At 66.8% G+C, this 45,028-nt stretch carries 41 protein-coding genes and 1 pseudogene (1 of these 42 running past the window's edge); 14 read left to right on the top strand and 28 right to left on the bottom strand.

Features of this window, described 5'->3' with window-relative positions; translation table 11 throughout:
- Both IEY58_RS30200 and IEY58_RS30195 read right to left on the bottom strand, forming a co-directional pair.
- Positions 1–217 (bottom strand): annotated as a pseudogene (locus IEY58_RS30200) (ammonia channel protein); the annotation flags it as partial.
- 426 nt (positions 218–643) lie between these two features.
- A complete protein-coding gene (locus tag IEY58_RS30195; RefSeq protein ID WP_189051891.1) occupies positions 644–1,858 on the bottom strand; it encodes an acyl-CoA dehydrogenase in 1,215 nt (404 codons plus the stop codon).
- 281 nt (positions 1,859–2,139) lie between these two features.
- Here IEY58_RS30195 and IEY58_RS30190 point away from each other — a divergent pair, with 281 nt between their 5' ends.
- Positions 2,140–2,556 carry a hypothetical protein gene (locus tag IEY58_RS30190; RefSeq protein WP_189051890.1) on the top strand — a complete coding sequence of 139 codons (417 nt, stop codon included), beginning with the start codon at positions 2,140–2,142 and terminating at the stop codon, positions 2,554–2,556.
- A 107-nt stretch (positions 2,557–2,663) separates the two neighbouring features.
- Here IEY58_RS30190 and IEY58_RS30185 read toward each other — a convergent pair whose 3' ends face one another.
- The 11 genes from IEY58_RS30185 to IEY58_RS30135 form a co-directional block, all read right to left on the bottom strand.
- Positions 2,664–4,202 (bottom strand): SulP family inorganic anion transporter, encoded by a 1,539-nt coding sequence (locus IEY58_RS30185; RefSeq protein WP_189051889.1) that lies wholly within the window; start codon positions 4,200–4,202, stop codon positions 2,664–2,666.
- Between the two features lie 4 nt (positions 4,203–4,206).
- Positions 4,207–4,881: a carbonic anhydrase gene (locus IEY58_RS30180; protein WP_189051888.1), complete on the bottom strand. Its 675-nt coding sequence runs from the start codon at positions 4,879–4,881 to the stop codon at positions 4,207–4,209.
- Between the two features lie 217 nt (positions 4,882–5,098).
- Positions 5,099–5,572 (bottom strand): hypothetical protein, encoded by a 474-nt coding sequence (locus tag IEY58_RS30175; protein WP_189051887.1) that lies wholly within the window; start codon positions 5,570–5,572, stop codon positions 5,099–5,101.
- The gene (locus IEY58_RS30170; RefSeq protein ID WP_189051886.1) at positions 5,572–5,877 is read right to left on the bottom strand and encodes a helix-turn-helix domain-containing protein; all 306 of its coding nucleotides are present in this window, start codon (positions 5,875–5,877) and stop codon (positions 5,572–5,574) included. Before IEY58_RS30170 ends, IEY58_RS30175 begins: the two co-directional genes overlap by 1 nt.
- Before the next feature lie 162 nt (positions 5,878–6,039).
- Entirely contained in the window at positions 6,040–7,050 is a 1,011-nt protein-coding gene (locus IEY58_RS30165; protein ID WP_189051885.1) for an ABC transporter ATP-binding protein, read from the bottom strand.
- Positions 7,051–7,058: 8 nt separating this feature from the next.
- Positions 7,059–8,072, bottom strand: a complete 1,014-nt coding sequence (locus IEY58_RS30160) for an ABC transporter ATP-binding protein (RefSeq protein ID WP_189051884.1) — start codon at positions 8,070–8,072, stop codon at positions 7,059–7,061.
- Positions 8,072–8,968 (bottom strand): ABC transporter permease subunit, encoded by an 897-nt coding sequence (locus tag IEY58_RS30155; protein ID WP_189051883.1) that lies wholly within the window; start codon positions 8,966–8,968, stop codon positions 8,072–8,074. The genes IEY58_RS30160 and IEY58_RS30155 overlap by 1 nt, the downstream gene beginning before the upstream one ends.
- A gap of 13 nt (positions 8,969–8,981) precedes the next feature.
- Positions 8,982–9,908 (bottom strand): oligopeptide ABC transporter permease OppB, encoded by a 927-nt coding sequence (gene oppB, locus IEY58_RS30150; protein ID WP_189051882.1) that lies wholly within the window; start codon positions 9,906–9,908, stop codon positions 8,982–8,984.
- A gap of 67 nt (positions 9,909–9,975) precedes the next feature.
- On the bottom strand, positions 9,976–11,589 hold the full coding sequence (locus IEY58_RS30145; RefSeq protein WP_229744068.1) for a peptide ABC transporter substrate-binding protein: 1,614 nt from the start codon (positions 11,587–11,589) through the stop codon (positions 9,976–9,978).
- A gap of 203 nt (positions 11,590–11,792) precedes the next feature.
- Positions 11,793–15,305: an indolepyruvate ferredoxin oxidoreductase family protein gene (locus IEY58_RS30140; RefSeq protein WP_229744067.1), complete on the bottom strand. Its 3,513-nt coding sequence runs from the start codon at positions 15,303–15,305 to the stop codon at positions 11,793–11,795.
- Between the two features lie 174 nt (positions 15,306–15,479).
- Complete coding sequence (locus tag IEY58_RS30135) at positions 15,480–16,769, bottom strand: MFS transporter (protein ID WP_189051881.1); 1,290 nt, start codon at positions 16,767–16,769, stop codon at positions 15,480–15,482.
- Positions 16,770–16,869: 100 nt separating this feature from the next.
- On the opposite strand from IEY58_RS30135, the gene IEY58_RS30130 reads away from it, so the two are divergent.
- Complete coding sequence (locus IEY58_RS30130) at positions 16,870–17,775, top strand: LysR substrate-binding domain-containing protein (RefSeq protein WP_189051880.1); 906 nt, start codon at positions 16,870–16,872, stop codon at positions 17,773–17,775.
- 159 nt (positions 17,776–17,934) lie between these two features.
- Here the strand turns inward: IEY58_RS30130 and IEY58_RS30125 are convergent, their stop codons facing one another.
- A complete protein-coding gene (locus tag IEY58_RS30125; protein WP_189051879.1) occupies positions 17,935–19,710 on the bottom strand; it encodes an AMP-dependent synthetase/ligase in 1,776 nt (591 codons plus the stop codon).
- A 209-nt stretch (positions 19,711–19,919) separates the two neighbouring features.
- Here IEY58_RS30125 and IEY58_RS30120 point away from each other — a divergent pair, with 209 nt between their 5' ends.
- Both IEY58_RS30120 and IEY58_RS30115 read left to right on the top strand, forming a co-directional pair.
- The gene (locus tag IEY58_RS30120) at positions 19,920–21,731 is read left to right on the top strand and encodes a M3 family oligoendopeptidase (protein ID WP_189051878.1); all 1,812 of its coding nucleotides are present in this window, start codon (positions 19,920–19,922) and stop codon (positions 21,729–21,731) included.
- A gap of 4 nt (positions 21,732–21,735) precedes the next feature.
- Positions 21,736–23,076 (top strand): ABC1 kinase family protein, encoded by a 1,341-nt coding sequence (locus IEY58_RS30115; RefSeq protein ID WP_189051877.1) that lies wholly within the window; start codon positions 21,736–21,738, stop codon positions 23,074–23,076.
- A gap of 130 nt (positions 23,077–23,206) precedes the next feature.
- On the opposite strand, the gene IEY58_RS30110 is transcribed toward IEY58_RS30115, so the two are convergent.
- A complete protein-coding gene (locus IEY58_RS30110; RefSeq protein WP_189051876.1) occupies positions 23,207–23,815 on the bottom strand; it encodes a DUF4865 family protein in 609 nt (202 codons plus the stop codon).
- Between the two features lie 104 nt (positions 23,816–23,919).
- Here IEY58_RS30110 and IEY58_RS30105 point away from each other — a divergent pair, with 104 nt between their 5' ends.
- Positions 23,920–24,846, top strand: coding sequence for a LysR family transcriptional regulator (locus IEY58_RS30105; protein ID WP_189051875.1), 927 nt, complete (start codon positions 23,920–23,922; stop codon positions 24,844–24,846).
- 6 nt (positions 24,847–24,852) lie between these two features.
- Here IEY58_RS30105 and IEY58_RS30100 read toward each other — a convergent pair whose 3' ends face one another.
- From IEY58_RS30100 to IEY58_RS30090, 3 genes are all read right to left on the bottom strand, one after another.
- Positions 24,853–25,554 (bottom strand): anti-sigma factor, encoded by a 702-nt coding sequence (locus IEY58_RS30100; RefSeq protein ID WP_189051874.1) that lies wholly within the window; start codon positions 25,552–25,554, stop codon positions 24,853–24,855.
- Positions 25,551–26,087, bottom strand: a complete 537-nt coding sequence (locus IEY58_RS30095; RefSeq protein WP_189051873.1) for a sigma-70 family RNA polymerase sigma factor — start codon at positions 26,085–26,087, stop codon at positions 25,551–25,553. Before IEY58_RS30095 ends, IEY58_RS30100 begins: the two co-directional genes overlap by 4 nt.
- Positions 26,088–26,253: 166 nt before the next feature.
- Entirely contained in the window at positions 26,254–26,820 is a 567-nt protein-coding gene (locus IEY58_RS30090; RefSeq protein WP_189051872.1) for a fasciclin domain-containing protein, read from the bottom strand.
- Between the two features lie 388 nt (positions 26,821–27,208).
- Here IEY58_RS30090 and IEY58_RS30085 point away from each other — a divergent pair, with 388 nt between their 5' ends.
- On the top strand, positions 27,209–27,931 hold the full coding sequence (locus IEY58_RS30085; RefSeq protein WP_189051871.1) for an SPOR domain-containing protein: 723 nt from the start codon (positions 27,209–27,211) through the stop codon (positions 27,929–27,931).
- 65 nt (positions 27,932–27,996) lie between these two features.
- On the opposite strand, the gene IEY58_RS30080 is transcribed toward IEY58_RS30085, so the two are convergent.
- On the bottom strand, positions 27,997–28,215 hold the full coding sequence (locus tag IEY58_RS30080) for a hypothetical protein (RefSeq protein ID WP_189051870.1): 219 nt from the start codon (positions 28,213–28,215) through the stop codon (positions 27,997–27,999).
- 330 nt (positions 28,216–28,545) lie between these two features.
- Here IEY58_RS30080 and IEY58_RS30075 point away from each other — a divergent pair, with 330 nt between their 5' ends.
- The gene (locus IEY58_RS30075) at positions 28,546–28,965 is read left to right on the top strand and encodes a hypothetical protein (RefSeq protein ID WP_189051869.1); all 420 of its coding nucleotides are present in this window, start codon (positions 28,546–28,548) and stop codon (positions 28,963–28,965) included.
- 51 nt (positions 28,966–29,016) lie between these two features.
- Here IEY58_RS30075 and IEY58_RS30070 read toward each other — a convergent pair whose 3' ends face one another.
- From IEY58_RS30070 to uvrB, 8 genes are all read right to left on the bottom strand, one after another.
- Positions 29,017–29,478 (bottom strand): molybdenum cofactor biosynthesis protein MoaE, encoded by a 462-nt coding sequence (locus tag IEY58_RS30070; RefSeq protein WP_189051868.1) that lies wholly within the window; start codon positions 29,476–29,478, stop codon positions 29,017–29,019.
- Between the two features lie 4 nt (positions 29,479–29,482).
- Positions 29,483–29,734, bottom strand: coding sequence for a molybdopterin converting factor subunit 1 (gene moaD / locus IEY58_RS30065; protein WP_189051867.1), 252 nt, complete (start codon positions 29,732–29,734; stop codon positions 29,483–29,485).
- The gene (gene mobB / locus IEY58_RS30060) at positions 29,731–30,264 is read right to left on the bottom strand and encodes a molybdopterin-guanine dinucleotide biosynthesis protein B (RefSeq protein ID WP_189051866.1); all 534 of its coding nucleotides are present in this window, start codon (positions 30,262–30,264) and stop codon (positions 29,731–29,733) included. The genes moaD and mobB overlap by 4 nt, the downstream gene beginning before the upstream one ends.
- Before the next feature lie 6 nt (positions 30,265–30,270).
- Positions 30,271–30,909, bottom strand: a complete 639-nt coding sequence (gene pgsA, locus IEY58_RS30055; RefSeq protein WP_189051865.1) for a CDP-diacylglycerol--glycerol-3-phosphate 3-phosphatidyltransferase — start codon at positions 30,907–30,909, stop codon at positions 30,271–30,273.
- An 84-nt stretch (positions 30,910–30,993) separates the two neighbouring features.
- The gene (gene uvrC / locus IEY58_RS30050) at positions 30,994–32,946 is read right to left on the bottom strand and encodes an excinuclease ABC subunit UvrC (protein WP_189051864.1); all 1,953 of its coding nucleotides are present in this window, start codon (positions 32,944–32,946) and stop codon (positions 30,994–30,996) included.
- A 347-nt stretch (positions 32,947–33,293) separates the two neighbouring features.
- Positions 33,294–33,725: a dihydroneopterin aldolase gene (gene folB / locus IEY58_RS30045; RefSeq protein ID WP_189051863.1), complete on the bottom strand. Its 432-nt coding sequence runs from the start codon at positions 33,723–33,725 to the stop codon at positions 33,294–33,296.
- 9 nt (positions 33,726–33,734) lie between these two features.
- On the bottom strand, positions 33,735–34,511 hold the full coding sequence (locus IEY58_RS30040; protein WP_189051862.1) for an SDR family oxidoreductase: 777 nt from the start codon (positions 34,509–34,511) through the stop codon (positions 33,735–33,737).
- An 8-nt stretch (positions 34,512–34,519) separates the two neighbouring features.
- Positions 34,520–36,697, bottom strand: coding sequence for an excinuclease ABC subunit UvrB (gene uvrB, locus IEY58_RS30035; protein ID WP_308422462.1), 2,178 nt, complete (start codon positions 36,695–36,697; stop codon positions 34,520–34,522).
- A 539-nt stretch (positions 36,698–37,236) separates the two neighbouring features.
- Here uvrB and IEY58_RS30030 point away from each other — a divergent pair.
- The 4 genes from IEY58_RS30030 (at position 37,237) to IEY58_RS30015 (ending at position 42,642) form a co-directional block, all read left to right on the top strand.
- Complete coding sequence (locus tag IEY58_RS30030) at positions 37,237–38,928, top strand: methyl-accepting chemotaxis protein (protein WP_189051861.1); 1,692 nt, start codon at positions 37,237–37,239, stop codon at positions 38,926–38,928.
- A gap of 529 nt (positions 38,929–39,457) precedes the next feature.
- Positions 39,458–40,642 carry a hypothetical protein gene (locus IEY58_RS30025; RefSeq protein ID WP_189051860.1) on the top strand — a complete coding sequence of 395 codons (1,185 nt, stop codon included), beginning with the start codon at positions 39,458–39,460 and terminating at the stop codon, positions 40,640–40,642.
- Positions 40,643–40,700: 58 nt separating this feature from the next.
- Positions 40,701–41,630, top strand: coding sequence for a 2-hydroxyacid dehydrogenase (locus tag IEY58_RS30020; protein WP_189051859.1), 930 nt, complete (start codon positions 40,701–40,703; stop codon positions 41,628–41,630).
- A gap of 82 nt (positions 41,631–41,712) precedes the next feature.
- The gene (locus IEY58_RS30015) at positions 41,713–42,642 is read left to right on the top strand and encodes an AEC family transporter (protein WP_189051858.1); all 930 of its coding nucleotides are present in this window, start codon (positions 41,713–41,715) and stop codon (positions 42,640–42,642) included.
- Positions 42,643–42,649: 7 nt separating this feature from the next.
- Here the strand turns inward: IEY58_RS30015 and IEY58_RS30010 are convergent, their stop codons facing one another.
- Positions 42,650–43,291 (bottom strand): LysE family translocator, encoded by a 642-nt coding sequence (locus tag IEY58_RS30010; RefSeq protein ID WP_189051857.1) that lies wholly within the window; start codon positions 43,289–43,291, stop codon positions 42,650–42,652.
- A 176-nt stretch (positions 43,292–43,467) separates the two neighbouring features.
- Here IEY58_RS30010 and IEY58_RS30005 point away from each other — a divergent pair, with 176 nt between their 5' ends.
- The 3 genes from IEY58_RS30005 to IEY58_RS29995 form a co-directional block, all read left to right on the top strand.
- The gene (locus IEY58_RS30005; protein ID WP_308422461.1) at positions 43,468–44,007 is read left to right on the top strand and encodes a peroxiredoxin; all 540 of its coding nucleotides are present in this window, start codon (positions 43,468–43,470) and stop codon (positions 44,005–44,007) included.
- A 66-nt stretch (positions 44,008–44,073) separates the two neighbouring features.
- Complete coding sequence (locus IEY58_RS30000; RefSeq protein ID WP_189051855.1) at positions 44,074–44,607, top strand: carboxymuconolactone decarboxylase family protein; 534 nt, start codon at positions 44,074–44,076, stop codon at positions 44,605–44,607.
- A gap of 209 nt (positions 44,608–44,816) precedes the next feature.
- A protein-coding gene (locus IEY58_RS29995) for a pyridoxal phosphate-dependent aminotransferase (protein ID WP_189051854.1) crosses the window boundary here: on the top strand, positions 44,817–45,028 show its 5' portion. 991 nt of this gene lie beyond the right edge of the window; only the first 212 of its 1,203 coding nucleotides appear in the window; it begins with the start codon at positions 44,817–44,819; its stop codon lies beyond the right edge, outside the window.

Genomic DNA, 45,028 nt, shown 5'->3' with positions numbered 1-45,028 from the left:
CGATCATCCACAAGACCGTCACCAGGCAGGTGATGGCGAAGCTCTGCATCACGGTCGCCAGCACGTTCATCTTGCGCACCATGCCGCCGTAGAACAGCGCCAGGCCTGGCACCGTCATCATCAGCACGAGCGCCGTCGACGTCAGCATCCACGCCGTGTCGCCCGAATCGAGCTTCGGCGCCGCGTCTTCCGCCAGCGCCTGGCCCGAAAGGGCCATGCTCACCAGGCCGAGCGCGGCCAGCCGACCGCCCCATTTCTGCAAACCCATCGCCATTCTCCCTGCTTCTACTTGATCGATCGATACAGCAGTCCTTCCCGGCTGCTTTTCGATGGCGAGAGTCAGGGGTATGGAGACCCGACATTCCTGCCACGAAACGGTCATGTTGCGTCGCAACAATCAAGTTTCGTGCCAACGCGGCGCGGGCTTATGGAACCTGGGGTCGAGCGGGGCGGCGCCGTAATTTAAATGCGCGCTTTATGGGAGTATGGTGCAATTTCATGCGGCTTTTATAGGCGGCTACCGCTCCAGGGACGGGCAGTTGCTCCAAAATTCCGCAGGTTGGATTTCTCGATACGAAAAACCGGCGTCCCGATGTGGAACGCCGGTCTTCATTCGGCCGAAGCCGACAACCTTTAGGCGATATTACGAGAAGGCGGCAATGCCGGTCTGCGCGCGGCCCAGGATGAGCGCGTGGATGTCGTGCGTGCCTTCATAGGTATTGACCGCCTCGAGGTTCAGCACGTGGCGGATCACGCCATATTCGTCCGAGACACCGTTGCCGCCATGCATGTCACGCGCGACGCGGGCGATGTCGAGCGCTTTGCCGCAATTGTTGCGCTTCAGGAGCGAGATCATCTCGGGGGCGGCGCGGCCCTCGTCCTTGAGGCGGCCCAAGCGCAAGCAGGCGTGCAGGCCGAGCGTGATCTCGGTCTGCATGTCGACGAGCTTCTTCTGGATGAGCTGGTTCGCGGCCAGCGGCCGGCCGAACTGCTTGCGCTCCAGCGTGTAGTTGCGCGCCGCATGCCAGCAGGCTTCGGCGGCGCCCAAGGCGCCCCAGGCAATGCCGTAGCGGGCGCTGTTGAGGCAGGAGAACGGGCCCCGGAGCCCCGTGACGTTCGGCAGCAGGTTCTCCTCCGGCACGAACACTTCATCCATGACGATCTCGCCGGTGATCGAGGCGCGGAGCGAGAACTTGCCCTCGATCTTGGGCGCCGTGAGGCCCTTCATGCCCTTTTCCAGGATGAAGCCGCGGATCTTGCCGTCGTCGGTCTTGGCCCAGACGACGAACACGGTCGCGATCGGCGAGTTGGTGATCCACATCTTGGCGCCGGAGACCAGATAGCCGCCATCGACCGAGCGCGCGCGCGTCACCATGCTGCCGGGATCCGAGCCATGGTCGGGCTCGGTGAGCCCGAAGCAGCCGATCCATTCACCGGTCGCAAGCTTTGGCAGGTACTTCTGCCGCTGCGCCTCGGTGCCGAAGGCATGGATCGGGTGCATGACGAGCGAGGATTGCACGCTCGCCATGGAGCGGAAGCCGCTGTCGACCCGCTCGATCTCGCGCGCGATGATCCCATAGCTCACGTAGTTCGTGCCGGCGCACCCATAGCCGTCGATCGTCGATCCCAGGAAGCCCATCTCGCCCATCTCGGTGAAGATCGACGGGTCGACGCCTTCCTCGCGGAACATCTTCTGCACGCGCGGCTGCAGCCGCTCCTGGCAGAAGCTGCGGGCGCTCTCCTCGATCAGCCGCTCGTCCTCGCTGAGGCTCTCGCCCAGCAGCAGCGGGTCGGCCCAATCGAACGTCGGCTGGCTCGACTTCTTGGCCTCGGTTCCGATGACGGGGGCGGTGGACATGACGGTTACTCCCTAGAGACGCATCTTGTTTGTATGCAAATAATATCCCGCGGGCAAGCGAAGCCAGCGCCACGGGCAAATCCGGTCGGGCAGAATGCCCGAAGCAAGGGGGCGGCGCCAGCCGCTCGGCCGGCCGCCCAGCCGCAGAGCCGAGCCCGGCACTGCCAAGCGGAACTGGCCGTCTCCGCATATTGCGCCAAGTCTCCGATCGCCGCATATTCCGGTGGAGGTCCGCGGTCACCAGTCATTGGCAAGCACGTTCGGCAGAGATGGTCCTGCAGATGCCGGAATTACAGAAGAAGCGCCTGTCGGCGACCTATGAAGTCCAAATTCGCGTCGGGTCGGGATGGCAGGTCACCCATGCCCTGGAGGATCGCGAAGGCGCCATTCTCGAGGCGGTGGCGCTCATCGGCGCGCACAACGATACGGTGCCGATCCGCGTCTTGGGCGAGTTGCACGACGCGCTCACCAATACGACGCATCCGCGCGTGATCTGGAGCCATAAGCCGACGCCCAAGCCGTCGCCCGCCGTGCTGTTCGAGGAGGGACGCGAGGCGCGCGTGAAGAAGGCGCAGGAAAAAGGCCTCATCGGCCGGCGCGAGACGATGTGGGTCGTGCGCCTGGTCGTGCTCGCGGGCTTCCTGCTGATGGCGTTCTATGTCGGCACGCATATCGACATGTACAACGTGCGTCATTAGACGGGCCCGAGATCCGGCCCGGCGCCCCGCCAGAAAACGCCGCGCGCAAGGCTTTGCGCGCGGCGATCTCCATTCCGGTGCCTGGAAGTGCGAGGGGAGGCCCCGCCTCAGGGGACCGCGAGCGCGCCCGCGGCCCGGTAGCGCTCCTTGAGGGCGGCCCAATCGACGATAAGCCGGCAGCCCTTGGCGGCGCTCTGATGCGCCCAGTCCTCCAGGAGCTCGAGGCAGGTATGGTCGATATAGGTGAGACGGTCGATCTTGAGCCGGAGGGCGGCGCCGGCCGGGACCGCATCCAGAGTCCTGGCGAGCTGTGGCAGGCCAATGAAGGTTGCCGCACCGTGCAGTTCGAGTGCCACCTCGTTCGCCTGCGGATCGCCCGCCAGCCGGACCTGCAGCCGGGTCGCCTTCAGAAGCACTTGCAGGATCGTCAGCACGAGGCCGACGAGCACCCCGGTCAGCAGGTCCGTCGTGACAATGACCAGGACCGTAACGAGATATATGGCGACCGGTGCGGCCCCGTATTTGGCGAGGCTGCGCACATGCTGCACGCTGACCAGGCGCCAGCCGGTGATGACCAGTACGCCAGCGAGCGCCGCGGTCGGCACCAGATGCAAGAGCCCGGGCAGCAGGGCGACGAGCACCAGCAGCCAGAGGCCATGCAGGATGGTCGACGCGCGGCTCACGGCACCCGCCTGCACATTGGCCGAGCTTCGGACGATGACGCCGGTCATCGGCAAGGCGCCGATCAGCCCGCACAGCATGTTGCCGATGCCCTGGGCAGCGAGCTCCCGGTTGAACCGGCTGCGCGGGCCTGTGTGCATACGGTCGACCGCCGCGGCCGACAGCAGCGTCTCGGTGCTGGCAATGAGGGCCACGACGCAGCAGCTGACCAGGATATCCGGCTCGCCCAGCCGGGCAAGATCGCGCCAGGCCGGCCAGGTGACCGCATCCATCAGGTTGGCGGCCGTCGCGACACGCTGGATCGGCCAGCCGGACGCGGCGGCGAGGATCGCGCCCGCCATGACGCCGACGAGCGCGCCGGGCACCAGACGCAGCGGAGCCGGTTTCAGCCGATCCCATGCGAGCATGGCGAGGATGGTTGCGAGCCCGACGGTGCCGGCCATCGCCGGCCCGCCGCCAGCCGGGGGCACGGAGGGGAGCACGAAGGCATTGGCGAGCGCGTCCGGGATGGCCTGGAGATTGGCGAGGCCGCTCGGCTGCGGCTTCGCGTCCAGCATGACGTGGAACTGGGCCAGCACGATCAGGATGCCGATGCCGGCGAGCATGCCGTGAACCAGCGCCGGCGAGATCGCCCGGAACCATTGGCCGAGGCGCAGGCCGCCGGCCAGGATCTGCAGGGCACCTGCTACGAGCAGCACGGGACCGAGCATGCCCGGCCCGTGCTGGCGGACCAGTTCGACGACGATGACGGCAAGGCCCGCCGCCGGCCCGCTCACCTGCAGCGGCGACCCGGCCAGCATTCCGACGATCAGCCCGCCGATGATACCGGTCAGCAGTCCTTTCTCGGGCGGCACGCCCGACGCGATGGCGATCCCCATGCAGAGCGGCAGGGCGACCAGAAAGACGACCAGCGACGCCGGCAGATCGCGGGCGAGAAGGCGCGAGAAAGCTTCAGGACGACCCATGTCATCAACCCCGTACATCACCACGTCGGGCCGCAATCGGCCGGCGCCGCGCTGAGACGGCCGGCACGGCGGTGCTGCCCAGCGGCACGAACCGGTGCTGCTCGGCATCGAAGGCGCGGACCTCGCTCGTCGCGAGGCTGTAGACCCAGCCGTGCAGCGTCATGTCGCCGGCGGCGAGATGGGCGGCTACGGACGGGTGGGTGCGCAGATGATCGAGCTGCGCCAGCACATTCTCCTCGACGAGCGCCTGCAGCTTGTCCACCGTCGGGCCGTTCGCTTCGACGACGCGCCGGGCGACCTCGGCGTGGTTGAGCCAAGTGCGCACGGTCGGCATGCCCGCCAGCGCCTCCGGGTGGAGAATGCCCTTCATGGCGCCGCAGTCGGAATGGCCGCAGACCACGATGTCGCGGACGCCGAGCGCCATGACGGCATATTCGATCGCGGCCGAGACGCCGCCGGTCGCCTGACCGTAGGGCGGCACGATGTTGCCGGCGTTGCGGCAGGTGAAGAGCTCGCCCGGATCGGCCTGAGTGATCAGTTCCGGCGCCACGCGGGAATCGGCGCAGGCGATGAACAGGGCCTGCGGCCGCTGGCCGTTCGCCAGCTCGCGGTATAGGCCGAGCCGGCGCGGGACGACCTCCATGCGGAAGCGCATGACGCCGTGCAGAATTCGCTCCATCGGGAACATCTCGTCGTTCGTTGCGGGGGTTCGGGCATCGAAGGTTCGAGGCTGTCTCAGAGCGGCCGCCCGAGCGTGTCGCTCGCCGTTCCGATCAGATTTGTTCAGTCTATCCGAGTTTCAAGATCACTGTATAATCGGTGCGACATTTTGGCTTGCCGCTTTGGCGCCAACCACTTCATGCCCGACGAATTGTTCGAGCGTGCTCGGGCTCTAACTAAGCGGCGGCGAGCAGCACCGGCATCCAGGCGAGGAGGGTCTCGGTCAGCGGGTCATCGCCCGATATCACCGATCCGCCGCTTTCCCCGGACAGCGTGCAGAATGTCCAGACACCGGCGATCGCGTTGACGACGCGCAGCAGCGGCCGCCTGGCGCGAGGCTTGAGAAAGCCACTGACCAGCGCTGCCAGAAGCGGCCCCTCCGCGACAATCCCGCCACGGCCGTTTTCGAGGACATACCGCCCGCCCCGAAGCCGGGAAATGCAGGCGACGCAGCCTTCCTCGCATCCGGGGGCGAGCACGTAGAACTGGGGCTCGCCCAGCTCCGTCAGGCCATAGGCATATTCCTCCGCGCCTGCGCGCTGGCGGAGGGTGGCGAAGACACGCAGCAGTTCACGCGTCTCCGCCGCGCTCCAATGGTCCGGTCCGGCTTTCCTCTCGGAACGAACGGCGCGGATCCTGACGATCTCCATCAAGCATCTTCCTCGAACAACAGACGATGAAGGTGCGGGTCGTAATAGGACAGGAGTCGGCGGGCGAAGTCCGGGGCCGGGACACCCAGGTACTGGGCCCAGTCCCCCATGGTATCGGACGGCACTTTGCCGAACCCGTTCTCGATCTGTGAAATGAAGGTGTAATATTTGAGGCCGAGCCGCTGAGCGAGATCATGCTGGGACAGGCCGGCCGATTGCCGCAGCTGCTTCAGCCAGGCGCCCGCTTCCTTGCGCAGACGTTTGGCTTCGGCACCATCCTTCTCATGTTGGGTCCTGGCCAGCATGGCGCTTCCTCACCCGGGGATAGCGTACCCTCACGTTTCAGACTTACTATATGAACGGGACGGCAGGTCTTCAAGACCACGGCCGACGCGCGGCCCTGCACCCATCTGGGCAGCCACCTGAAAAGAGCCGGGCGCTTCCTCGTCGAAAGCGCCCGGTCCGCGTCAGGTCAAGAGCAACTGGATCGCTTCGCGCCAGCGATGGCACGAGACGGTGTGACTGTCGGTCACCGGCTCGAGCGCCGGCGGCACCGACTGGCACTTCTCGATCGCGATCGGGCAGCGCGTGCGGAACACGCAGCCCGACGGCGGGTTGATCGGCGACGGCAGGTCGCCGGTCAGCGCGATGCGCTTCTTCGTCCGTTCCTTGTCCGGATCGGCGATCGGCACGGCCGACAGGAGCGCCTGGGTATAGGGATGGCGCGGGTTGCGATAGATCTCGTCACGGTCGGCGAGTTCCGCGATCTTGCCGAGATAGAGCACCATGACCCGGTCGCTGATCCGGCGCACGACCGAGAGATTGTGCGAGATGAAGATCAGCGCCAGATGGTCTTCGGCCTGGAGCCGGCGCAGCAGATTGACGATCTGAGCCTGGATCGAGACGTCGAGGGCGGAGACCGGCTCGTCGCACACCAGTAGCTTCGGCTTCAAGATCAGCGCCCGGGCGATGCCGATGCGCTGGCACTGGCCGCCGGAGAACTCGTGCGGGTAGCGGTTGATGAGATGCGCGGGCAACCCCACACGCTCCATCGCCTCGACGACGCGGGCCCGCTTCACTTTATCGTCGAGGCCCGGCTCGAACGTGTCGAGCGGCTCGGCGACGATGGCGCCGACCGTCATGCGCGGATCGAGGGCGGCGAGCGGATCCTGGAAGATGATCTGCATCTCGCGGCGCAGGCCGCGCAGGGCGCGCTTGGAGGCGTCCTCGAGCGGGCGGCCGAGCCAGACGACCTTGCCGGCGGTCGACGGGATGAGCTTCAGCACGGCGCGGCCGAGCGTCGACTTGCCGCAGCCGGACTCGCCGACGATGCCGAGCGTCTCGCCCGGATAAAGGTCGAAGCTGACGCCGTCGACGGCCTTCACGACGCGCTTTTCGGCGAACAGCTCGCCCTTGACCGGGAAATGGACCCGGAGGTCGCGCACGCTCAGGAGCGGGGAGGGGGTGGTAACGGACATGTTCTCTCTCACGCGACGAGCCGATCGAGCGTGCAGGCCTTGGTCCGGCCCGGCGCGATCTCGCGCAGCGGCGGCACGGCGGAAAGGCAGCGCTCGGAGGCAAAGGCACAGCGCGGCGCGAAGGCGCAGCCGGGCGGCATATGGGCGAGGTTGGGCGGCTGGCCGGCGATGGTCGGCAGGTCCCCGGTCAGATCGTCGTCGAGCCGCGGCATCGACATCAAGAGTGCCCGCGTATAGGGGTGCTGCGGGTCGTAGAAGATCTCGCGCACCGGCCCCTGCTCGACGATGCGGCCGCCGTACATGACCATGACCCGGTCGCAGAGCCCCGCGACCACGCCCAGGTCGTGGGTGACGAGGATGATCGACGTGCCGGTGACCGCCTGCTGCTCGGCGAGCAGGTCCAGGATCTCGGCCTGGATGGTCACGTCGAGCGCCGTCGTCGGCTCGTCGGCGATCAAGAGCGCCGGGCGGCACAGCATGCCCATGGCGATCATGACACGCTGGCGCATGCCGCCCGACAGCTCGTGCGGATACTGGTCGAGCCGCTTGCCTGGTTCCGGGATATGCACCTGCTCCAGGATCTCGCGCGCCTGCTCGCGGGCCATGGCCGTGTTCATGGCCTGATGGAACGTCAGCACCTCGGTCAGCTGCCGGCCGATCGTGAGGTACGGGTTCAGCGCCGTCATCGGGTCCTGGAAGATCATGGCCATCTTCGTGCCGCGGATCTTGTTCAGCTCGTCGCGCGACAGGCCCAGGATCTCATGGCCATCGAACTTGACGCTGCCGGTCGAGCGGCCGTTGTGCGGCAGGAGCCCCATGATCGACATCAGGACCTGGCTCTTGCCCGAGCCGCTTTCGCCGACGATGCCGATCGTCTCGCCCCGCTTCACGGCAAAGCTGACGCCGTTCACCGCCGACACGGCGCCGTCGGGTGTCGCGAAGCGGGTCTCGAGATTGTCGACCTGCAGCAGCGGCGCGTCGGTGCCGGTCTTCCACTCGGCCTGGGTTTGGCTAACGATCATCAGCGGTCCTTGGGGTCGAGGGCGTCGCGTAAGCCATCGCCGAGGAAATTGAGGGAGAAGAGGGTGACGGCGAGGAAGGTCGCCGGGAACAGGAGCGACCAGGGCGCCGTCTCCATGTCGCGGGCACCGTCACTGATCAGCACGCCCCAGCTCGTCATCGGCTCCTGCACGCCGAGGCCCAGGAACGAGAGGAAGCTCTCGAGCAGGATGACCTTGGGCACCGTGAGCGTCACGAACACCATCACCGGCCCGAGGATGTTCGGGATGATATGGCGGCGGACGATGGCACTGTTCGAGACGCCGAAGGCGTGCGCCGCCTCGATGAACTCGCGATGCTTCAAGGCCAGCGTCTGCCCGCGCACGATGCGCGCCATGTCGAGCCATTCGACGGCGCCGATCGCGACGAAGATCAGGAAGATGTTCCGCCCGAAGAACACCGTCAGCAGGATGACGAAGAACATGAAGGGCAGCGAATAGAGAATGTCGACGATGCGCATCATCACATTGTCGACGGCGCCGCCCAGGTAACCGGCGACGGCGCCGTATGTCACGCCGATCACGAGGCTCACGATCGAGGCGAGAATGCCGACCATGAGCGAGACGCGGGCCCCGTAGAGCGTGCGGGCGAACAGGTCGCGGCCGTTCGAATCCGTGCCGAAGTAGTAGCCTTGCTCCCAGTTCGGCGGCGCGCCGATCTGGTCCCAGGAAATATCGTCCATGGCATGGGCCGAGATGTAGGGCGCCAGGATCGCAAGCAGCCCGATGATCGCCAGCATGACGAGCCCGCCCATGGCGGCGCGGTTGCGCACCAGGCGGCGGCGCGCGCTCTTCCACAGGCTGGTGCCCTCGATCGGCTGGGCAGCGCCATTGGCGGCGGCGAGGGGGGTGACGGACATGGAACGGCCCTTCCTAGCGATGAGCCAGCTTCGGATCGAGGACGCCGTAGAGCACGTCGACGATCAGGTTGAACAGGATGATCAGCACGCCGTAGAAAATGACGACGCCCATCACCAGCGTATAATCGCGGTTAAGCGCGCCCTGGATGAAGTAGCGGCCGATGCCGGGGATCGAGAAGATCTGCTCGATCACGACCGAGCCGGTGATGATGCCGGCGCAGGCGGGGCCGAGATACGAGACGACCGGCAGGAAGGCCGCGCGCGCGGCGTGCCGGGTGACGGTCAGCCATTCCGACAGGCCCTTGGCGCGGGCGGTGCGGATGAAGTTCGAGCGCAGCACCTCGATCATGCTGCCGCGCGTCAGGCGCGAAACATAGGCGATCTGCGGCAGGGCCAGCGCCACGATCGGCAGGATCTTGTACTGGATCTCGTGCCCGTTGCCCCAGCCGCCTACCGGCAGCAGGCGCAGATAGACGCCCAGCACCAGCGTCAGCAACGGCGCCATGACGAAGTTCGGGATGGTGATGCCGGTCATGGCCGCGGTCATGATCGTGTAGTCGGCCGGCCGGTTCTGCCTCAGCGCCGCGAGCGTGCCCAAGCTGCCGCCGATCAGCACCGCCAGGAACACGGCGGTCAGGCCCAGCTCCATCGAGACCGGGAAGCCGTTCCAGATGAGCTCGGTGACGCTATAGTCCTTGTAGGAGAAGGACGGGCCGAAATTGCCGCCGAGCACGCTCTTCAGATAGAGCCAATATTGCCCGACCAGCGGCTGGTCCAGGTGATAGACCTTGTTGAGGTTCGCCTGAATTTCCGGCGGCACCGCGCGCTCGCTGTCAAACGGCCCGCCCGGCGCCAGGCGGATCATGAAGAACGCGATCGTAATGATCACGAAAAGCGTCGGCACCGCCCCCAAAAGACGCTTGGCGACAAATGAAAACATGGCGGTTTTGAATCCGGTTCAGGAGGGTGTCGGGACGACGCGCAAGGCATCGTCCCGCACTGGAGCCTCAATGCTTCGCGATGGACACGTTCTTCGAGTAGAAGTAACCGAGCGTATTCATGTCGAAGCCCGTCACGTAGGGCTTGATCAGCCGCTTGTTGACGTAATCGTAGATCGGCATCATCGGCAGGTCGTGCACGATCAGCTTCTCGGCCTCTTCCAGCATCTGGACGCGCTTTTCCGGATCGACCGTAATCGCCGCGGTTTTCACGAGCTTGTCATATTCCGGGTTGTTGTAACCCATGTCGTTCAGGCCCGCGTCCGACTGCAGCAGCTCAGCGAAGGTGTTCGGGTCGGAATAGTCCGCGATCCAGCCGGCTCGGAACAGCTGCGTCGCCTTCTTCTCCTTGCGGGTCTCCAGGAACACCTTGAATTCCTGGTTGACGAGCGTGACGTTGACGCCCAGCGCCTGCTTCATCATGGCCGCGATCGCGATCATGATCTTCTTATGGTTCTCGCTGGTGTTGTACATGATCTCGAGATTGAGCGGATGGTCGGGACCGTAGCCCGCCTCCTTGTACAACTCCTTGGCCTTGGCGATGCGCTCCGGCATCGACAGGTCCTTCCACTCGACATATTGCGGCTGATAGCCCGCGATGCCCGGCGGGACCCAGCTATAGGCCGGCTGCTCGCCGGTCTTGGTGATCTTCGAGACGATCGCCTCGCGGTCGACCACCATGCTCAAGGCCTGGCGGAGCTTCAGATTGTTCTTGAACGGCGGCTGCTCAAGGTTGAAGCCCATGTAGTAGGAGCCGAGATAGGGCACGATCTTGAGCTCGCCCGGCAGGTCCTTGCGGATGAAGTCGACCTGGTCGGACGGCACCTCGTTGGTGACGTCGAGCTCGCCCGCGCGATAGCGCTTCAGCTCCTCGTTCTGGTTCTCGATCGGATAGTAATCGACCTCGGAGAGCTTGACGTTGGCCGCGTCCCAATAGTTCGGGTTCTTGACCACGACGATCCGCGACTGCGGCGTCCATTCCTTCAGCATGAAGGCGCCGTTGGTGACGAGGTTGCCCGGCCGCGTGAATTGATTACCATATTTGGTAATCGACGCCTTGTTGACCGGCAGGAAGCGGGCATGGCCGATCAGCTTCAGGAAGTAACCGGTCGGCGCCTTCAGGGTCACCTCGAAGGTCTGCGGGTCGACCGCGCGCACGCCCAAGGACTTGATGTCCTTGTTCCGGGCGTTCGCGATGTCCTCGGCGTTCTTGATCGGATAGAACAGGAAGGAATATTTCGAGCCCGTCGCCGGATCGACCGAGCGCTGCCAGCTATAGACGAAATCCTCCGCCGTGAGCGGCGTGCCGTCCGACCATTTCAGGTTTGGCCTGAGCTTGAACGTGTAGGTGATCCCGTCGGGGCTCACGGTCCAGCTCTCGGCCTGGCCGGGCGCCACCTTGCCGTCCTTGTCGATGACGACGAGGCCCTCGTAGAGGTCGCGCTCGATGTGGCTGTCTTGCACGTTCTCCGAGATCTGCGGATCGAGTGTCTGCGGCTCGGAACCGTTGCCGATGCGGAGCACCTGGCTGTCGGCGAGGGTTTGGGCCAGGGCCACGGTGGCGGTTGACGTCAGCAGGGCCATCGCCATGCCGAAGCCTAAAACGGCGCGGGTACGAAACATGGAACTAAATCCCCTCATGGGCCGCGTTGGCGGTCGTTCTTGGGCCGTGAAGATTCCTCGTCACGGTTTCTAGTGCAACGAATTTCGCGCTGCCGGCGGCTTAGCGCCGGGCAGCACGTCATTCGGGGTTCGGTATTTCGGATGTTCTTAGCGCACTCCGCCCTATCCGCGCACGCGATGAATTACGAAGGGCTGGCCCGACGTCATTCGGCGGCGACCGGAATCGCCGCGGGGCTGCGGAATTGCGCGAGCAGCGCTGCTTCCGCGCGCTTCGCCTCGGCCATATTCGCCTCCTTGACGTGGCCGAAACCGCGGATCCGTTCCGGGATGCGTGCGAGCTCGAGCGCTGTCCCATGGTTGTCCGCGCCGAGGCGGCTCAGGATCTCTTCGACCACCGCGACATATTCGCCGATCAGGCGGCGTTCGGCCCGGCGTTCCTCGCTGCGGCCGAACGGATCCCACAGGGTGCCGCGCAGGCCTTTGAAATGGGCGAGCAGGCCGAAGGCCTTCAGCATCCACGGCCCATAGGTCTTCTTCATGAGGTGGCCCGTCGTCGAGTGCCGCTCGGCCAGGAGCGGCGGCGCCAGATGGAACTGGAGCGTGAAATCGCCCTCGAACCGTTCGTGGAGCTTCTGCAGGAACTCGCCGTCCGTATAGAGCCTGGCGACCTCGTACTCGTCCTTGTAGGCCATGAGCTTGTAGAGGTTGCGGGCGACCGCCTCGCCAAGGCCGGTGCGGCCGGGCACGCGCTCGGCCTCGGCCTGCACGACGCGCCGGACGAGTGCCGCATAGCGCTCGGCATAGGCGGCGTTCTGGTAGCGGGTGAGGTCGGCGATGCGCCGCTCGATCAGCTCGTCCAGGCTCTCGCTCCGGCGCCGGCTGCCGGTCGCGGGGCGGGGCGGGGCGGCCGCTGCCTCGACCGCGGCCAGGTCGACCGCGGCGCGCCGGCCCCAGAGGAAGGATTTCTTGTTGAACTCGACCGCGACGCCGTTGAGCTCGATCGCGCGGTCGATCGCCTCGGCGGAAAGCGGCACCGCGCCCTTCTGCCAGGCATAGCCCAGCATGAACAGGTTGGCCGCGATCGAATCGCCGAGCAGCGCCACCGCGAGCCGCGTGGCTTCGACATAGTCGACCCCGTCAGAGCCCAGTGCGTCCGCGAGTGAGCGGCGGGCGTCGGCGGCCGGGAATTTCAGGTCCGGGTTCTGGGTGAAGTTGCCGGTGATCGTCTCCGCCCGGTTGACGAAGGCGCGGGTCCGGTCCCGGTCGAGCTTGGCGAGACTATCGGTCGCGGCAGCGACCAGGAAGTCGCAGCCCAAGAGCGCGTCGGCGCCGCCGGCCGCGATGCGCACGGCCGCGATATCCTCGGGCCGGGCCGCGATGCGGATGTGGCTGAAGACGGCGCCGCCCTTCTGGGCGAGGCCGGTCATGTCGAGCACCGAGACGCCCTTGCCCTCGAGATGCGCCGCCATGCCGAGGAGCGCCCCGATCGTGACGACGCCGGTGCCGCCGACGCCGGTCACCAGGATGCCGTAGGGCCGGTCGAGCGCCGGGAGCGCCGGCATCGGCAGCGGGCCGAAGCCGTCTTCGTCGCGGGCCGCACCTTTGTTCTTGCGCAGGCTGCCGCCGTGCACCGTGACGAAGCTCGGGCAGAAGCCCTCGACACAGGAATAGTCCTTGTTGCACGACGACTGGTCGATCTCGCGCTTGGTGCCGTACTCGGTCTCGAGCGGCACGACCGAGAGGCAGTTCGATGCCTTGGAGCAGTCGCCGCAGCCCTCGCACACCGTGTCGTTGATGAAGACGCGCTTTTGCGGGTCGACCATCTTGCCGCGCTTGCGGCGCCGACGCTTCTCGGCGGCGCAGGTCTGGTCGTAGATCAGCACGGTGACGCCCTCGACCTCGCGCAACTCGCGCTGCACCTCGTCGAGCTTGTCGCGATGCAGGACCGGCGTCAGCGGCGGTAGCCCGACATCGACCTGGTATTTGTCCGTATCGTCGCTCACCACGACCACGCGCTTCACGCCCTCGGCCGCGACCTGGCGCGCGATCATCGGCACGGTCAGGCCGCCGCCGTCGTGAGTCTGGCCGCCGGTCATGGCGACTGCGTCGTTGAACAGGATCTTGTAGGTGATGTTGACCTTGGCCCCGACCGCGGCGCGGATCGCGAGCAGGCCCGAATGATTGTAGGTGCCGTCGCCGAGGTTGGTGAAGACGTGCTTCGTCTCGGTGAACGGCGCCTGGCCGATCCAGGGCGTGCCTTCGCCGCCCATCTGGGTAAAGGTCGACGTGTGCCGCTCGGGCATCCAGATCGCCATGTAATGGCAGCCGATGCCGGCCATGGCGCGGCTGCCGTCGGGCACGCGGGTGGACGTATTGTGCGGGCAGCCGGAGCAGAACCAGGGCGTGCGCGCCGCGGTCGGCGTCACGCGCGCCAGCTGTTCTTCCTTGGCGGCCAGGTACTTCACCCGGTCCTCGATGCGGGCGCCGGTATGGAAGCGGGCGAGGCGCCCCGCGATCACCCGCGCGATCGTCGCCGGCGACAGTTCATAGTGGGACGGCAGGATCCAGTCTTGAGCCTCGTCGAACTTGCCGACGATGCGCGGGCGCACCGCCTCGGGCAGGCCGTAGAGCTGTTCCTTCAGCTGGCTTTCGATCAGCCCGCGCTTCTCCTCGACGACGAGGATCTCGTCCAGTCCTTCGGCGAAGCGCTTCAGGCCTTCGGGCTCGATCGGCCAGGTCATGCCGATCTTGTAGATGCGGAGGCCGATCTCGGCGGCGTAGGCATCGTCGATGCCGAGGTCGTCCAAGGCCTGGCGTACGTCGAGATAGGACTTGCCGGTGGTCGCGATGCCGAAGCGGGCGTTCGGGCTGTCGAGCGTCACCCGATCGAGCCCATTCGCCCGGGCGAAGGCCTGGGCGGCCTTGAGCTTGTACCGCATCAGGCGGTACTCCTGCTCGAGCGGCGTGTCGGGCCAGCGGATGTTGAGCCCGCCCGGCGGCAACTCGGCATCCTCGGGCAGCACGATCTTGACGCGCTCGGGTGCCACATGGACCGAGGCGGAACTGTCAACCGTCTCGGCGATCGTCTTCATGGCGACCCAGGTGCCGGCGAAGCGCGACATGGCCCAGCCGTAGAGCCCGTAGTCCAGGATCTCCTGCACGCCCGACGGGTTCAGCACCGGGATCTGGGCATCGATGAAGGCGTATTCGGACTGGTGCGGCAAGGTCGAGGACTTGGAGGCGTGATCGTCGCCGGCCAAGACCAGAACGCCGCCGTGCGGCGCGGTGCCGGCGCCGTTCGCATGCTTGAAGACGTCGCCCGAGCGGTCGACGCCCGGGCCCTTGCCGTACCACATGGCGAAGACGCCGTCGTATTTGGCGCCTTCGTACATGTTGACCTGCTGGGTGCCCCAGATCGAGGTCGCGGCCAGGTCCTCGTTCAGGCCCGGCTCGAAGAAGACATGGTTGTCCTTCAAGTGCTTGCGCGCGGACCACAGCGCCTGGTCGAGCCCGCCCAAGGGCGAGCCGCGATAGCCGGAGATGAAGCTGGCGGTGTTGAGACCTTCGACGAGATCGCGCTGGCGCTGCATCATCGGCAGGCGGGCCAGCGCCTGGACGCCGTTCAGATAAATCCGCCCGCGTTCGAGCGTGTATTTGTCGTCGAGTGTGACTGCCGCCAGTCCTGTTGCCGCCAGTCCCATTGCCGCCAGAGCCATCGCCGCATCTCCCGCTCCGGCTCATCTTGCGGGGCCGGTATGCGGAAGTGTTATTCCAACGGGCAGCTTCGCTCAATTGCGCCGGACGACGCGGCCGCAGAAAGCAACGAACAGCAGGGTTGGCGACGGGCAGGTGACGATTCGGCGAAGAATGTGTGTCCGAAAGTAATTTTATTACAAAGATCCAGCGGCTTGCGCCTGCGCGCGGGCCCGGTCGGTTCCCGGAACCAGCAGCCGGCTGACCCGGCCGCCGCGTCCGGCCAGGATGATCGCCGGTACCATTGCCAGCATGATGGCCGCCTGCCCGAGATAGAGCGTGCGATAGAGATGGTGCCCGGCAGAGAGCGCCACGATGCCGTAGATGACGAGGCCGGCAAGGCCGTTCAGCGTGTTGAAGCTGGCGTTGACCCGGCCCTGGTACGCCGGGTCGGTCGCCTGCTGCGCCAGGCTGAGCGCCAGCACGTTGGTCTGGAAGCTGATGCCGAGGCCGGCATAGGCGATGATGGCCGCGACAAAGCCATGGCTGTGCGCGAAGGCGGCGAGGCTCGTCGCCATCAGCAGGAAGCCCGAGATGAGGATCGGCCGGCGGCCGAAGCGGGCGGCAAGCCGTGCCACGACGAGCCCGCCCGTGATCGCGCCAGCCGCATAGCCGGCGTCGATCTGGCCAAACGCCGCCGCCCCCAGGTGCAGTTCCTCCTGCACGAACGGCGCCAGCATGGCGTTGATGCCGAAGATGACGGTGAGGTTCGCCAGCATCAGGCCGTAGAAGAAGCCGATCTCCGGCCGTTCTCGGATATGGCCGAGCCCGGCGGCGAGGTCGCGCAGATGCTGCCGCAGGTCCCGGCGCGCCGCGGTCGCGGGGTCCTGGCCGCTGAGCCGACCGGCCACGAGCCGGCCGAACAGGGCCGACAGGAGATAGGCCGTGGCGGTCAGCACGATCGTCGGCACCGGCCCGATTGCGGCCAGTACCAGGCCGGACGCAGCGGCGCCCAGGATCTGGCCGGCCTGGCCGCCGACCACGGTCAGCGCGTTCAGGCGCAGCATCTGTTCGGCCGGTGCCGCCCGCACCAGGGCCGCGCGCCAGGCCAGCACCTGGATCTCGTTGCCGAGCGCCACGAGGAAGCTCACCGCATAGCCGGTCCAGGCGCCGGCGAGGCCCGCCCCGTAGAGCCCGCCATAGAGGATCAGCACCAGCCAGCGGAGCCACTCGGCCCGATAGGCCAGACGCGCCGGCCGGCCACGATCGACGGCAAGGCCGATCAGCGGCGACAGCAGCAGGCTCGGCAGGATGGTCATGACGAGCGTCAGGGCCGCGCTCGACGGCTGATGGGTGAGCTCGATGATCAGCCAGGTATTGATCAGGAAGAAGAAGCCGGTGCCGATCTTGGCGGAGGCGATGGCCGCGGCGTAGAGCCGGACGGTCGTCGGCGTCACGGGTGAGGGTGGCACGAGTGAGGATGTCATGGGCGAGATCCCGGGATAAGGCAGGCCTCTGCAACATCGGCACTCGCATTGAGTAAGAAAATCCGATAGTTCTTATATTCCAGTTTCGAGATTCCGAACGATGGCGAAGCTCAACCTCGACATGGACGTGTTGCGCACGCTGGTGACGGCGCAGGACCTGGGCGGCTTCAACCGGGCTGCAGGCCAGATCGGCCGTTCGCAGTCGGCGGTGAGCCAGCAGATCCGCAAGCTCGAGGACCAGGTGGGCGAGCCGCTGTTCCGCAAGCAGGGGCGCGGTCTGGTGCCGACCGAGGCCGGCGACCTGGTGCTGGCCTATGCCCGGCGCATTCTCGATCTCAATGACGAGGCGGTCGTGGCGTTGCGCGGCCGGGCGATCGAGGGGGCGGTGCGGTTCGGCCTCGCCGCCGACTTCGCCGAAGCCTGGTTGCCGCTGGCACTCGGGCAATTCCGCCGCGCCCATCCAGCCGTGCGCGTCGAGGCGGTGGTCGACGGCAATCGGCACCTGCTTGCCCGGCTCGATCGCGGCGAGCTCGACCTGGTCCTGGCGCTCGGCAACGGTACCCGCGCGGACGCCTATCGGCTGGCCCGCCTGCCGATGGTCTGGATCGGGCCAGCTGTGGATCGGCCGGGCGCGGCTGGGCAGACCTTGAGGGTGCCGGTCTGGACGGCCGGCGAGCCGATCCCGCTGGCGCTGTTCGAGGCGCCCTGCTTCTTCCGCGAAGCGGCGCTTGCGGTGCTCGACCGGGCCGGCCTCGTCTGGCGCGCCGCCTTCACCAGCAGCAGCCTGCATGGGCTCTGGGCTGCGATCGAAGCGGGCCTCGGCTTGACGCTCCGGACCGCGATCGGCTTGCCCGCCGGCGTCACCCTGCTCGATGCGGCGGCAGGCCTGCCGCCGGGGCCCTCGGTCGACCTGTGCCTGCATGACGCCGGCCGCGCGCTGAGCCCGGCCTTGGGCCGGCTAAGGGCAATCGTCGAGGAGACGGTCGCCGCGCACGTGCCTATGTAAACCGTCGTCCCCGCGAAGGCAGGGATCCCCGCGCAAACCGCAGGTTTGTGGCGCCGTTACGCGCGGCAGCGCGGACAAAGAGTCAGGTCGCCGCAGACGCGGCTCTTGCTGGATTGCCGCCTCTCGCGGGAATGACGGTGTAAGAGGTCGCGAGCCGCCTCAGCTCGCCTTGTCGTAGAGGCTCTCGAGCAGGGGCCCGTGAGCCGAGCGGATGACGTGGCGCTTGATCTTGAGGGTCGGCGTCATCTGGCCGTTGGCAACCGAGAAGGCCTCCTCGACCACGGCGAAGCGGCGAATGCGCTCGGCGGCGGTCAGGGTCTTGTTGACCCGGGCGATGCCGGCCTGGATCTCCTGCTGCAGGCAGGCTTGGCGCGCCGTCTCGTCGGCCTCCGCCTTGGCGCGGCGCAGCAGCTCCTCGTCGGGGACTACGAGCGCCACCAGATAGGGGCGCTTGTCGCCATAGACCATGACCTGGCCGATGCCCTGTTCCAGCGCCAGATAGCCCTCGATGCGCTGGGGCGAGATCATCTCGCCGCCGGAGTTCTTGATGAAGTCGCGCTTGCGGTCGGTGATCTTGAGATAGCCGTCGGCGTCGAACTCGCCGACGTCGCCGGTGTGCAGCCAGCCGTCGCGGATCGCACGCTCGGTCGCCTCCGGATCGTGCCAATAGCCCTTCATCACATTCTCGCCGCGCACCAGGATCTCGCCGTCGGGCGCGATCTTGACCTCGATGCCGGCGAGCGGCGGGCCGACCGTATCGACCTTGATGCGCTTCGGCGGGTTGCAGGAAATGACCGGGCCGGCCTCGGTCTGGCCATAGCCCTGCAGCTGGTTGATGCCGAGCGCCAGGAAGAACAGGCCGACCTCCCGGTTCAGCGGTGCCCCGCCTGAGACGAAGGCCTTCAAGCGGCCGCCGAAGCGCTGGCGCACCTTGCGGCGCACCAGGACCTCGACCAAGAGGTCGAGCGCGCGCTCCCTGGCCGTCAGGCTCCTCCGGTCATTGTAGCGCTTGGTGCCGAGTGTCAGCGCGAGGTTGAACAGCTTCGCCTTGGTCCCACCGCCGCGCAGCGCCGTCTGCTGGATGCGCTTGTGCAGCATCTCGAACAGGCGCGGCACCGCGGTCATGATGGTCGGCCGAACCTCGGGCATCTCGGTCGCGAGCATTTCGGGGCCGGCGGAGTAATAGATCTGCGCGCCGATCATGATCGGAAACCACAGGCCGGCCGAATGCTCGTAGGCATGGGTCAGCGGCAGGAACGACAGGAACACTTCCTCGCCGAGGCCGAACGCCTCGTCCAAGAGCCGGCGGGCGCCCTTGCCGTTCTGCATGACGTTGCGATGGCTCTGCATCACCGCCTTGGGCACTCCGCCGGTGCCGGACGTAAAGATGAGGCACGCCGTATCGTCGGGACCGAGGCCGGCGACCGTGGCGTCGACGCGATCGGGCGTGGTGACACCCATCGCCATCACGTCGTCCCACAGATAGACGTCGGCGTTTGCCTGCGTCTTGAGCGGCTCGAGCGTGATGATCGATTCCAGGCAGGAAACCTGATCGGCCGCAGGCAGCACGCGCTGGGCCAGGAGGTTCGACGACAGGAAGAGCGCCTTCGCGCCGCTGTTCGCCAACACGTGGCGATAATCCTCGGTCGGGAAGGTGGTGTAGGCGGGCACCGTGATGGCGCCCGCGCACATGATCGCGAGGTCCGCGATCGCCCATTCCGGTCGGTTCTCCGACACGACGGCGACCCGGTCGCCCGGGCGGACGCCGAGGGCGGCGAGGCCGCCTGCGAGCCGCCGCACGCGGCGCGCCACCTCGGCCCAGGTCAACGGTGTCCATGTCGCACCGTCGCGGGCCCACAGGAACGGCCGATCGGGCTTCCGCGTTGCCCAGTGGAAGAACATCGCAGGAAGGTTCGGCCAGTCACTATCGATCATCGGAAGCTCGTTTCCCCGACCTCTTTCGCGGACTTCGTCCCGCTTCTTCTACGCGGTCCGGAAACACCGGCCGGTCTCGGTCTTGCGGTCCTTCTATAACCTTGCGGCCCGACGCTTCCAACCCCCTGGCGCGGCATGACAGGCGGGAATCCGTTTGGCTGCGGACCGGCTTGCACCTATATCCGCACAGTCCCGTTTCAGGAGTAGCCATGTTCCGCCCGTCGCCCCGTTCCATAGCCAACTCTGGTGCCGTCGCCGACCTTGGGGTGCTGCCGACCTGGAACCTGGCTGACCTCTACGACGGGATCGATGCGCCGGCGATCGAGACCGACCTTCGGGATGTCGATGCGGAAGCCGCGACATTCGCCCGGAACTACGAAGGCCGCGTCGCCACGCTCGACGGTCCGGCGCTCGCTGCCGCGATCGCCAGCTATGAGCGGCTGCAGGAGACGCTGGGCCGGCTCATGAGCTTCGGCGGCCTCGCCTTCGCGGGCGCCATGGACGACCCGAAGGTGGCGCAGTTCTATCAGACGCTCCAGGAACGGGTGAACGCGGCCTCGGTCCGGCTGCTGTTCTTCACGCTCGAGCTCAACCGCATCGAGGATGCCGATCTCGCGGCAAAGCTCGAGGCGCCGGCGCTCGAGCGCTACGCGCCCTGGCTGCGCGACGTGCGCGCCTTCCGGCCTTATCAGCTATCGGACGAGATCGAGAAGCTGCTGCACGAGAAATATGTCGCCGGGCGCGCCGCCTGGGGGCGCCTGTTCGACGAGACCATGACGGCACTCCGCTTCCCGGTCGGCGGCAAGGAGCTCACCATCGCCGAGGCGATGCACCTGATGTTCGACCCCGACCGGAAGGTCCGGCAGGAGGGCTCGGAGAGTGTGGCGACCGTGCTGGGCGCCAATGCCCGCATCTTCACCCTCGTCACCAACACGCTCGCCAAGGACAAGGAGATCGAGGACCGTTGGCGCGGCTTCGCCCGGCCGATCTCGGCGCGCAATCTTTCGAACTTCGTCGAGGACGAGGTGGTCGACGCGCTCGTCCATGCCGTGCGCGAGGCCTATCCCGCGCTGTCGCATCGCTATTACGCCATGAAGGCGCGTTGGCTCGGCCTCGACAAGCTCGAATATTGGGACCGCAACGCGCCGCTGCCTGGGGCGCCGCAGCGGGTCATCCCCTGGGCCGAGGCGCGCCGCATCGTGCTCGAATCCTACCGCGCCTTCTCGCCGAAGCTGGCGGTCATCGGCGAGCGTTTCTTCACTGAGCGCTGGATCGATGCCGGCCCCCGGCCGGGCAAGGATTCAGGCGCCTTCTCGCATCCGACCGTGCCGTCGGCCCATCCCTATATCCTGATGAACTACATGGGCAACGCGCGCGACGTGATGACGCTTGCCCACGAGCTCGGCCACGGCGTGCATCAGGTGCTGGCCGGCCGGCAAGGCCACCTCATGGCCGACACGCCGCTGACGCTCGCCGAGACCGCCTCGGTGTTCGGCGAGATGCTGACCTTCCGCCGCCTGCTGGCGGACGAAGAGGACCCGGCGACGCGCAAGGCGCTCCTCGCCCGCAAGGTGGAGGACATGATCAATACGGCAATTCGCCAGATCGCCTTCTGCGAGTTCGAGCGGCGCGTCCATGACGAGCGGCGCAAGGGCGAGCTCCTGCCGGAGCGGCTCAATGCGATCTGGCTCGAGGTGCAGACTGAAAGCCTCGGCCCCGCCTTCAACTGGCAGCCGAGCTACGGCACCTACTGGAGCTCGATCCCGCATTTTATCCATACGCCGTTCTACGTCTACGCTTATGCCTTCGGCGACTGCCTGGTGAACTCGCTCTACGCCGCCTACCAGGCGGCGCCCGAGGGCTTTGCCGACCAATATGTCGCGATGCTGTCGGCGGGCGGCACGCTCCGGCACCACGACCTGCTGCAGCCGTTCGGGCTGGACGCGCGCGAGCCTGCCTTCTGGGACAAGGGCCTGTCCGTGCTCAGCGGCTTCATCGACGAGCTGGAGGCCCTGGGCTGATCCCATGTCGGACCAGAACTCGCTGGGCGGCCGGGTCAAGCGCTATGCCCAGGTCTCGACCGCAGTCGGCGGCCTCGCGGCCCGGCTCGCCGGCGAGCGCTACCTCGGCATCGACCTCGACCGCGGCCGGCATGCGGCCGAGCTGACGCGCGCCTTGGGCGGGCTCAAGGGCCCGCTCATGAAGGTGGCGCAGATCCTGTCGACCATCCCGGACGCGTTGCCCCGGGAATATGCCCAGGAACTGTCGCAGTTGCAGGCGAACGCGCCGGCCATGGGCTGGCCGTTCGTCAAGCGCCGCATGGCAAGCGAGCTCGGGCCCGACTGGCAGGCGAAGCTCGGCTCGTTCGAGAAGGAGGCGGCGCGGGCGGCGTCGCTGGGCCAGGTCCATCGCGCGACGGACAAGGCCGGCCGGCGCTTGGCGTGCAAGCTGCAATATCCCGACATGTCGTCGGCGGTCGAGGCGGACCTGAAGCAGCTGAAGCTGATCTTCTCGATCTACGGCCACTACGACGGTGCCATCGACACGGGCGAGATCCATGCCGAGCTGGCGGCGCGGCTGCGCGAGGAACTGGACTACGTGCGCGAGGCGAAGCACATCCGGCTCTATCGCCACATGCTGGCGGGCGAGGCGGGCGTCCATGTGCCAGAGGTCGTGCCGGAACTCTCGACCGCCCGGCTGCTCACCATGACCTGGCTCGAGGGCGAGCCGATCCTGAGCGCCGTGCAGGCGCCGCAGGAGGCGCGCAACGCCATCGCCATGAACATGTTCCGCGCCTGGTACCGGCCGTTCTACGGCTATGGCGTGATCCACGGCGACCCGCATCTCGGCAATTACGCGGTCCGGCCGGACCAGACGCTGAACTTGCTCGATTTCGGCTGCATCCGGGTGTTCCCCGCGCGCTTCGTCGGCGGCGTCATCGATCTCTATTGGGCCTTGGCGCGCGACGACGAGGCGCTTGCCATCCATGCCTACGAGACCTGGGGCTTCCGCAATCTGTCCCGCGAGGTCATCGACACGCTCAATCTCTGGGCCCGCTTCCTCTATGCGCCGCTCCTGGAGAACCGCGCACGCCGGATCCAGGAATCGCCGACCGGCGAGTTCGGCCGCGAGGTGGCCGAGAAGGTGCATCGCGACCTGAAGCGTCTGGGCGGTGTCACGCCGCCGCGTGAGTTCGTGTTCATGGATCGCGCCGCGATCGGCCTCGGCGCCGTGTTCATGCGCCTCAAGGCCGACCTCAACTGGCACGAACTGTTCCACGATCTCATCCGCGGCTTCGACCTCACGGCACTCGAGGCCCGGCAGAACGCGCTCCTCGACGAAATCGGCGTGCCGCGGCCGGAGTAGCGCCGACAGGCTGGATGATGGCCAACCATATTGCTGCCGTGCGGGTGACGGAGCTGGGCGCCGAGATTGCGTCGCTCGCCCAGCATCATGCCGAAATAACCACCGCCGTCGGTATCCTGCTGACTGGCGTCTAGCCTCGCGGGAACGGCGCCGTCGAGCCCTTCAGGTGCGCCATGTCCGGGCACGACAGATGCAGCACCTGATAGCGCTGAACCGGGCCATCGGGCGGCTCCGCGGCCGCGCGCCAGAGCGCGAAGCGCAGCAGCTCCCAGCGTTCGAGGTCGAGAGCGGTCGCATGCAGCAGCGGGCCGTCCGGGCGGGCGACCAGGGAGTCCTGCCGTTCGGCCTCGGTGCGGCGCAGGGTCGCGAGATCCGTGCCCGGCGCCACGGGCAGCCGTTGGCGCGTGGCACCGGCGACGGCATCGGCGGCGAAGTCCGGCCGGATCGCGATGTCGAGCCCCGCCCAGGAGCGGATCGCGACCCAGCCGAAGGACTCGGTCAGGCCCTTGAAGCCCGGCCCGGCGACGAACGGCCAGAGGCTCTCGACCCGCGGCCAGAGATAGAACGGCGCGTACTGGTTGACCTCCGACCCGGCCTTGCCGCGCTCACAGATCAGATAGGTCTTGAGGCCGAGGCCGGCGAAATCGTCCAGCAGGTGGCCGCGCTCGGCGACCCGGCGCCGAATGATTGCCATGTCGTAGTCGGCCGGCAACGTGATCTCGTACTGCATCGCGAACATCGTCGGTTTCTCCTTCACGAGGGGATGCCCGGTGGATGTGGCGTTGACTTGGCGCAGCAGAATGGCGATCAGATCAGCAGACTATTGCATTGATCGAACCAATCATGGATGAGGACCGGTTCGGCAGCGTGGCTGCCTTCGTCGCCGTGGCGCGTCGCCTGAACTTCGCGGCGGCGGCGCGCGCGCTCGGCGTCAACGGCGCCACGGTCAGCCGGCGCATCCGGCGGCTGGAGGAGCAGGTGGGCGCGCGGCTGCTCACGCGCACGACGCGGCGTGTGGCACTGACCGAGGCCGGCATTGCCTATCTGGAACGATGCGAGAGCGTGCTGGCGGCACTTGAGGAGGCTGATCTCACCGTCGCCATGCTGAACGACGCCCGGCCGCGCGGCCTGCTCCGCGTCAGCCTGCCGGTCGCGTTCGGCCGGCTGCACGTGGCGCCGCTGCTGCCGGCCTTCCTCGAGCGCTATCCGGACTTGAAGCTCGATGTGGGCTTGAGCGATGCCATGGTCGACCTGGTGCATCACCAGATCGACGTGGCGGTCCGCATCGCCGATCTCGCAGATTCAGGCCTGATCGCGCGGCGGCTGGCGCCCAACCGGCGCCTGTTGTGCGCGGCGCCCGCCTATCTCGCCCGGCATGGCACGCCGGCCGCGCCGGCTGACCTGGAGCGGCACGAGTGCCTGCACTACACGCCGCACAGTGCGGTCGACGTCTGGCATCTCACCCATGCCGACGGGACGACGGCGGCCGTCCCGGTCGCAGGCCGTCTCCGCGCCGACAGCGGCGAGACAATCTATCTGGCGGCGCTTGCCGGGCATGGCATCGTGCTCACGCCCGAGTTCCTGGCTCATGAGGCGCTCGCACGCGGTGCGCTCGTGCCGGTGCTCGACGACTGGGCACCGGCGCCGAGCGCCATCTATGCGATCCAGCCGACCCGGCGGCTGATCCCGCCCAAGGCGCGCGTGTTCGTCGATTTCCTGGCCGAGCAATTCGCCGGCACGCCGGCGTGGGCGCGCTGGCGGTCGCGGTAACGGCCGTCATTCGGTCCTGGTCAGCGCGCCGGCATAGAGCACCGGGCCGGTCGGCTGGCCGGTCGGCGAGCCGCCGGCCGGCTCCAGGCTGACCATCAGCTGCAGCTGGTCGCGCGGCAGGTCGGCCGCGGCGACCACATAGGCGCCGGACGCTGGCAGCACGCCGAGCGAAACCGGCTTCTGCGCCCCCTTGGCGAGCGCCCAGAGCTCGAGGTCCTTGCCCGACGAGCGGTCGGCGCGCCCAACCGCGGTCACGACGAGCGCGCCGTCGGCCCGCGTCTCGGCGAGCCAGGTCGCGGCCGGCCCCTGGGTCGGTGCGATCGCCGCCACGTAATGCACGGTCGGCGCCGGCGTGCGGATCACGACGATGGCGAGGCTCGCGGCCAGCGCTGCGGCAAGGGCGGTGGTCGCCCGCCAGAAGCCGGTCGATTGGAGCAGGCGCCGCGGCCGCAGTGGCACGATCTCGGTGCCGGGCGGGGCGTTCGCGTCGAGACCGGCGGCGATACGATCCCAGAGGGCGGCCGGCGGCGGCTCCGGCGGCAGGGCGGCGGCGAGCGGCGTGAGCAGCGCCTCCCAGCGCGCCACGGCCTCGGCCAGCGCCGGGCTCAGCTCGAGCGCGCGCTGGACCGCCGCGGTCTCGTCAGGCGACAGCAGGCCCAGCACATATTCGGCCGCGCGCGTGTCCATATCGTCCGGCTCGTCGCTCATGCTTCGAGACACCTGCGCAGATCCTGGAGCCCACGGCGGATCCAGGATTTGACGGTGCCGAGCGGAGTCTTGAGCCGCTCGGCCAGTTCAGCGTGGGTCAGCCCGTCCAGAAATGCCATGGTGACCAATCGCCGCTTGTCGATCTCGAGCCGGTCGAGACAACGACGCAGCGCCACGCCCTCGCGCCGTTCGGTCAGCTGGTCCAGCGGGTCCGGCGCCTCGTCGATGCGCTCAGGCAACTCCTCTCCCGTGATTTCCCGGCCACGCCGGCGGATGAGGTCGAGCGCGCGATAGCGCACGAGGCTGATGAGCCAGGTCTCGGCGCTGCCGCGCGCCGGATCGAAGCGGCCAGCCCGTTGCCAGACCTGCAGCAAGGCGTCGTGCACCGCGTCGGCCGCGAGGCTCTGCTGCCGCGTAAGGCGCAGCGCCACGGCATAGAGCTGAGGAGCGGAAAGGTCATAGAGCCGCCGGAACGCCGCCTTGTCGCCATCGGCGCAGCGGGCGAGCAGCAAGTCCAGGGGCGGGGACGCCATCGGGTCAGGCAAAACATCCTCGCGGCAGCATGGGGAGCGGTCACGGGCAGGCGGTCGATCCATGATCGCGCGGGCCGACGCGAAGTCCAGCATCATGCGGTAAATGGATAGGGCCGGGTGGCGGGCCGCCCGTGCATCGCGGCCCGCCTTTCCTGGCGTGGCTGCCTCAGGCGCCGGGCATCAGCACCTTGTCGATGACCTGGATCACGCCGTTCGACTGATGGACGTCCGAGATCGTGACGTCGGCGATCCCACCCTTCTCGTCGCGCACGGCGATGTTGTCCGGGCCGTTCATCATGATGGTGAGCTCGCCGCCGGCCAGCGTCTTCAGGGTGGTGCTGCCGTGGTTCTTCTGAATGAGGGAGCGCAGCTTGGCGCCCGTATAGTCGCCGGCGACGACGTGATAGGTCAGCACCTTGGTGAGCGTGGCCTTGTTCTCGGGCTTCAGCAGCGTGTCGACCGTGCCGGCCGGAAGGGCTGCGAACGCCTCGTTGGTCGGCGCGAACACGGTGAACGGGCCCTTGCCTTTAAGCGCGTCGACCAGGCCGGCGGCCTGGACCGCGGCAACCAGCGTCGTGTGGTCGGCCGAGTTCACGGCATTGTCGATGATGTCCTTCGACGGGAACATCTGCTGGCCGCCGACCATGACGGTTGCTTCGGTCGCGGCACCGGCCGGGAGGGCCAGAGCGGTGGCGGCGACGAGGGCGAGCGCGGTGAGGGGGATGATCTTCATGGTTTCGTTTCCCAAAGCCGACGAGGCCGTTGCCTCGACGCCGCTGTTACGCGCGGCCGATCGGCCCGGATGCAGTCGGGCGTGAAAAAAACCGCCGGCCCGGTCGGGGACCGCTCGGCCGAGTCGGTGACTTGGGCGAGGACTTGGGTGAGATCGCCAAGGCCGTGGTCTGCCGCGCATCGGACGATTCGGGCCTTGCTGCCGGCATCAAATGGTTCGCCGACGGGCGCCAGACCCGGCTCTGACCCGCTTCGAGCATGGCCGGCCTTGCAAAACGGCCGGCCCCGCTCGACCCCGATGGACTGTGGCATTAAACTGTCATCGGTGGGGCTTGCCGGTGCCTGGGGCGCCTGATTGGCGGTGGCGAGTTCGGGGACGAAGAGGGGAAATGCAGGGTTTCGGGCAAGACCGGACGCTCTCGACGGGGGAGTGGCGCACGCTGATTCTGGCGGGCTGCGGCATCCTTGTCGTCGGGCTCGGCCTCGGCCTGCTGATCGGCCGCCTGTCGGCCGCCCCGCCGGCGCCGCCACCGGCATCAGCCTCGATCCTGCCGGAATCGATCGGCCTGCCCGACAGCGACCCGACGCTCGCAGAATCCGCACCCCCCGAACCCGCACGACACGAGCCTGCGTCTGCCGAGGCCACGACTGCCGCGCCAGCGGCCCCTCTGGCGGCCGCTGCGCCGGCACCGGCGCCACCGCCCGTGGTTCAGGAGGCGGCTACACGGCCGCCGCCGCCCATCGCGACCGGCGACGATACCAAGCCGCGCGAGCGCGTCCAGCCGGCGGTGGTTCCGCCGAAGCCCAAGCCGGCCCGGAAGATGGCCGCGAAGACCGCCGCTAAACCGGCGCCAGCGCCCATCGAGTCGCCGCACGGCGTGCGCTGGGTCGTGCAGCTGGGGGCGTTCCAATCGTCGGATCACGCCAATCTGCTGGTGAATACGCTGGCCGCCCACGGCCAGCCTGCGCGGGTGCGCTTTGCCAACGGCTGGTTCTTCGTCCAGACGCCGCCCTACCGCTCGGCCACGGCGGCCAAAGGCGCCGCCCAGGCGCTGGCGGCACGCGAACATCTGCCGACCTATCTGATCAAGCTGCCGGCCCCGCCGAACTGACACCTGACGGGGCCAGTCGAACGATTGGGGGCCGAACGATTGGGGGCCGGACTATTGCTGGCGGACTATTGCTGGACGCTCTTCAGCTTGTCGAACGCCTGAAAAACCGCCTCCAGATCCTTGCGATTGTCGACCTTGCCGGGGCCGCCTTCCTTGGTCAGCGCCAGCTCGAGGGCCTGGATCAGCAGCCCGGCCACCTCGACTGCGTGCTGCTCGCAGGCCTGATGGAACGCCATCAGGATCTTGTCACTCAGGCGGCGGGTATAGGGCGGCGTTGCACTCATCTAACATTCCTCTGGGGCCGCTCCCATATATTGTAGGCACGGCGACGGTGCGACGATACACCGTCGACGCCGCCTGTTCACCCGGCAAAAGCGAGTGGCCGCCGTCTTGTCACCCTGCCGCGTGATGCGTCAACCGGGCGCAGGCGCCTCGGCCGGGCACGGGGAATAGGCACCGAGGCTGGAGAGTCTGTTTTTGCGTAGGATGTTGGCGGGTCTGCAGCGATTCCAGCGCGACGCCACCGTCCGCTTGTCCACAGGTGGGTCATGCGCGCTCTCGTCTGTTCCGCAGCTCTGACTTTGCTTTGTTCCGCTTGCGTGGAAGCGCCGCCGGTGCCGCCGCTGCTCGATGCGAACGTGACGGATTTCCAGAGCAAGGTGGCGGCTGACGATCCGAACTGCCGGGAATATGCCGGCCAGGCGACGATCGACGGCAAGGAGCAGAAGATCGTCGGCCGCGCCTGCCTTCAGTCTGATGGCTCGTGGCGCGTTGCTGAGGGCTCGCCGGAAAATCCGAGCCAATATACCGCGGTCTATCCGGCTTACGCGCCCGGCTATTATCCCGGCTACTACTACTCAGACTACTATGATCCGTGGTTCTGGGACCCGCCGTTCTTCTTCGGCGGCAGCTTCGTATTCTTCGACCACCGGTTCCACCATCACGATCATGGCTTCCATGGGGGGCACGGGCATTTCATGCACCATGGCGGAATGGGGCATGCGACCATGGGCGGCATGGGGCACCGCGGATAGGGACGGACCGCTCATACCGGTTGGGTAATGTTGGGGCGGCCGAGCTGGCGGTCAGCGCCAGCGCTCGGCCGCCGCGTCGTCGCTCGTCTTGGCCTCGACCCATTCGGCGCCGGCTGCGGTCTCTTCCAGCTTCCAGAACGGCGCCTTGGTCTTGAGCCAGTCCATCAGGAACTCGCAAGCCTCGAACGCCGCCCGTCGGTGGGCCGAGGCGACGGCGACCAGCACGATCGGCTCACCCGGCACGAGACGGCCGTAGCGATGGATCATCAGCACGTCGGCGAGCGGCCAGCGCCCGCGCGCCTCGGCCTCGATCGCCGCCAGCTGGCGTTCGGTCATGCCGGGATAATGCTCGAGCGTCATCGCGACGAGCGGCGGCGCGCCCGGCTCGGCACCGCGGACATAGCCCACGAAGCTTGCGACCGCGCCGATCTTGTCGTTGCCCAGGCCGTCGCAGGTACCGAAGGCGGCCAGTTCGCGCCCGACGTCGAACGCCGCTTCTTCGACGCGGATCATGGCCTCAGCCCCCCGTCACCGGCGGGAACAGGGCGACCTCGTCGCCTGGGCGCACCGGATGGTCCGGCCCGACGTAATCCTGGTTGACCGCGACCCGGACGAGGCGCGGTTCGGCAAGGGCCGCGGCATAGCCGGGCCCGCGCGTCGCAAGCCAGGCGACGAGCGCTTCGACGGTCGCGATTCCAGCCGGCGGATCGAGAAATTCCTCGCCCCGGCCGATCCGGGTGCGAAGCCAGGCGAAATAGCGAAGTTTCATGGCGCGCCATCCTTGAGTGCGAGCGGTGCCGCGTTCGCCAGGATGAAATCGGCGATCGTGGGCACGGCATTCAGATCGAAGATCGGCACGCGGAGCCGGTTTCGCCAGTCCTCCGGCAACGGCTCGTCGAGCGCCACCGCCAGGATCGAGCCGTCCTCTGCCCAGAGCGGCGCCTTGCCGAGGCTGGGCCGGCAGATCTCGAGCTTCGGCATCGGGTGGCGCTTGAAGCCTTCGACCAGCAACAGGTCGACGGGCGACATGTGCTGCACCAGCTCGACCAGACCGGGTTCCGGCTGGCCGCGCAGCTCATGCATCAGCGCCCAGCGCCGGTCGGACGCGACCAGCACCTCCGTGGCGCCGCCCTGGCGATGGCGCCAGGAATCCTTGCCCGGCTGGTCGACGTCGAAATCATGGTGCGCGTGCTTGACGGTCGAGACTGTGATACCGCGGCCGGTCAGCTCCGGCAGCAGGCGGGTCATGAGCACCGTCTTGCCGCTGCCGCTCCAGCCGGCGAGGGCGAAGGCCCGCATGGCGGTTCAGCCGAGCTCGCCGACCGATTTGCCGGCCGGCGGCTTGCTCGCCTGTGACTGACTGGTGGTCGCCCGCGGCTTCGGCGCATCCTCGGCGCTCATATGCTTCAGGCCGTGGCGCAGATAGTCGTAGCCGGTGACCAGCGTCAGGATAGCGGCGAGCCACAGGAGATCGCGGCCGATCGTCGGCAACTCCAAGGCCGCCGGCCCCGCGTCGCCGACCAGCAGCACGCCGATCGCGACCATCTGGATGCCCGTCTTCCATTTGGCGAGCCGGCTGACCGGCACGCTCACGCTCAAGCCCGCCAGGAACTCGCGCAGGCCCGAGACCAGGATCTCGCGCGCCAGGATGATGAGCGCCGGCACCAGCGCCGGCATGCCCAAGCGCTCGAAGGCGACCAGCATCATGAGCGTGATCGAGACCAGCAGCTTGTCGGCGATCGGGTCGAGGAAGCGGCCGAACGCCGACATCTGCTTCCAACGCCGAGCCAGGTGACCGTCGAGATAGTCGGTGACGCTCGCGAGCGTGAACAGCCCGACGGCGGTCCATTCGGCCCAGGGATGGGGCAGGTAGAAGGCGGTCACCAGCAGCGGAATGACCGCGATCCGCGAGAGGGTCAGAACGTTGGGCAGCGTGAAAATCATCGAAACCGTCCGGAGCCTACTTCAGGCCAACGCACCAGCTTATCCACGCCATCATAGACTTGTCGGGCGCCACGGGCGCGCATCCTAATCGTCCGCGTGGAAATGGTCGTAGATTTTTTTCGCGACCGTCTTCGAGATGCCGTCGACCGCCTCGAGATCGAGCAGGCCGGCATTCGACACGGCCTTGGCCGAGCCGAAATGATGCAGCAGCGCCTTCTTGCGCGCAGCGCCGATGCCGGGCACCTCGTCGAGCGGCGAGCGGGCGATCGCCTTGGTTCGGCGCGCGCGGTGGGTGCCGATGGCGAAGCGATGCGCCTCGTCGCGCAGGCGCTGCAGGAAATAGAGCACCGGGTCCTTGGGCTCGAGCGAGAAGGGCGCTTGGCCGGGGATGAAGAAGCGCTCGCGCCCGGCGTCGCGGTCCGGCCCCTTGGCGATCGCGACGAGCGGCACGTCGTCGATGCCGAGCTCCATGAACACTTCCTCGACGACCGAGAGCTGGCCCTGGCCGCCGTCGATCAGCACCAGGTCGGGCCATTGGCCGAGGCGGCGCTCCGGATCTTCCTTCTGGGCGCGCTGGAAGCGACGGGTGAACACCTCGCGCATCATGGCGTAGTCGTCGCCCGGGCGGAACTCGGTGCCAGGGGCAGCCCCCTCGCCGCGGATGTTGAACTTGCGATAGGCCGATTTCATGAAGCCCTCGGGCCCGGCGACGATCATGGCGCCGATCGCATTCGTGCCCTGGATATGGCTGTTGTCGTAGACTTCGATGCGGGCAGGCGGCGCATCGAGGCCGAGGGCGGTCGCGACGCCGGTCAGGAGCTTCTGCTGGGTCGAGCTTTCGGCCAGGCGCCGGCCGAGCGCCTCGCGGGCGTTCGCCATCGCATGCTCGACCAGCTTCCGCTTGTCGCCGCGCTGGGGCGTGAGCAGCGTGACCTTGCGGCCGGCCGCGGTCGACAGCGCCTCGGCCAGGAGCTCGGCCTCGGCCGGTTCTTCGCTCAGCAGCAGGAGCGGCGGCGGCGGCTTGTTGTCGTAGAACTGACCGATGAAGGCGGCCAGCACCTCGTCACTGCCAAGCGCCCGATCGTGGCTCGGGAAATAAGCGCGGTTACCCCAGTTCTGGCCGGCGCGGAAGAAGAACACCTGGACGGAGGTGTGCCCGCCTTCCTGGTGTGCGGCGATCACGTCGGCGTCGACCAGACCCTCGACATTGATGTCCTGGTGCGCCTGGATATGGGCGAGCGCCCGGATGCGGTTGCGGATAACCGCCGCGGTCTCGTAATCGAGCTGATCGGCCGCCGCGGTCATCTCCTCGACCAGGCGGGCGTTGATCTCGCGGCTGTGGCCGGTCAAGACCGCGCGCGCCTGGTCGACGAGCGCCAGGTAATCCTCATCACTGATCCGGCCGACGCAGGGCGCCGAGCAACGCTTGATCTGATACTGCAGGCACGGGCGCGTACGGCTCTGATAGATGTTGTCGGAGCAGGAGCGCAGCAGGAACGCGCGATGGAGCGCCGTAATCGTGCGGCCGACCGCCCCCGCCGATGCGAAGGGGCCGAAATATTCACCGCCCTCGTTGCGCGCACCGCGATGCTTGGTCAATTGCGGCACCGGGTGGGTCGAGCGCAGGTGGATGTAGGGGAAGGATTTGTCGTCCCTGAGCAGCACGTTGTAGCGCGGCATCAGGGTCTTGATCAGGTTGATCTCGAGCAGCAGCGCCTCGACCTCGGTATGGGTCGTGACCACCTCCATCCGGGCGGTCTCCGCAACCATGCGGCGAATGCGGTTCGAGAGGCTGGCGAGTTGGGTGTAGTTCGTGACCCGGTTCTTCAGGTTGCGGGCCTTGCCGACATAGAGCACGTCGCCGGCAGCGTTCAGCATGCGATAGACGCCGGGGCTGCCGGGCAGCGTGCGGACGGTCTCGCGAATGACGGCGACGCCGGATGCGATGGCACCCTCCGCCGGCAGCTCAGCTTCGAGCTCGAACTTCCGGCTGTCCGGTGCATTGTCCTCAGGCGGTGGTACCGGCCTTTCGGCCATCGTCGGCTCCCGTTTTTCCCCGCGTCAGAGGGGCTTCAGAATTTCGTCACGCCGCGGACATGTATCCACGGAATCTGTGGATAAGTTTGTGGGCAAGGGTCGGAAATAGAGGCGGACTCCGCACCAACCCTGGAGATTCTAGCCCATGATCAAAAAATAGGCAAAAGTCACAACATATTGAATTTGCTACATTTTTTTCTTGTCAATGGAAATGACCGGTCCAGAACGAGGGGCTTGGTGGCGGCTCTGGCTGTTTTGCGCCGCAGCGAGTTCGGCTGTGAACAACTGAACCCCTTGAAAAAGGCCCTGCGACACCCTGTCAATGCGGGAGTCAAGTCGGATTCGCGTCAGGAATTATGCCTGACGATGGCGACCCCGACGCTCGCGACATCGTCGTAGACGTCTAGCTTTTCGATCTGCACGCGTGCAGTGCGAATGCGCGGATCGGCGAGGCACAGGCCCGCGATCCGCTCGGCGAGCGTCTCGATCAGGCGGACATGACCGGCATCGACGACGCGCCGGACGGCGGAGATGATCTCGTCGTAGCAGACAACGTTCCGTAGATCGTCATCGATCGGCTCTGCGGTTTCGAGCGCGTCCAAATCGAGATTAAGGCGCACGCGTTGCTTGTTCTCATGCTCATGGGCGTGCACGCCGATCGAGCACATCATCACCAGATCGCGCACGAAGACGCGGCGCAGCATGCTGGCAAGCGGGCCGGGCTCGATCGCCACCGCGGGGCGCAGGGTCTGGGTCGGCTTACGGATCGTCTCGGACATCGTCTCTTCCTAGTCGACGACGGAAATGGACTGCTTCGGCTGGGCCCAGCCCAGATGCTGGCCGCCGTCGAGCGCCAGCATCTGTCCGGTCATGGCCCGGGCCTGCAACAGGAACCAGACGGCCTCGGCAATTTCCTCGGGCGAGGTGCCGTGGCCGAGCGGCATGTCGGCGCACTGCTGGGCGAACTGCGCTGCGGTCTGGTGGGTCGAGGGCAGGGTCGGGCCGGGCCCGATGCCGTTCACCCGGATGCGCGGCGCGAGCGCCAGCGCCATGGTCTGGGTCAGCGTCCAGAGGCCTGCCTTGCTTACAGTATAGGTCACGAAATGCGGCGTCAGATTCCAAACGCGCTGATCGATCAGGTTGATGACAGCGCCCTCGGCCTCCTCAGGCAATTGGCTGGCGAATGCCTGCATCAGCACGAAGGGCGCCCTGAGGTTCGCCTCCATGTGCCGGTCCCAGCCGGCGCGCGTCGCTGTCGCGACCGAATCATATTCGAACGTGGAGGCGTTGTTGACCAGCACACCCAGGGGGCCGAGCGCGCCCACTGCGGCCGGCACCAGCAATTCGACTGACGCCTCGCGGGCGAGGTCGGCCTCGAGCGCCACCGCCTTGCCGCCCTGCGCGCGGATCTCGGCCACGACGGCCGCCGCCGCCTCGGCCGAGCGGTTGTAGTGGACGGCGACGGCGAAGCCGCGGCCGGCAAGATCGAGCGCGATCGTCCGGCCGATGCGCTGGCCGGCACCGGTCACGAGAGCGGTGCGGGGGAGATGTTCGGAGAGGGGCATGAGTTCCGTCAGGGTCCTTGGCGCCGACGACTGCGCGCTCGGGAGCGAGCCGCCTCGCGTGGCCGGCTGCCGGACTTGCCGCCGGTCGAACGGCCGGCCGGGTGCGGTGCCGCATAGCGGGCCGCAGTCTCGGCCAGGCCCGGCACGGCCGAGGCCGGCAGGCCCAGGTCCATCTGCTCCAGCCGCTTGATCTCGTCGCGCAGCCGTGCCGCCTCCTCGAACTCGAGGTCGGCCGCGGCGGCGCGCATCTGCTTCTCGAGGTCGGCGATCACCGCCTTGAGATTCGAGCCGGCATAGTGGCTCGCGGCGGACTCGCCAAGATCGACGGTAACGCCGTCGCGCTCGTAGACCGAGTTAAGAATGTCGCCGATCTGCTTCTTCACGCTCTCGGGCGTGATGCCGTGGGCGGCGTTGTAGGCCTGCTGCTTCTCGCGCCGGCGGCCGCATTCATCGAGCGCCGCCTTCATGCTGTCGGTGATGCGATCGGCGTAAAGGATTGCCCGGCCTTCGACATTACGCGCGGCGCGGCCGATGGTCTGGATGAGCGAGGTGCGCGAACGCAGGTAACCCTCTTTGTCGGCATCCAGGATCGCGACCAGCGCGCATTCCGGAATATCAAGGCCTTCGCGCAGCAGGTTGATGCCGACCAGCACGTCGAACGCGCCCAAGCGCAAGTCACGGATGATCTCGATCCGCTCCAGCGTCTCGACGTCGGAATGGATGTAGCGCACGCGGATGCCGGCCTCGTGCATATATTCGGTCAGCGCCTCGGCCATCTTCTTGGTGAGCGTCGTCACCAGCACGCGCTGGCCCTTGGCAGCACAGGTCTTGCACTCGGCCAGGAGATCGTCGACCTGAGTCTCCGTCGGCCGGATGATCGTCACCGGGTCGATGAGGCCGGTCGGACGCACGACCTGCTCGGTGAACACGCCGCCGGTACGCTCCATCTCCCACGGGCCCGGCGTCGCCGACACGAAGATCGACTGGCCGCGCATCGCGTCCCATTCCTCGAACTTGAGCGGCCGGTTGTCCATGCAGGACGGCAGGCGGAAGCCGTATTCCGACAGGGTCGACTTGCGCATGTAGTCGCCGCGGTACATGCCGCCGATCTGCGGCACGGTCACATGGCTCTCGTCGACCACGATGAGCGCATCGTCGGGCAGGTATTCGAACAGGGTCGGCGGCGGCTCGCCCTTCTTGCGGCCGGAGAGGAAGCGGGAATAGTTCTCGATGCCGGCGCAGGAGCCGGTCGCCGCCATCATCTCGATGTCGAACGTGATGCGCTGCTCGAGCCGTTGCGCTTCCAAGAGCTTGTTTTGGGCGTAGAGCTCTTCCAGCCGCTCCTTGAGCTCGACCTTGATCTGCTCGATCGACTGAATGAGCGTCGGACGCGGTGTCACATAATGGCTGTTGGCGTAGACGCGGATCTCCTTCAGCGCCTGCACCTTCTCGCCGGTCAGCGGGTCGATTTCGTGGATCGATTCGAGCTCGTCGCCGAACAGCGACAGGCGCCAGGCGCGATCCTCGTAATGGGCCGGGAAGATCTCGATCGTGTCGCCGCGCGCCCGGAAGGCACCGCGCTGGAAGCCCAAGTCGTTGCGCTTGAACTGCAGCTCGACCAGCTGCGCCAGCAGGAAGGTGCGGTCGACCCGCTGGCCGGCCTTGAGGTCGACGACCATGCGCGAATAGGTCTCGACCGAGCCGATGCCGTAGATGCAGGACACGCTCGCCACGATGATGACGTCGCGCCGTTCGAGTAGCGCCCGTGTGGCGCTATGCCGCATCCGGTCGATCTGCTCGTTGATCGAGCTTTCCTTCTCGATATAGGTGTCGCTGCGCGGGACGTAGGCTTCCGGCTGGTAGTAATCGTAGTAAGAGACGAAATACTCGACCGCGTTCTCTGGAAAGAAGCTCTTCATCTCGCCGTAGAGCTGGGCCGCCAGCGTCTTATTCGGCGCCAGCACCAGCGCCGGGCGCTGCAGCGTCTGGATCGTGTGGGCGATGGTGAAGGTCTTGCCGGAGCCGGTGACGCCGAGCAGCACCTGGTCGCGCTCACCCTGGATCAGCCCTTGGGTCAGTTCCGCGATCGCCGTTGGCTGGTCACCCGCCGGTACGAATTCCGAGACGAGGCGGAAGTCGGCGGGAATGTCGGCGAGCGGTTTCTGGGCAGTCGGCACGGGCGGCATGGCGGGAACATAATGCGACGGGTCCTGCGACGCCAGGGGCCGGATGCCTGGGCTGCGGACAGCTCCCGCCAGCACAAGGTAGATTTTCGGGTGATTGGCGCATCCGTCAGTTTACTTGGATTTCTCCATAAAGCTCAGACAAAAAAGTATCTGATTGGCTTTTATGAGACTTCCTGTGCCCGTAAAGGGACTGATCGCGACCTGCAAGAGTACTTGTAGAGAGTTTGAGTCATCTTCTCACGGAGAGCGTTCAGAGACGCTTGACCTCATTGTGCGAAGTTTGCAATTTTATAGAAAAATCTGCAAAGACTGGCGTGCGAGCTATTCAAATCAGCAAGTTCACGCCTATTTAATCTTTCGATGATAACACGCGACAAGCGGGCGCCGGCATGAAAGCGGGCGCTGTTACAGGGGAGGGGGCGGCCGGCGGTCGCGCCCCTTTTTGTTTGCGTGAGCCTAACGGCGCGAATTGGCTCGGTTCGTGCACCGCCCACGGGTCGGGAATGGTCGATACTGTCGAATCTTGGGGAATTGAGAGAATGATGAGCGTCTGGCGCGACCTGTCCATTCGAGCGAAGCTCGTGGCCGCCTTTTCCGTATTGATCTTCCTGTTCGCCGCGTCGGGCGTCTCGGCGATCCAGAACTTCAGTGCGTTCAATGCGATCGCGACTGACATGGTCGAGAACTACCAGGCGTCGCTCGAGCAGCTGGACGCGATGAAGGAACAGATCTACCAGTACCGGCTGACCTGGGCCAAGTCGCTGATCTTCAAGGACGATCCGAAGCAGCTGGCCGTGTTCGACCAGTCCTTCCCCGCGCTCAAGGCGAAGCTCGACGACGCCGAGCGCCGCTACGAGCGGACCATTACCAGCGCCGAGGAACGGGCGCTCTACGACACGTTCAAGAGCAACGCCGACCATTACGTCGAAGGCGTCGGCACGGCCATGGCGCTGCTGCGCGCAGGCAAGGTCGCCGAGGCCACGACCGTGGCGGATGAGCTCAGGACGACGGCAACCGCGCTCGCCGATGCCCTCTCCAAGGACATTCACCTCAACATCGTGGGCATGCACCAGGATGCCGAGGCCGCAAGCAGCCGGTACACGAGCGGCCGGATCGTGATCCTCGCGATGGTCGGCGTCGCCCTTGTGATCGCGGTCTGGGCCGGCTGGACCTTGGTCAGCAGCATTGCGGGGCCGGTCCGGGAATTGACCGGCGCCATGCGGCGGCTCGCCGACCATGACCTCGAGGTGGCGGTGCCGGCGCGCGGCCGCGGCGACGAGATCGGCGCCATGGCGGCTGCGGTTCAGGTGTTCAAGGACAAGATGGTCGAGGGCGATGCGCTGGCGGCGGCCCAGGCCGCCGAGCAGGCGGCCAAGGAACGGCGTACCGAGGCGCTCGAGGCGCTGGTGCGCGATTTCGAAGGCAAGACCGCCGAGCTCGTCCGCTCGCTGGCTGCGGCCGCGACCGAGATGCAGGCGACGGCCAATTCCGTGGCGGCGGCGGCCGACCAGACGAACCAGCAGTCGAGCGCCGTTGCCGTGGCAGCGGAGCAGGCCTCGGCCAACGTGCAGACCGTTGCGTCGGCGACCGAGCAGCTGGCCGGTTCGATCAAGGAGATCGGCCGGCAGGTGACCACATCGCGCGACATCGCCAAGCAGGCGATTGCTGCTTCCGAGGCGACCGGCCACACCGTGCAGGCGCTGTCCGAGAGCGCCCACAAGATCGGCGAGGTGGTTCAGCTGATCTCGACCATCGCCGGCCAGACCAATCTCCTGGCCCTGAACGCGACGATCGAGGCGGCGCGTGCCGGCGAGGCGGGCAAGGGCTTCGCAGTGGTGGCATCCGAGGTCAAGAACCTTGCGAACCAGACCGCGCGCGCGACCGAAGACATCGAGAAGCAGATCGGCGAGGTCCAGGGGCTGACCCAGAAGACCGTGGGCGCGATCGAGCATATCAGCCACACGATCGCCGAGATGTCCGATATCGCGCTCGCCATCGCGACCGCGATCGAGGAGCAGGATGCCACGACCGGCGAGATCGCGCGCAGCGTCTCGGAAGCGGCGAAGGGCACGGAGGACGTCGCGCGCAACATTGCCGGCGTTCATCAGGCGTCGGCGACGACCGGGGCGGCGGCCAGCCAGATCCTGGGGGCGTCGGGCGATCTGTCAAAGCAGGCGGAGACGCTGAGCGGCGAGGTCGGCGGCTTCATTGCCGGCGTCAAGGCCGCCTGAGGCGCGCCGGCCGCACAGGCCCGGGGCAAGGTGTGCGGCACCTTCCCCGGCCGCTTGCCGAGCCGCGCTGGTCATCACTGCAATTTTCAGTTTTGTTTCTGATCGAGAGGGGATGCCGCGTTCGAGATATCGTTAAAATTAGAATCTCATGCGGTGAAAATGGTTTGTTAATTTTTTCGTGACTCACAAAGATTCTTGTTGAAAACGCAAATTTTATGCCCCAACCTAGAATTGCAGAATAAGAGCAATAGCCACATGCGTAAGAGTATGTGGCTATTTTTTTCTGGGCATCCATAGAACCTTTCACGGGAATGTTTCAGCCTGCCTGCTCGTAGCGAAGCCTGACCAAAATCTATTTGGGGCAGGGCCGTCCGGTACTGTTTCCAATAAAAGATCTGGGGTGGAGCGCCTCCGGAGCCGGCCGCCTGCATTCTGCTGGAGCGATCCAGATGAATCCCCGAATAGAGGTATTCATATGTCCAGATCATTGATTCTCGGTTGCTGTTCTACAGGTGCCAAGTATACGCCGATGAATCACCGGAATACCGGTGACAAGATCCTCGACGAGATCTGCAATGGAGAGCGCATTGCCGTCGGAATCGAGGAGATCCGCGCGGAACTCCGGCGGATTCACGGGATCGGCTGTCGCTATTACCACTATCATGCGCGCAATTTCATGACCCGGGAGCAGACGACGGACAATTCCGTCTATCGCGACATCGGCAGCGATGCCCTGTCGCGCCACCCGGACCTGGTGCTGAGCTACGGCGCCAGCCGCAACGGGCCGGAGGTCATCGAGAACATCAGCCGATTCGGCGAGTGGGAGCGCGTCAGCCACGCCGACCTGCCGATCGACGCTGGCGGCGCGCATTTCATCACGATGCAGGCGGCGATCGAGTTGCAGATCCTGCGCGATTTCGAGGATGCCGGCCGGCTGGTGACGGCCGAATATGCGCAGAGCCCGGCCTTCCTCGCCGATATCGCGGGCTACGTGCCCTCGACGCGGGCCGAGGACGTCAAGCTCGAGACCAACTCGACAGCCAATGGCGGCAATTACGGCCGGTCGTCGCCGGCGATCCAACTCGAGACCTATGCGGCTGCGGTCGAGGCGCGGCGCCGACGCGGGCTGTTCGACGAGGTCGAGTGGGTCCAGTTCGAGCGCAGCCTGGCGATGACTCGATTCGCGATCGAGCATGAGGCGGTCCGGCTCGCGGATCGTGGGCAACTCAACATCACCCTGCTGTTCGGCTTCTCGCCGAAGCTGCCGTTCCCGACCAGCTATGCGGAGTTCCGCGCGGTCGTCGCGGCGGCCAAGGGGCTCGAGCGCGACCTAGAAACCGGCGAAAGGCGGCGGCAGGTCACGATCTCGGTCGGTGCCGCGGTGCTGCCGCAGCACGCGGCGAAGGCGGTGGGTCCGCTCGACGTCGGCCGCGACCGCGGGCGTCGGGTGACGGCCTTGCAGCGGCTCGCGGCCTATGCGGCTCAGGAGGACAGCGAGGTCGACGTGCTGCGCGTCGGCATGGAGGACTCGCCCTACCTCCTCAGCGAGGACGGCGCGATCCGGCCGACCAGCAATGTCGAGCTGTGCGAGGTGGCGGCCGAGGAATTGCATCGCCATGGCGTTGCGGTGCTGACGGACGGCGCCCGGGTCGCAGGACGACTCGGCTGCGCGGTGGATGTGCCGACGGAAGGAATCGGCATCGCCGCCGAATGAACGGGACAGGCGAGGGCTGCCCGGCAGCCCTCGTCGACCAAACGAGAGGATGAGACCAGTGGCTATACTTTGTCTGCTGCACCAGGCCTACGGCAAGAAGCTGATCGGCGCGATCCGGGAGGGGCTGCCGGACGAGGACATCCGGGAATGGCCCGAGGCCGGCAACCCGGACGACATCGAGATCTGCATGATCTTCCGCATGTCCCCAGGGTTCCTTGCGCCCTATAAGAATCTGAAGCTGATCTCGGCGACCGGCGCCGGCGTTGATCATTATCTGCTCGACCCGGAATTCCCGCGGCACCTGCCGCTCGTGCGCGTGGTCGACGAGAGCTTCGCCGCCCGGATGGCCGACTACGTTCTGAGCTGGGTGATGTTCCACCATCGCGACATCGCCCATTACCTCGACGCGCAGAAGCGGCGTGAATGGGCGTTCAAGGTCATGCGCCCGGCGTCGGAGGTGACGATCGGCGTCATGGGGCTGGGCCAGATGGGGGCGCTCACCGCCAAGCGGCTCGCCTCCCTGGGATACGACGTGCGCGGCTGGGCGCGCACGCCGCACGAGATTGACGGTGTCGAGTGCTTCGCGGGCGAGGCGGGGTTCGGATCGTTCCTCACCAAGACGGAGATCCTGATCAACCTGCTGCCGCTCACGCCTGAGACCCGCGGCATCCTGTCGAGCGGCACGTTCGACCGCATGCCCAAGGGCGGCGTGCTGATCTCGGCCGGGCGCGGCGGCCACATGGTCGAGGCGGACATCATCGCGGCGCTCAACGACGGACAATTGCGCGCGGCGACGATCGATGCGTTCCAGAAGGAGCCGGTGCCGCAGGACCATCCGTTCTGGGACACGTCGGGCCTCTATGTGACGCCGCACTGCTCCAGCACCGCGAGCCTCGAGACGATCGTCGACAGCTTCGCCGGCAACGTCCGACGCTTCCGCGCGGGCGAGCCGCTGCTCAACATCGTGGATTACGCCCAGGGCTACTGAGCCGATCGGGGGAGGGGCCAGGGAGGAGTTCCGGGCCACCTCCTTCTCGTTTCACCCCAGCTTCGTTCATCGGGAGCGGCACTTGGCCCTGCTCTTTTCCGTGATTTTCCCGGTCTTCGCCTTGACCGCGATCGGCTATGGCGCCGGACGGACCATCGTGCCGGCAGGTGCCGTGAAGGCGCTCGTCAATCTCGTCACCTATATCGAGATCCCGGCGCTGCTGTTCAGGGCGCTGGCGCACCAGGACATTGCCCGCGACCCGGCGCTCGGCATCTCCGCCGTCTATTTCGCCGGCTGCTTCGCCGTGCTGGTGCTGGCACTCGCGATCGGGCGGCTCGGCTTCCGCATGCGGCTCGACGAACTGGGTGTGTTCGGCATGGGCGCCATGTATTCCAATTCGTCGCTGCTCGGCATCCCGCTGATCCAGACCGCATTCGGCACGAGCGGGCTCGTGCTGTTGACCAAGATCATCGCGTTCCATTCGCTGATCCTGATCCCGGTCGCGACCGTCATCGTCGCGGTCGGCCGCGGCGAGGTGCAAGGCCTGCCGGCGCTGCTGCGCTCCGCCGTTTCCGCCGCGCTCTATAACCCGATCATCCTCGGCCTGTTGGCGGGACTCGCCTGGAGCCTCGCCGGTTGGCCCGTTCCGGGTCCGGTCGACCATGTGCTGGAAATGCTGTCGGCCGCGGCCTCGCCGACCGCGCTCATCGCGATGGGCGCCACCCAGGCGCATTTCCGCATCGACGGCCATCTGGGCGAGGTGATGGGCGGGGCCGCCCTCAAGCTCGTGCTGCACCCGCTTCTGGTCTGGCTGCTGGCGGCCGGCTTCGGCTTGGCCCCCGAGGCGGTCGCGGTAGCGACGGTCACCGCGGCGCTACCGCCGGGCATCAATGTCTATCTGCTGGCGCACCAATATGACTGCGCGGTCGGCCGCGCCGCGAGCACGATGATCGCGGCGTCCGTCCTGTCGATCGTGAGCGTCGGCCTCGTGCTGGTGCTGACCGGGATATGACGCTCGGCTAAGCCTGCCGCGTCGCCACGACCACGGCGGTGCTGGCGATGACGACGCCGCTGCCGCGATTGACGAATCGCATGGCGCGCGGCGAGCGGAACAGGCCTCGCGCGCGGCCGGCGAGCGTCACATAGCTCGTGAGCACCAGGGCCAGCACGATGGTGTCGACCGTGCTGAGCGCTGCGAAGCCCAGCGGCCCGAGCCGCGTCAGGTCGATCAGATTCGGCACCAGCGCCATATAGAACAGCATGGTCTTCGGATTGGAGAGACCCATCGCCAGCCCGCCGAAGGTGCCGCGCCAGCCGGCGAGCGGGCGCGATGCCTGAAGCTTGGTTTCGGGCAACTCGGCCTCGGTAACCGCCGCCGCCGGTGCGGTCCACATCTTGACCGCGAGATAAGCGAGATAGGCGGCACCCAGGTACTTCAGCACGACCATCACCTGATGCGCCTCGGTCGCGAGCGCCACGGCGCCGAACACCGAGGCGGCGAGCCAGAGCAAATCGGCCAGCACCAGGCCGACGAGCAGCGGCCCGGTGCCGGTCCGCCCGCGCGCCAGCACGCGGGCGACCAGGGCCACGACCGTCGGTCCGGGCATGGCGGCGGCGATCGCGACGGCGATGGTGAAGCTCAGCAGCGACCACAGCGACATGGCCCGGGTTCCTGCCAGAGGGAGAAGGGGACGCAGCTTCCCATTCCGTGCCGCAGCATGCCAGCGTTGATTTTTGCTGCACTGCACTTGACCCGGCGAGCCCGGACGGCTATCTCCGTCGCGTTCGCTTATTAGAAGCGTTCTAAAATTTATCCGTTGCGATGAGGATGCCCCAGATGTTGACCGTTGGCGATCGTTTTCCCGAATTCGCTCTCACCGCCGTCGGCAATGCCGACCCCAAGACCGCGTTCCAGGACGTGACGAACGCCTCCTACGCCGGCAAGTGGCTGGTCGTGTTCTACTGGCCGAAGGACTTCACCTTCGTCTGCCCGACCGAGATCATCGGCTTCGGCGACATCAACGGCGAGTTCGCCGACCGTGACGCGCAGCTGCTAGGTGCGTCCACCGACAGCGACTTCGTGCATCTGGCGTGGCGCGAGAGCCGCGAGGACCTGGGCAAGAGCCCGTTCCCCTGGCTGTCCGACATCAAGCGCGAGCTGGCCGCTTCGCTCGGCATCCTCGACAAGAACGCCGGCGTGGCGCTCCGCGCCACCTTCATCGTCGATCCGGAAGGCATCATCCGCTGGGTCTCGGTCAACGACCTGTCGGTCGGCCGCAACCCGCAGGAAGTGCTGCGCGTGCTCGACGCGCTGCAGACCGACGAGCTCTGCCCGTGCAACCGCACGGTCGGCGGCGAGACGCTGAAGGCGGCCTGATCAGGCTGGCCCCCGGCCCGTCCTTGGGCCGGGGGCATTCCCCCAACTCCCGAAGAAAGTTTCCCGATGTCGATCGACTCGTTGAAGGCGGCGCTGCCGGACTATGCCAAGGACCTGAAGCTCAACATCGGCTCCGTGCTGACGTCGCCCGGCCTCACCGAGCAGCAGATCTGGGGCACTGCCGTCGCCTCCGCGATCGCTGCCCGCAACGATGTCGTGCGCGACGCGATCCTGGCCGAGGCCACTGCCAAGCTCTCGCCCGAAGCGCTCAACGCTGCCAAGGCGGCCGCCGCGATCATGGGCATGAACAACATTTACTACCGCTTCGTCCACCTGGCCTCGGCCGCAGACTACAAGACCATGCCGGCCAAGCTGCGCATGAACGTCATCGCCAATCCGGGCGTGGACGCGGTCGATTTCGAGCTCTGGTCGCTCGCCGTCTCGGCCATCAACGGCTGCGGCATGTGCATCGACGCGCACGAGCATGAGATCGTGAAGAAGGGTGCGACGCGCGAGGCGATCCAGAACGTCGTGCGTATCGCGAGCGTGATCCACGCGATCGCGGTGACACTCGAGGGCGAGCGCGCCCAGGCGGCCTGAGAAGGGCTGCTTAATTCCGACGAGCCCGGCTGACCGGGCCGAGCCTTGCACCCGGCGGATCGTTCCATGAGCCGGGCGCAGGACACCGGATGTTGCGCGGCGACGGGCCGAGGCATAGGGTTTGTTGCCTCGCGCCCCGGCTGCCGGCTGGATGAACGTCCGGTCGAACCGGGGTGCCGGCAGGATTCCCTAGAGCCGGACCCAGCCAGATGTCGTTCCTCGCCAAGCGCCTCGCCCGTATCAAGCCCTCGCCGACCATCGCCATCAACACGCTGGCCCAGGAGCTCAAGGCTGCCGGCCGGAACGTGATCGGCCTTGCCGCTGGCGAGCCCGACTTCGACACGCCCGCGAACATCCGCGCGGCCGGCATTGCCGCGATCGAGGGCGGCGACACGCGCTATACCGCAGTCGACGGCACGCC

Origin of the sequence: Aliidongia dinghuensis (assembly GCF_014643535.1) — a bacterium.
Classification (GTDB): domain Bacteria; phylum Pseudomonadota; class Alphaproteobacteria; order ATCC43930; family CGMCC-115725; genus Aliidongia; species Aliidongia dinghuensis.
This window is presented reverse-complemented; position numbering and strand designations above follow the sequence as displayed.

Coding starts and splice junctions, on each gene's coding strand:
- IEY58_RS30085 (WP_189051871.1), top strand. CDS start 27,209: ATGCAGGGTTTCGGGCAAGACCGGACGCTCTCGACGGGGGAGTGGCGC.
- IEY58_RS30155 (WP_189051883.1), bottom strand. CDS start 8,968: ATGTCCGTCACCCCCCTCGCCGCCGCCAATGGCGCTGCCCAGCCGATC.
- IEY58_RS30000 (WP_189051855.1), top strand. CDS start 44,074: ATGTCGATCGACTCGTTGAAGGCGGCGCTGCCGGACTATGCCAAGGAC.
- IEY58_RS30040 (WP_189051862.1), bottom strand. CDS start 34,511: ATGCCCCTCTCCGAACATCTCCCCCGCACCGCTCTCGTGACCGGTGCC.
- IEY58_RS30070 (WP_189051868.1), bottom strand. CDS start 29,478: ATGATCCGCGTCGAAGAAGCGGCGTTCGACGTCGGGCGCGAACTGGCC.
- IEY58_RS30130 (WP_189051880.1), top strand. CDS start 16,870: ATGGCGAAGCTCAACCTCGACATGGACGTGTTGCGCACGCTGGTGACG.
- IEY58_RS30190 (WP_189051890.1), top strand. CDS start 2,140: ATGCCGGAATTACAGAAGAAGCGCCTGTCGGCGACCTATGAAGTCCAA.
- IEY58_RS30170 (WP_189051886.1), bottom strand. CDS start 5,877: ATGCTGGCCAGGACCCAACATGAGAAGGATGGTGCCGAAGCCAAACGT.
- IEY58_RS30160 (WP_189051884.1), bottom strand. CDS start 8,072: ATGATCGTTAGCCAAACCCAGGCCGAGTGGAAGACCGGCACCGACGCG.
- IEY58_RS30145 (WP_229744068.1), bottom strand. CDS start 11,589: ATGTTTCGTACCCGCGCCGTTTTAGGCTTCGGCATGGCGATGGCCCTG.
- moaD (WP_189051867.1), bottom strand. CDS start 29,734: ATGAAACTTCGCTATTTCGCCTGGCTTCGCACCCGGATCGGCCGGGGC.
- IEY58_RS30195 (WP_189051891.1), bottom strand. CDS start 1,858: ATGTCCACCGCCCCCGTCATCGGAACCGAGGCCAAGAAGTCGAGCCAG.
- mobB (WP_189051866.1), bottom strand. CDS start 30,264: ATGCGGGCCTTCGCCCTCGCCGGCTGGAGCGGCAGCGGCAAGACGGTG.
- IEY58_RS30180 (WP_189051888.1), bottom strand. CDS start 4,881: ATGGAGCGAATTCTGCACGGCGTCATGCGCTTCCGCATGGAGGTCGTC.
- IEY58_RS30105 (WP_189051875.1), top strand. CDS start 23,920: ATGGATGAGGACCGGTTCGGCAGCGTGGCTGCCTTCGTCGCCGTGGCG.
- IEY58_RS30025 (WP_189051860.1), top strand. CDS start 39,458: ATGAATCACCGGAATACCGGTGACAAGATCCTCGACGAGATCTGCAAT.
- IEY58_RS30090 (WP_189051872.1), bottom strand. CDS start 26,820: ATGAAGATCATCCCCCTCACCGCGCTCGCCCTCGTCGCCGCCACCGCT.
- IEY58_RS30135 (WP_189051881.1), bottom strand. CDS start 16,769: ATGACATCCTCACTCGTGCCACCCTCACCCGTGACGCCGACGACCGTC.
- IEY58_RS30120 (WP_189051878.1), top strand. CDS start 19,920: ATGTTCCGCCCGTCGCCCCGTTCCATAGCCAACTCTGGTGCCGTCGCC.
- folB (WP_189051863.1), bottom strand. CDS start 33,725: ATGTCCGAGACGATCCGTAAGCCGACCCAGACCCTGCGCCCCGCGGTG.
- IEY58_RS30165 (WP_189051885.1), bottom strand. CDS start 7,050: ATGTCCGTTACCACCCCCTCCCCGCTCCTGAGCGTGCGCGACCTCCGG.
- IEY58_RS30080 (WP_189051870.1), bottom strand. CDS start 28,215: ATGAGTGCAACGCCGCCCTATACCCGCCGCCTGAGTGACAAGATCCTG.
- IEY58_RS30100 (WP_189051874.1), bottom strand. CDS start 25,554: ATGAGCGACGAGCCGGACGATATGGACACGCGCGCGGCCGAATATGTG.
- IEY58_RS30185 (WP_189051889.1), bottom strand. CDS start 4,202: ATGGGTCGTCCTGAAGCTTTCTCGCGCCTTCTCGCCCGCGATCTGCCG.
- pgsA (WP_189051865.1), bottom strand. CDS start 30,909: ATGATTTTCACGCTGCCCAACGTTCTGACCCTCTCGCGGATCGCGGTC.
- oppB (WP_189051882.1), bottom strand. CDS start 9,908: ATGTTTTCATTTGTCGCCAAGCGTCTTTTGGGGGCGGTGCCGACGCTT.
- IEY58_RS30115 (WP_189051877.1), top strand. CDS start 21,736: ATGTCGGACCAGAACTCGCTGGGCGGCCGGGTCAAGCGCTATGCCCAG.
- IEY58_RS30140 (WP_229744067.1), bottom strand. CDS start 15,305: ATGGCTCTGGCGGCAATGGGACTGGCGGCAACAGGACTGGCGGCAGTC.
- IEY58_RS30175 (WP_189051887.1), bottom strand. CDS start 5,572: ATGGAGATCGTCAGGATCCGCGCCGTTCGTTCCGAGAGGAAAGCCGGA.
- IEY58_RS30005 (WP_308422461.1), top strand. CDS start 43,468: ATGTTGACCGTTGGCGATCGTTTTCCCGAATTCGCTCTCACCGCCGTC.
- IEY58_RS30125 (WP_189051879.1), bottom strand. CDS start 19,710: ATGATCGATAGTGACTGGCCGAACCTTCCTGCGATGTTCTTCCACTGG.
- uvrB (WP_308422462.1), bottom strand. CDS start 36,697: ATGCCGCCCGTGCCGACTGCCCAGAAACCGCTCGCCGACATTCCCGCC.
- IEY58_RS30030 (WP_189051861.1), top strand. CDS start 37,237: ATGATGAGCGTCTGGCGCGACCTGTCCATTCGAGCGAAGCTCGTGGCC.
- IEY58_RS30110 (WP_189051876.1), bottom strand. CDS start 23,815: ATGTTCGCGATGCAGTACGAGATCACGTTGCCGGCCGACTACGACATG.
- IEY58_RS30010 (WP_189051857.1), bottom strand. CDS start 43,291: ATGTCGCTGTGGTCGCTGCTGAGCTTCACCATCGCCGTCGCGATCGCC.
- uvrC (WP_189051864.1), bottom strand. CDS start 32,946: ATGGCCGAAAGGCCGGTACCACCGCCTGAGGACAATGCACCGGACAGC.
- IEY58_RS30095 (WP_189051873.1), bottom strand. CDS start 26,087: ATGGCGTCCCCGCCCCTGGACTTGCTGCTCGCCCGCTGCGCCGATGGC.